The organism is Streptomyces sp. NPDC057854, assembly GCF_042797055.1.
GTDB lineage: Bacteria > Actinomycetota > Actinomycetes > Streptomycetales > Streptomycetaceae > Streptomyces.
Genome location: NZ_JBHVMF010000005.1, coordinates 226,424 through 284,094 on the forward strand (window position 1 = coordinate 226,424; position 57,671 = coordinate 284,094).

Annotated in this window: 46 protein-coding genes (2 of these 46 running past the window's edge); 30 read left to right on the forward strand and 16 right to left on the reverse strand. The window is 74.3% G+C overall.

All coding sequences use genetic code 11. The annotated features are described in order from the left end of the window. From ACFVQZ_RS10460 to ACFVQZ_RS10470, 3 genes are all read left to right on the forward strand, one after another. Positions 1–400, forward strand: partial view of an FAD-dependent oxidoreductase gene (locus ACFVQZ_RS10460; protein WP_081959574.1) — the 3' portion only. It extends 1,019 nt beyond the left edge of the window; 400 of the gene's 1,419 nt are visible here — the last part of the coding sequence; its start codon lies off the left edge, out of view; the stop codon is at positions 398–400. 129 nt (positions 401–529) lie between these two features. Next, positions 530–1,012 (forward strand): hypothetical protein, encoded by a 483-nt coding sequence (locus ACFVQZ_RS10465; RefSeq protein WP_383621003.1) that lies wholly within the window; start codon positions 530–532, stop codon positions 1,010–1,012. A 106-nt stretch (positions 1,013–1,118) separates the two neighbouring features. Further along, positions 1,119–2,921, forward strand: coding sequence for a chitinase (locus ACFVQZ_RS10470; RefSeq protein WP_383621005.1), 1,803 nt, complete (start codon positions 1,119–1,121; stop codon positions 2,919–2,921). Here ACFVQZ_RS10470 and ACFVQZ_RS10475 read toward each other — a convergent pair. Both ACFVQZ_RS10475 and gabT read right to left on the reverse strand, forming a co-directional pair. Then, entirely contained in the window at positions 2,887–3,624 is a 738-nt protein-coding gene (locus ACFVQZ_RS10475; RefSeq protein ID WP_081959576.1) for a phosphatase PAP2 family protein, read from the reverse strand. The two genes, ACFVQZ_RS10470 and ACFVQZ_RS10475, sit on opposite strands and share 35 nt — an antisense overlap. A gap of 104 nt (positions 3,625–3,728) precedes the next feature. Continuing rightward, positions 3,729–5,063: a 4-aminobutyrate--2-oxoglutarate transaminase gene (gabT, locus tag ACFVQZ_RS10480; protein ID WP_383621007.1), complete on the reverse strand. Its 1,335-nt coding sequence runs from the start codon at positions 5,061–5,063 to the stop codon at positions 3,729–3,731. Between the two features lie 360 nt (positions 5,064–5,423). Between gabT and ACFVQZ_RS10485 the strand changes: the two genes are divergently transcribed. From ACFVQZ_RS10485 to ACFVQZ_RS10540, 12 genes are all read left to right on the forward strand, one after another. Further along, the gene (locus tag ACFVQZ_RS10485) at positions 5,424–7,730 is read left to right on the forward strand and encodes an ATP/GTP-binding protein (protein WP_383621009.1); all 2,307 of its coding nucleotides are present in this window, start codon (positions 5,424–5,426) and stop codon (positions 7,728–7,730) included. 162 nt (positions 7,731–7,892) lie between these two features. After that, positions 7,893–9,449, forward strand: coding sequence for a PucR family transcriptional regulator (locus ACFVQZ_RS10490; RefSeq protein WP_383621010.1), 1,557 nt, complete (start codon positions 7,893–7,895; stop codon positions 9,447–9,449). Positions 9,450–9,537: 88 nt separating this feature from the next. After that, positions 9,538–10,557, forward strand: coding sequence for an EamA family transporter (locus ACFVQZ_RS10495; RefSeq protein WP_383621012.1), 1,020 nt, complete (start codon positions 9,538–9,540; stop codon positions 10,555–10,557). 78 nt (positions 10,558–10,635) lie between these two features. Next, the gene (locus ACFVQZ_RS10500; protein WP_383621014.1) at positions 10,636–12,069 is read left to right on the forward strand and encodes a PQQ-binding-like beta-propeller repeat protein; all 1,434 of its coding nucleotides are present in this window, start codon (positions 10,636–10,638) and stop codon (positions 12,067–12,069) included. A gap of 151 nt (positions 12,070–12,220) precedes the next feature. Then, the gene (locus tag ACFVQZ_RS10505) at positions 12,221–13,666 is read left to right on the forward strand and encodes an aldehyde dehydrogenase family protein (RefSeq protein WP_383621016.1); all 1,446 of its coding nucleotides are present in this window, start codon (positions 12,221–12,223) and stop codon (positions 13,664–13,666) included. A 139-nt stretch (positions 13,667–13,805) separates the two neighbouring features. Continuing rightward, positions 13,806–15,041: a 3-phosphoshikimate 1-carboxyvinyltransferase gene (aroA, locus tag ACFVQZ_RS10510; RefSeq protein WP_383621018.1), complete on the forward strand. Its 1,236-nt coding sequence runs from the start codon at positions 13,806–13,808 to the stop codon at positions 15,039–15,041. Positions 15,042–15,075: 34 nt separating this feature from the next. Next, positions 15,076–16,326: a 1-deoxy-D-xylulose-5-phosphate reductoisomerase gene (gene dxr, locus ACFVQZ_RS10515; protein ID WP_383621020.1), complete on the forward strand. Its 1,251-nt coding sequence runs from the start codon at positions 15,076–15,078 to the stop codon at positions 16,324–16,326. Further along, the gene (locus ACFVQZ_RS10520; RefSeq protein WP_030496588.1) at positions 16,323–17,630 is read left to right on the forward strand and encodes a site-2 protease family protein; all 1,308 of its coding nucleotides are present in this window, start codon (positions 16,323–16,325) and stop codon (positions 17,628–17,630) included. The genes dxr and ACFVQZ_RS10520 overlap by 4 nt, the downstream gene beginning before the upstream one ends. Positions 17,631–17,734: 104 nt before the next feature. After that, positions 17,735–18,892, forward strand: a complete 1,158-nt coding sequence (gene ispG / locus ACFVQZ_RS10525; protein ID WP_036415891.1) for a flavodoxin-dependent (E)-4-hydroxy-3-methylbut-2-enyl-diphosphate synthase — start codon at positions 17,735–17,737, stop codon at positions 18,890–18,892. A gap of 236 nt (positions 18,893–19,128) precedes the next feature. Beyond that, on the forward strand, positions 19,129–19,974 hold the full coding sequence (locus ACFVQZ_RS10530; RefSeq protein ID WP_383621022.1) for a GNAT family N-acetyltransferase: 846 nt from the start codon (positions 19,129–19,131) through the stop codon (positions 19,972–19,974). A gap of 28 nt (positions 19,975–20,002) precedes the next feature. Beyond that, positions 20,003–20,548, forward strand: coding sequence for a GNAT family N-acetyltransferase (locus tag ACFVQZ_RS10535; RefSeq protein WP_030496585.1), 546 nt, complete (start codon positions 20,003–20,005; stop codon positions 20,546–20,548). Between the two features lie 71 nt (positions 20,549–20,619). Further along, positions 20,620–22,320, forward strand: a complete 1,701-nt coding sequence (locus tag ACFVQZ_RS10540) for a proline--tRNA ligase (protein WP_030496584.1) — start codon at positions 20,620–20,622, stop codon at positions 22,318–22,320. Between the two features lie 57 nt (positions 22,321–22,377). Here ACFVQZ_RS10540 and ACFVQZ_RS10545 read toward each other — a convergent pair whose 3' ends face one another. The 4 genes from ACFVQZ_RS10545 to ACFVQZ_RS10560 all read right to left on the reverse strand — a co-directional run bounded on the left by ACFVQZ_RS10545 (position 22,378) and on the right by ACFVQZ_RS10560 (position 25,317). Beyond that, positions 22,378–23,274, reverse strand: coding sequence for a slipin family protein (locus ACFVQZ_RS10545; RefSeq protein WP_383621024.1), 897 nt, complete (start codon positions 23,272–23,274; stop codon positions 22,378–22,380). A gap of 124 nt (positions 23,275–23,398) precedes the next feature. After that, on the reverse strand, positions 23,399–24,295 hold the full coding sequence (locus ACFVQZ_RS10550) for an aminoglycoside phosphotransferase family protein (RefSeq protein WP_030496582.1): 897 nt from the start codon (positions 24,293–24,295) through the stop codon (positions 23,399–23,401). 57 nt (positions 24,296–24,352) lie between these two features. Beyond that, positions 24,353–24,769, reverse strand: coding sequence for a ferritin-like domain-containing protein (locus ACFVQZ_RS10555; RefSeq protein ID WP_030496581.1), 417 nt, complete (start codon positions 24,767–24,769; stop codon positions 24,353–24,355). Then, positions 24,766–25,317: a hypothetical protein gene (locus ACFVQZ_RS10560; RefSeq protein ID WP_383621026.1), complete on the reverse strand. Its 552-nt coding sequence runs from the start codon at positions 25,315–25,317 to the stop codon at positions 24,766–24,768. The genes ACFVQZ_RS10555 and ACFVQZ_RS10560 overlap by 4 nt, the downstream gene beginning before the upstream one ends. Positions 25,318–25,498: 181 nt before the next feature. Here ACFVQZ_RS10560 and rimP point away from each other — a divergent pair, with 181 nt between their 5' ends. The 9 genes from rimP (at position 25,499) to ACFVQZ_RS10605 (ending at position 37,037) form a co-directional block, all read left to right on the forward strand. Beyond that, positions 25,499–25,996, forward strand: a complete 498-nt coding sequence (gene rimP, locus ACFVQZ_RS10565; RefSeq protein WP_030496579.1) for a ribosome maturation factor RimP — start codon at positions 25,499–25,501, stop codon at positions 25,994–25,996. A gap of 2 nt (positions 25,997–25,998) precedes the next feature. Further along, on the forward strand, positions 25,999–26,994 hold the full coding sequence (nusA, locus tag ACFVQZ_RS10570; RefSeq protein ID WP_030496578.1) for a transcription termination factor NusA: 996 nt from the start codon (positions 25,999–26,001) through the stop codon (positions 26,992–26,994). A 95-nt stretch (positions 26,995–27,089) separates the two neighbouring features. Then, on the forward strand, positions 27,090–27,380 hold the full coding sequence (locus ACFVQZ_RS10575) for a YlxR family protein (protein WP_081959412.1): 291 nt from the start codon (positions 27,090–27,092) through the stop codon (positions 27,378–27,380). Positions 27,381–27,529: 149 nt separating this feature from the next. Next, entirely contained in the window at positions 27,530–30,583 is a 3,054-nt protein-coding gene (gene infB / locus ACFVQZ_RS10580; RefSeq protein ID WP_030496576.1) for a translation initiation factor IF-2, read from the forward strand. A gap of 138 nt (positions 30,584–30,721) precedes the next feature. After that, positions 30,722–31,015 (forward strand): DUF503 domain-containing protein, encoded by a 294-nt coding sequence (locus ACFVQZ_RS10585; RefSeq protein ID WP_030496575.1) that lies wholly within the window; start codon positions 30,722–30,724, stop codon positions 31,013–31,015. 29 nt (positions 31,016–31,044) lie between these two features. Further along, positions 31,045–31,485 (forward strand): 30S ribosome-binding factor RbfA, encoded by a 441-nt coding sequence (gene rbfA, locus ACFVQZ_RS10590; protein WP_030496574.1) that lies wholly within the window; start codon positions 31,045–31,047, stop codon positions 31,483–31,485. Then, complete coding sequence (gene truB, locus ACFVQZ_RS10595; protein ID WP_030496573.1) at positions 31,482–32,381, forward strand: tRNA pseudouridine(55) synthase TruB; 900 nt, start codon at positions 31,482–31,484, stop codon at positions 32,379–32,381. The genes rbfA and truB overlap by 4 nt, the downstream gene beginning before the upstream one ends. A 199-nt stretch (positions 32,382–32,580) precedes the next feature. Continuing rightward, entirely contained in the window at positions 32,581–36,027 is a 3,447-nt protein-coding gene (locus tag ACFVQZ_RS10600; protein ID WP_383621030.1) for a trypsin-like peptidase domain-containing protein, read from the forward strand. Positions 36,028–36,077: 50 nt separating this feature from the next. Then, positions 36,078–37,037 (forward strand): bifunctional riboflavin kinase/FAD synthetase, encoded by a 960-nt coding sequence (locus ACFVQZ_RS10605; RefSeq protein WP_081959410.1) that lies wholly within the window; start codon positions 36,078–36,080, stop codon positions 37,035–37,037. Positions 37,038–37,055: 18 nt separating this feature from the next. Here the strand turns inward: ACFVQZ_RS10605 and ACFVQZ_RS10610 are convergent, their stop codons facing one another. Further along, positions 37,056–38,366: a cytochrome P450 gene (locus tag ACFVQZ_RS10610; RefSeq protein WP_383621032.1), complete on the reverse strand. Its 1,311-nt coding sequence runs from the start codon at positions 38,364–38,366 to the stop codon at positions 37,056–37,058. Between the two features lie 180 nt (positions 38,367–38,546). Here ACFVQZ_RS10610 and ACFVQZ_RS10615 point away from each other — a divergent pair, with 180 nt between their 5' ends. Together ACFVQZ_RS10615 and ACFVQZ_RS10620 are read left to right on the forward strand one after the other, a co-directional pair. Continuing rightward, positions 38,547–39,677: a type III polyketide synthase gene (locus tag ACFVQZ_RS10615; protein ID WP_383621034.1), complete on the forward strand. Its 1,131-nt coding sequence runs from the start codon at positions 38,547–38,549 to the stop codon at positions 39,675–39,677. 66 nt (positions 39,678–39,743) lie between these two features. Beyond that, the gene (locus ACFVQZ_RS10620) at positions 39,744–40,667 is read left to right on the forward strand and encodes a hypothetical protein (protein ID WP_030496569.1); all 924 of its coding nucleotides are present in this window, start codon (positions 39,744–39,746) and stop codon (positions 40,665–40,667) included. Positions 40,668–40,734: 67 nt separating this feature from the next. Here ACFVQZ_RS10620 and ACFVQZ_RS10625 read toward each other — a convergent pair whose 3' ends face one another. From ACFVQZ_RS10625 to eccE, 9 genes are all read right to left on the reverse strand, one after another. Further along, complete coding sequence (locus ACFVQZ_RS10625; protein WP_030496568.1) at positions 40,735–41,724, reverse strand: ABC transporter ATP-binding protein; 990 nt, start codon at positions 41,722–41,724, stop codon at positions 40,735–40,737. Then, positions 41,721–42,689, reverse strand: a complete 969-nt coding sequence (locus ACFVQZ_RS10630) for an ABC transporter ATP-binding protein (protein WP_030496567.1) — start codon at positions 42,687–42,689, stop codon at positions 41,721–41,723. Before ACFVQZ_RS10630 ends, ACFVQZ_RS10625 begins: the two co-directional genes overlap by 4 nt. After that, positions 42,686–43,570 (reverse strand): ABC transporter permease, encoded by an 885-nt coding sequence (locus tag ACFVQZ_RS10635; RefSeq protein WP_383621036.1) that lies wholly within the window; start codon positions 43,568–43,570, stop codon positions 42,686–42,688. The genes ACFVQZ_RS10630 and ACFVQZ_RS10635 overlap by 4 nt, the downstream gene beginning before the upstream one ends. Next, a complete protein-coding gene (locus tag ACFVQZ_RS10640) occupies positions 43,567–44,628 on the reverse strand; it encodes an ABC transporter permease (protein WP_030496565.1) in 1,062 nt (353 codons plus the stop codon). The genes ACFVQZ_RS10635 and ACFVQZ_RS10640 overlap by 4 nt, the downstream gene beginning before the upstream one ends. Before the next feature lie 2 nt (positions 44,629–44,630). Continuing rightward, positions 44,631–46,490, reverse strand: coding sequence for an ABC transporter substrate-binding protein (locus ACFVQZ_RS10645; protein ID WP_383621070.1), 1,860 nt, complete (start codon positions 46,488–46,490; stop codon positions 44,631–44,633). 199 nt (positions 46,491–46,689) lie between these two features. After that, entirely contained in the window at positions 46,690–49,572 is a 2,883-nt protein-coding gene (locus tag ACFVQZ_RS10650; RefSeq protein ID WP_383621038.1) for an SCO5717 family growth-regulating ATPase, read from the reverse strand. A 434-nt stretch (positions 49,573–50,006) separates the two neighbouring features. Further along, a complete protein-coding gene (locus ACFVQZ_RS10655) occupies positions 50,007–50,240 on the reverse strand; it encodes a DUF397 domain-containing protein (RefSeq protein ID WP_030496562.1) in 234 nt (77 codons plus the stop codon). Between the two features lie 142 nt (positions 50,241–50,382). Then, the gene (locus tag ACFVQZ_RS10660; protein ID WP_030496561.1) at positions 50,383–51,102 is read right to left on the reverse strand and encodes a hypothetical protein; all 720 of its coding nucleotides are present in this window, start codon (positions 51,100–51,102) and stop codon (positions 50,383–50,385) included. Further along, on the reverse strand, positions 51,099–52,445 hold the full coding sequence (gene eccE / locus ACFVQZ_RS10665; protein ID WP_030496560.1) for a type VII secretion protein EccE: 1,347 nt from the start codon (positions 52,443–52,445) through the stop codon (positions 51,099–51,101). The genes ACFVQZ_RS10660 and eccE overlap by 4 nt, the downstream gene beginning before the upstream one ends. A 181-nt stretch (positions 52,446–52,626) precedes the next feature. On the opposite strand from eccE, the gene eccB reads away from it, so the two are divergent. From eccB to ACFVQZ_RS10685, 4 genes are all read left to right on the forward strand, one after another. Next, a complete protein-coding gene (gene eccB, locus ACFVQZ_RS10670) occupies positions 52,627–54,165 on the forward strand; it encodes a type VII secretion protein EccB (protein WP_030496559.1) in 1,539 nt (512 codons plus the stop codon). Further along, the gene (gene mycP / locus ACFVQZ_RS10675; RefSeq protein WP_036415886.1) at positions 54,162–55,433 is read left to right on the forward strand and encodes a type VII secretion-associated serine protease mycosin; all 1,272 of its coding nucleotides are present in this window, start codon (positions 54,162–54,164) and stop codon (positions 55,431–55,433) included. Before eccB ends, mycP begins: the two co-directional genes overlap by 4 nt. Before the next feature lie 218 nt (positions 55,434–55,651). Continuing rightward, a complete protein-coding gene (locus tag ACFVQZ_RS10680) occupies positions 55,652–56,101 on the forward strand; it encodes a hypothetical protein (RefSeq protein ID WP_030496557.1) in 450 nt (149 codons plus the stop codon). Positions 56,102–56,107: 6 nt separating this feature from the next. Continuing rightward, positions 56,108–57,671: the 5' portion of a hypothetical protein gene (locus ACFVQZ_RS10685; RefSeq protein WP_383621042.1), read on the forward strand. 191 nt of this gene lie beyond the right edge of the window; 1,564 of the gene's 1,755 nt are visible here — the first part of the coding sequence; the start codon lies at positions 56,108–56,110; its stop codon lies beyond the right edge, outside the window.

Below are 57,671 nucleotides of genomic sequence, written 5' to 3' on the forward strand. Positions count from 1 at the left end.
GAAGCTGGCCGAGCACTTCTTCACCTGCTTCCCGCAGCTGGAGGGGGTCCGCTTCAGCCACGCCTGGGGCGGCGCGATCGACACCTGCTCGCGCTTCTCGGCCTTCTTCGGCACCGCCCACCAGGGCAAGGTGGCGTACGCGCAGGGCTACACCGGGCTCGGTGTCGGCGCGACCCGCTTCGGCGCCGAGGTGATGCTCGACCTGCTCGCGGGGGAGCGCACCGAGCGCACCGAGCTGGACATGGTCCGTTCCAAGCCGCTGCCGTTCCCGCCGGAGCCGATCGCCTGGGCCGGCATCGGGATCACCAAGTGGTCGCTGGCCCGCGCCGACGCCAACGGCGGGCGGCGGAACCTGTGGCTCAAGGCGATGGACAAGCTGGGCCTCGGCTTCGACAGCTGACCGCACACCGGCCAGTGTGATTCAGATCACAACCGGTGGGTAGGGAAACCCGCGTAAGAGCGGGGGACCCTCGCGCTCTCTCCGTGTGGACGCGCACTCCGCGCGTCCCCATGGAGAGGAGTACGCACGATGACAGCTACGGGGGCCTCCGGCGTCAAGGCCGCGGTGGAATGGCTGGCCGCGGTCGCGCCGGATCCGGACGCCTGCCGCTGGGAGTGGGAGCGCAACCCCCACGGGGTCGCCCTGCTGCCCGCCGGCCGGCGCTGGGACGTGCTGATCCTGCCGGGCGAGCTCGGCCATCCCACCCTCGACGTCCTGACCCGCCTGGTCGACCGGCCGGGCCCGGTCCTCGCCGACTTCGGCGACTCCCGGACCGGCTTCTTCGTCCCGCCCGGCACGGCCGCCCGCTGGCTCGGCACCGGGGTCCGCGGCGCCGGCCCCGGCACCTGGATCGTCGTCCCGTACCCGGGGCGGCTGACCGGGGGAGTGCGCTGGCTGGTGCTGCCGGACGGGCGGGGCACCCTCACCGACCCCTCGCTGCTCGAACTCGCCATGCACGAGGCCGCGGGCGAGCTGGCCCGCGCGCAGCCGCCCGGAGGGAAGGCCTCCTGACGCCCCCCTCCCCAACCCCCGTGTCACCGAGAGGTCTTGACCACTCGATTGGTCTGGACCATGCTGTGCCGCGCTCCACTCCGATCCCCCACCCCCGGAGGCAGTCGTGGACCGCACCAGACCTCTCACCCTGCTGCTGGCGGGCGCGCTCGCCGTCGGCGGCCTCGCCGCGCTCACCCCGGCCGCCCAGGCCGCCGACACCGAACTCGCCCGCAACGGCGGCTTCGAGGCCGGCCTGGACGGCTGGACCTGCACGGCGGGCAGCGGCGCCGCCGTCGGCACGCCCGTCCGCAGCGGGACCAAGGCGCTCCAGGCCACCCCCGCCGGCGGCGACAACGCCAGGTGCTCCCAGACCATCACGGTCAAGCCGAACGCCGCGTACACGCTCAGCGGCTGGGTCCGCGGCAGCTACGTCCACCTCGGCGTCACCGGCACCGGCACCACCGACGGGTACGCCTGGACCCAGTCCGCCCCCGACTGGCAGAAGCTCACCAAGACCTTCACCACCGGCGCGAACACCACCTCCGTCACCGTCTACACCCACGGCTGGTACGGCACCCCCGCCTACCAGGCCGACGACCTCTCGCTGTACGGCCCCGGCGGCGACCCGGTCCAGATCCCCGCCGTCCCGACGGGCCTCACCGCCGGCAGCCCGACCGCCACCTCGGTGCCGCTCAGCTGGCCCGCGGTCGCGGGAGCCACCTCGTACCGGATCTACCGCGGCGGCACCGCCGTCGGCACCGCCACCGGCACCTCGTACACCGCCACCGGCCTCGCCCCGGACACCGCGTACAGCTTCCAGGTCTCCGCCGTGAACAGCGCCGGCGAGTCCGCCCGGTCCACGGCCGTCACCGCCACCACCACCTCCGGCGGCGGCAACCCCGGCGGCCAGCTGCCCGCCCGCGCCCTCGTCGGCTACCTCCACGCCAGCTTCGCCAACGGCTCCGGCTACACCCGGATGGCCGACGTGCCCGACTCCTGGGACGTCATCAACCTCGCCTTCGGCGAGCCGACATCGGTGACCTCCGGCGACATCCGCTTCAGCCTCTGCCCGCAGACCGAGTGCCCCAACGTCGAGTCGCCCGCCGACTTCAAGGCCGCCATCAAGGCCAAGCAGGCCGCCGGCAAGAAGGTCCTCATCTCCATCGGCGGACAGAACGGCCAGGTCCAGCTCGCCACCACGGCCGCCCGCGACGCCTTCGTCACCTCCGTCTCGAAGATCATCGACGAGTACGGCCTCGACGGCCTCGACATCGACTTCGAGGGCCACTCGCTGTCGCTCCAGACCGGCGACACCGACTTCCGCAACCCCACCAGCCCGGTGATCGTGAACCTGATCCAGGCGGTCAAGACCCTCAAGGCCAAGTACGGCTCCCGGTTCGTCCTGACCATGGCCCCCGAGACCTTCTTCGTCCAGCTCGGCTACCAGTTCTACGGCTCCGGCCCCTGGGGCGGCCAGGACCCGCGCGCCGGCGCGTACCTCCCCGTCATCCACGCCCTGCGCGACGACCTGACGCTGCTCCACGTCCAGGACTACAACTCCGGCCCGATCATGGGCCTCGACAACCAGTACCACTCCATGGGCGGCGCCGACTTCCACATCGCCATGACCGACATGCTGCTCGCCGGCTTCCCGGTCGCCGGCAACGCCGACCGCTTCTTCCCCGGCCTCCGCCCCGACCAGGTCGCCATCGGCCTCCCCGCCTCCACCCAGGCGGGCAACGGCCACACCACCCCCGCCGAGGTGAACAAGGCCCTGGACTGCCTCACCAAGAAGCAGAACTGCGGCACCTACCAGACCCGCGGCACCTGGTCCTCCCTGCGCGGCCTGATGACCTGGTCGATCAACTGGGACCGCTTCAACAACTGGGAGTTCAGCCGGAACTTCGACGCGTACCCCTGGAGCTGACCACCCCGAGGACGAGGAACCCCAGGCAGAGACTGGCCAGCACGTCCAGCGGCCAGTGGAAGCCCCGCAGCACCAGGCCCGTCCCCGTCACCGCCGTCAGCACGGCGGCGACGGGGACCAGCCGCCGCGACACCAGGTAGGCGGCGCCGAAGTACGCCACCATCGCCGTCGCCGTGTGACCGGACGGGTAGTAGCCGTGCGCCCACGGCTCCAGCGGACCGGGCCGGGCCGTCCACTCCTTCAGCGGGACGACGAGCAGCGGTACGCAGGCCATCGCGAGCACCGCGAAGAGCGCCTGCCGCCGCCGGCCGCGCCAGACGGCGTACGCCGCCGCGGCGGCCAGCACGGGAAGCGCGACCGTCAGGTTGCCGAGGTCGGAGGCGAGTTCGGAGAGGCGCCGCGGGACCGTGTCCACCAGCGAGCGGGACACCCGCTCGTCGAGCCTGGCCAAGGGGCCGTGGACGAGCACCTGCCAGGTCACGACGGCGAGGGCGACGAGCGCCGAGAAGAGAGCCGGCCGCCCTGGAACAGGGGGGGTGGTTCCGGGGCGGCCGAGGGGATCGGGCTGCCGCGCGCCCCGGGGGGTGTGGGGCGGGCGGCCATCCGATCGGTGAGGAGTCCCGGGGCACGAGGCCCCGGAGGTGTGCGCTGCGGCACGGTGCGGGCGGGGCTGGGGAGGCTCCGCCCTGGGTGTTTCTCTCATCTGGAGAAGACCGTACGGCACGAAGAAGGGGACCGACAGCGGGAAACGCATCCCGCCATCGGCCCCCCACAGAGTCTTCACACCGTGTGGGCCACGGCCGTCGCTCAGAGCGCGGCGAGCGCCGACTCGATGACGTCCAGACCCTCGTTGAGCAGGTCCTCGCCGATGACCAGCGGCGGGAGGAAGCGGAGTACGTTGCCGTAGGTGCCGCAGGTCAGGACCAGGACGCCCTCGTTGTGGCAGTACTTGGCGAGCGCGGCGGCGGCCTCGGCGGCCGGCTCCTTCGTCACCGGGTCCTTGACGAGCTCGATGGCGATCATGGCGCCGCGGCCGCGGATGTCGCCGATGACCGGGAACTTCTCCTGCATCGCGGTGAGGCGGCCCTTCATGACCTCCTCGATGCGCTTCGCCTTCGCGTTGAGGTCGAGCTCCTTCATCGTCTCGATGGCGCCGAGCGCACCGGCGCAGGCCACCGGGTTGCCGCCGTAGGTGCCGCCCAGACCGCCGCCGTGGACGGAGTCCATGATCTCGGCGCGGCCGGTGACGGCGGCGAGCGGCAGACCGCCCGCGATGCCCTTGGCCGTGGTGATGAGGTCCGGGACGATGCCCTCGTCCTCGCAGGCGAACCACTGGCCGGTGCGGCAGAAGCCGGCCTGGATCTCGTCGGCGACGAAGACGATGCCGTTGTCGTTGGCGAACTTCACGATCGCCGGCAGGAAGCCCTTGGCCGGCTCGATGAAGCCGCCCTCGCCGAGGACCGGCTCGATGATGATCGCGGCGACGTTGTCGGCGCCGATCTGCTTGGTGATCTGGTCGATCGCCTGGGCGGCGGCCTCCGGACCGGCGTTCTCCGGGCCGGTCGGCCAGCGGTAGCCGTAGGCGACCGGCACGCGGTACACCTCGGGCGCGAACGGACCGAAGCCCTGCTTGTACGGCATGTTCTTGGCGGTGAGCGCCATCGTCAGGTTCGTCCGGCCGTGGTAGCCGTGGTCGAAGACGACGACGGCCTGGCGCTTGGTGTACGAACGGGCGATCTTGACGGCGTTCTCGACGGCCTCGGCGCCCGAGTTGAACAGCGCCGACTTCTTGGCGTGGTCGCCCGGGGTCAGCTCGGCCAGCGCCTCGCAGACCTCCACGTAGCCCTCGTACGGGGTCACCATGAAACAGGTGTGGGTGAAGTCCTGCAGCTGCGCGGACGCGCGGCGCACGACGGCCTCGGCGGAGGCGCCCACGGAGGTCACGGCGATGCCGGAACCGAAGTCGATCAGCAGGTTGCCGTCGACGTCCTCGATGATGCCGCCGCCCGCGCGCTTGGTGAACACCGGCAGCGTGGACCCCACGCCCCCGGCGACGGTGTCCAGCCGGCGAGCCTGAAGCTCCTGCGACTTCGGACCGGGAATAACGGTGACGACGCGCCGCTCCTGCGGGACAGCGTTCATGCGGGGCTCCTGGGGTGATCTGGACGCTCTTGCGGGTTTCCTCCGCAGGCTAGGCGGGGGGAAGGGTCCCGGGCATGCGCCGATCGGGAGTGTTGCCGGCGTGTCGTTGTCCGGGATGGACAGGCCGCCCGGAGGGCCCGCTTTCACCGCCGCGCTCCCGGACGCATCCGGCGAAACCCTTCCGGGACGCCCGGCGCCCATTAGATTGACGCTGGCACAGAGGCGGCGACCTGGCTGGTCAGGGGGCAGGGGTTCATGGAGACCGACGGCACGTACGAGTCACGCGACACCAGGGGAGCGGCCGTCCCGCACCCGGCGCCCCCGCCGGTACCCCCCGCGCCGCCCGCGCACGCCCCCCGGATGCCGGCACAGCCCCCGGCGGCCGTCCCCGCCCCGCACGCGGGCGCTCCCGCCGCACGCGGCGCCGTCGCCGACTGGCTGGACGCGCCGCGGCCCGAGACCGCCCCCGGCATCTGGCGGTTCCGGCACGTCCCGCCCGCGCCGCCCCGGGAACGGAGCCGGCTCGCACCCGTCACCGTGGCCGGACTCGTCATCCCGATCGTGCTCGCCCTGATCCTGTGGTCCGTCTGGCGCCGGGGCGGAGTCCCCTACCTGTGGGTCCCGCTCCAGGTCCTCACCCCCGAGGAGTGGTGGTACCCCGGCACCACCACCGCCCGCGACTGGCACGGCCTCGAAGCGCACATCGTCTACAGCGGGGTCGTCTTCGGCGCGATCGTCTTCGCCGTCGCCCGGCTCGGCGCCTGGGGCACCGTCGTGCGTCACCTGCTGGAGCCGTACGGGCCGCGCGCCCGGGCCGCCCTCACCGCCGCCGCCGGGCTGCTCACCCTGACCTTCGTCTTCCCCGAGTGGTTCCCCTTCGTCGGCTGGGACCCGCTGCCCGTCGCCTCCCCCTTCTTCTCCCTCCTCGCGCTCCTCGGCGGCGGCTACGACATCGTCACCACCGTCCCCCTCTACCTGCTGTCCTTCCTCATCACCGTCGGCGTGCTGTGGCCCTTCGCCCGGGTCGGCGACTGGCGGGGCGTCCTCCGGGACCTGCGCGCGTCCCGCCGCCCCGCCGCCGCGGCCCCCGGCGCCCCCGCCCCCCGGTCCACCTGGCCCGAGCTGCGGGACGCCGGCCACGCGCGCACCGCGGACCTGCTCGCCGCGGAGCTGCTGGCCGGCCGGATGAACGACGTGGACGCCGCCCGGATCCAGCACCGCTGGGAACGGGACCGTACGGACGCCCGCCACCTCAGCGGCTTCGTCGACACCGTGTTCCGGCACGGCGCCGCCGCCTGGGCCCACCCCTCCGGCGACCGCGACCTGCCGCGCCGCCTGGCCACCCACGACCTGCTGCTCGGCCAGGTGCGCATCGGCCGGGCCGTGGCCGGCGAGCGGAACCCGGCGGCGTACCGCGGCGCCGGAGTCGCCCTCGACCCCGCCGTGCTCGGCACCTCGATGCTCGTCGTCGGACCGGCCGGCGGCGGACCCGCCGGCAGCCTCACCGCCGCCGCCGCCGAGGCCCTCACCCTCCAGGCCCTCACCGGCACCTGCGCCGTCGTCGCCGTCGGCGGCGCCTCCGCCGCCCACGGCCCCGACGCCGCCTACGACGTGGTGATCCGGCTGGGCGACCCCACCTCCCCGTACGACCTGGACCTCTACGGCGGACTCACCGGACCCGACGAGGCCGCCGCCCTGCTCGCCGAGGGCCTCGCCGGCGACGTCGAGTCGCTCGACCCGCGCCGGGCCGGCACGGTCCTCGCCCAGCTGCTCGGCCCCTACCGGACGGTCCACGGCACCTTCCCCACAGTCCCGGTGCTGAGGGAGCTGCTGGAGGCCGGCGCCGGACCGCTCACCGCGCTGCTCGACCGGCTGCCCGCCGACGCCACCGCCATGCGGCGCGAGCTGGAGGGCCGGATCCGGCAGGCCGGCGGAGCCGGCGACCCCGGGCCGCTGCTCGCCGACCGGCTCGCCCTCCTCGACCGCCCCGCCTTCGCCGGCTTCTTCGGCGCCGGCCAGGGCGCGGCACGTCCCTTCGCGCTGAACACCGTCGCCCACCATCCGCTCCGGGTCCGCCTGGAGCTGCCCGAGCAGGGGCACGAGGAGGCGTCCCGGCTGCTCGCGCGGCTCGTCCTCGCCCAGTTCCTGGCCGCCACCCGCTCCACGGGCCGCAGGACCCACTTCGCCGGGCTCGTCCTGGACGACGCCGGCGGCGCCCTCACCGGCGGGACCGTCCGTGCCCTGCAGCGGCTCCGCTCCCACGACGCCGGCGTCGTCCTCGGTCTGCGGACCCTCGGCGACGTGCCCGAGCAGCTGCACGGCCCGCTGCTCGCCGCCGTCGGCTGCCGGGCGGCGCTGTCCGGCGTCACCACCTGGGACGGCCGCGGCTTCGCGGAGGCGTGGGGCACGGAGTGGGTGGAGACCGAGGAGGTCGCCCACCACACCGTCTTCGCCGACCAGCCGATGACCAGGGCGCTGCACGCCCTGCGCAAGCGGGTCACCGGCAAGGCCGTCACCACCGACGCCGTGACGCTGAAGAAGGTCGAGCGCGAACGCTGGTCCGCCTCCGAACTCGCCCACTCCCTGCCGCCGGGCCACGCCGTCGTCTCCCTGACGACCGTGCGGGGCGAGCACATGCCGCCGGTCCTGGTCGATCTGCGCGCCTGACCCCGGCGCCGGAGACCACCGATCCGGAGAGTGCCCGCGCGGGCCCGCGCGGGCACTCCGCCGCCCTGGCACAATCAGGTGCGCCGCCCTCCCCAGCGGTGTCACCCCGCCGGGTGTGGAGTCGTCCGCGTCCGGTCGCGCTCAAAGGTCCGCCGGTTCCCGATGCCGCCCACCCTCGCCTCGCTCGTTCAGCACTCCTCCCTCCGGCTCGTCGTCCGGGCCGGCGAGGACCGGCTCGACACGCCCGTCCGGTGGGCGCACGTCAGTGAGCTGGCCGACCCCGTGCCGTACATGGAGGGCGGGGAGCTGCTGCTGACCACCGCCCTCACGCTGGACGCCGAGGACGGCGAGGCGATGCGGCGGTACGTGCGGCGGCTCCTCGGCGCCGGGGTGGTCGGGCTCGGGTTCGCCGTGGGCGTGAACTACGACGCCATCCCGGACGCCCTGCTCGACGCCGCCCGCGCCGAGCACCTGCCGCTCCTGGAGGTGCCGCGCCGCACCCCGTTCCTCGCCATCAGCAAGGCCGTGTCGGCGGCCATCGCGGCCGACCAGTACCGGGCCGTCACGGCCGGCTTCGAGGCGCAGCGCGAGCTCACCCGGGCCGCGCTCGCCGAGGGCCCGGACGCCGTCGTCGCCCGGCTCGCCGCGCACGTCGACGGCTGGGCCGCGCTCTACGACGCCGCCGGCAGCGTCGTCGCCGTCTCGCCCGAGTGGGCCGCCCGCCGCGCCGCCCGCCTCACCCCCGACGTGGAACGGCTGCGCGAGCGCCCCGCGCCCGCCAGCGCCGTCGTCGGCGGCACCGAGGACCGGATCGAGCTCCAGTCGCTCGGCACCGGCCGCCGGGTCCGCGGCGCGCTCGCCGTCGGCACCGGCGCGCCCCTCGGCACCGCCGAGCGGTACGCCGTCCACTCCGCGATCGCGCTGCTCACGCTCACCACCGAGCGCTCCCGCTCCCTCCAGGCCGCCGAGCACCGGCTCGGCGGCGCCGTGCTGCGCATGATGCTCGCCGGGCAGACCGAGCACGCCCGTACCGTCGCCGGCGACGTGTACGGCGGCCTCCTCGACGCCCCCTTCCGGCTGCTCGTCGCCGAGCCGGCCGGCGGCGAGCAGGCGACCGCCGAGCCTCCGCTGCCGGTCCTCGCCGAGGCCCTGGAGGCCGCCGCCGCCCGCGCCGGCGAGGCCGTGCTGACGGTGCCGGAGGGCGACGGCCGGCTCGTCGTGCTGGCGGGCGACGGCGGCGCGGTCGTCACCGCCGCCGCCGGGTACGCCGAGCGCGAGGCCGAGGACGCGGGGATCGTCGTCGGGCTCTCCGCCACCGCCGGTCCGGCGACCGCCGCCGCCGCGTACAAGCAGGCCGAGCAGTCCCTGTCGGTGGCCCGCCGGCGGGGCCGCGCGCTGGTCGAGCACGAGGACCTGGCGGCCGGCTCCGTGCTGCCGCTCCTCGCCGACGACGCCGTACGGGCCTTCGCCGACGGCATGCTCCGGTCGCTGCGGGACCACGACGCGACCGGCCGCGGCGACCTCGTCGCGTCGCTGCGCGCCTGGCTCTCGCGGCACGGGCAGTGGGACGCCGCCGCCGCCGACCTCGGGGTGCACCGGCACACCCTGCGGTACCGGATGCGCCGGGTCGAGGAGATCCTCGGGCGGTCGCTGGACGACCCGGACGTCCGGATGGAGCTGTGGCTGGCGCTGAAGGCGACCGGCGAGGGCGAGAAGTAGCTGTCCGGCGGCGCGCTCCCGGCCGCTCCTGCCCGGATACGGGCAGAATTCCTGGCCGGACGCGCGCCGACTGCCTAATCTCCTGCTCATGACAAGCCCTGCCGTCGATCCCGTCCCCGACTCACCCACCGCCCCCGCCGCCCCGGGAACCCCCGCCCCCGGAACCTCCGCCCCCGGACCCGCCGCCCCCGGAACCGTCCCCGCCCCGGCGAAGCCCGCGCGCCGCATAGGCGGGGCCGTCTGGGCGGCCCTCGCGATCGTGTACGTCGTCTGGGGCTCCACCTACCTCGGCATCCGGATCGTCGTCGAGACCGTCCCGCCCTTCCTCGCCTCGGGCGCCCGGTTCATCGTCGCCGGCCTGCTCCTCGCCGCGATCGTCGCCTGGCGGCACGGACCCGCCGCCCTCAAGGTGGACCGCCGCCGGCTCGGCTCCGCCGCCCTCGTCGGCCTCCTGCTGATCCTCGGCGGCAACGGCCTCGTCAACCTCGCCGAGACCGACGTGCCCTCCGGCCTCGCCGCCCTCCTCGTCGCCGCCGTCCCCGTCTGGGTCGTGCTGCTCCGCACCGCCGCAGGCGAGCGCCCCGGGCTCGGCGCGTACGGCGGCGTGCTCCTCGGCATGGCCGGCCTCGCCGTCCTCACCCTCCCCGGCCTCAGCGGCGAGGTCGGCATCGGCGGCGTGCTGACCGTCCTCGTGGCCGCCCTGCTCTGGTCGCTGGGCACGGTCTCCTCGGCCCGCCTCCCGATGCCCGCCAACCCGTTCACCGCGAGCGTGTACGAGATGCTGGCCGGCGGCGTCGCCGGCATCGTCGTCGGCCTGCTCCGCGGCGAGCACCGGGGCTTCGACCCGGCGGCGGTCTCCACGGGTTCCTGGGCCGCCCTCGGCTACCTGGTGGTCTTCGGCTCGCTGATCGCCTTCACCGCGTACGCCTGGCTCCTCCAGTCCGCCCCGGTCTCGCTCGTCGCCACCTACGCCTACGTCAACCCGGTCGTCGCCGTCCTGCTCGGCGCGCTGATCCTCGACGAGGTCCTGAACTGGCCGATCCTCCTCGGCGGCGGGATCGTCGTGGCGGCCGTCTGCCTGATCGTCTCGACCGAGCGGAGGGGGTGACGGCGAAGATCGCCGTGGCCCTACCCTGATCCCTCGTATCGATCGGTCGTGAGCACGGCGACAAGGGGTGGGGACCGGATGGCGACAGCGGCGAAGGCGGGCAGACCGGCCGGCGGCAAGCCCGGCGGCAGCGGCGGCAGCGGCGGTGGCGGCGCCGCGCCGAAGGCGAAGGGCTCGCGGCTCGCCCGGTACTCGGTCGTCGGCGGCGTCCTCCTCGCCGTCCTCGCCGGCTGCGGCGGCATCACCGCCGGCGTCCTGGCCGGCGAGGGCTACCTCCCCGGCGACGCGATGCGGCAGGTCTGGAGCACCTCGGCCGCCGGCGGCACCCCGGCCTCCGGCGGCGCCGTCTGGGCCGCCGGCGACACCCTCGTCCACAGCTCCGCCGACGGCGTCTCCGGCGTCGACGCCCGCACCGGCGACCGCCGCTGGCGGTACGAGCCCTCCGGCGGCGCCACGATCTGCTCCGCGAGCCGCACCGCCGACCAGGGCATCGCCCTCGTCGCCCAGGGCACCCCCGGCGGCGACGACAAGCGCGGCGGCTGCACCGCCGTCGTCGCCCTCGACCTCGCCACCGGCCGCGAACGGTGGCGCACCGCCCGCACCGCCGCCGACGGCGAGATCCGCGCCCAGCACGACCTGGTCGCCGCCGGCGGCGGCCTCGCCGTCGTGCGCGACGAGGACCCCGGCTGGCGGTACGCCTCCGTGCTCGACGGACCCGGCCTTCTCGACCCGGACCGCGCCCTGCGCGCCTTCGACGTGACCACCGGCGCGCCCCGGTGGACGGCGAAGATGCCGAAGGGCTGCGTGCCGTACGCGGTCGCCGCGGGCGCCCGCCGGATCTCCGCGCTCCTCGCCTGCGACGGCGGGAACGGCGAGGACACCCGGCTCGCTGTCCTCGACCCCGCCGACGGACGGGTGCGCGCCGAGTCGGTCCTCGACCGGCGCCGGCTCGTGGACCCGTTGACGTACACGCCGTCCTTCGTCTCCGCCGACCCGATCGTGGTCGCCGTCGACGGCCTCGACCACTCCGGGTACGCCACCCTGCTGGCCTTCGACGGCGAGGGACGCGCCCAGGGCGTCGTCGACTCGGGCGTCGCGAACGGGCGGATCACCTCCCCGGTCCAGGAGCCGGCCCGCACCCGCGTCGCGTACGGCCGGATCTACACCGTCGCCATGGAGTCCGACGGCGACGACGTGATCAGCGCCTTCGACCTGCGCAGCGGGCAGCGGCTCTGGCGCGCGGAGCTCGGCGACCTGGAGGACGTCATGGGGCTGCGGGTGGCCGGCGGCCGGGTCACCGCCCTGATCGACCTCTACGGGTCGACGGCCGAGGACGGCCTCGTCGTCCTCGACGCCGACGACGGCGAGGAGCGCGACGTACGCACCTTCCCCGACTCGGTGAGCAGCACGACCGGCGAGGTCAAGGACGTCCTCGGCCACCAGGACCGGCTGATCGTGGCCCGCTGGGGCGACGCGTACCTGCCGCCGCTCACCGCGTACGAGGAGCGCTGACGGCACCGGACCCCCGCCCCGTTCGGACGAAGCGGACAGACCGCGGCCGCCATCACTCCACGACGGACAAACGTCACGCGGCGGTCCCGGCCCTAACGTGTCAGGAGAGCAACCGCTCGCACCCCGACAACGGAAAGGGCCGGGACGCGCAATGACGACCACCCACGCCTTCTGGGTCGCCGGCCGCGAGGCCACCGGCGACACCACCTTCGACGTCACGAACTCGTACGACGGACGTCTGGTCGGCAAGGTCGCCGTGCCCACCGAGGCCCAGGTCGAAGAGGCCGTCGCCGCCGCCCACGCGGTCGTCGACGAGTTCGCCGCCACCCCGGCGCACGTCCGCGCCGCCGCCCTCGACCACGTGTCGAAGCGGCTCGCGGAGCGCACCGAGGAGATCGCCCAGATCATCTCCGCCGAGAACGGCAAGCCGATCAAGTGGGCCCGCGGCGAGGTCGGCCGCGCCGTCTCCGTCTTCCGTTTCGCCGCCGAGGAGGCCCGCCGCTGGAACGCCGGCGAGGCCCAGCGCCTGGACACCGAGGCCGGCGGCGTGGGCCGCCTCGCCGTGACCCGTCGCATCCCCAAGGGCGTCGTCCTCGGCATCGCGCCGTTCAACTTCCCGCTGAACCTCAGCGCCCACAAGGTCGCCCCGGCCATCGCCGTCGGCGCCCCGATCGTCCTCAAGCCGGCCCCGGCCACCCCGATCTCCTCCCTCGTCCTGGGCGAGATCCTGGCCGAGACCGACCTGCCGGCCGGCTCCTGGTCGATCCTCACCGTGCCGAACGACCGGATGCCCGCCCTCGTCCAGGACGAGCGCCTGCCGGTCATCTCCTTCACCGGCTCGGACAAGGTCGGCTACGCCATCCAGCAGTCCGTGCCGCACAAGCACTGCACCCTGGAGCTCGGCGGCAACGCCGCCGCCGTCGTCCTCGCCGACTGGTCCTCCGAGGCCGACCTGGACTGGGCCGCGACCCGCATCGCGACCTTCTCCAACTACCAGGGCGGCCAGTCCTGCATCTCCGTGCAGCGCGTGATCGCGGACGCCTCCGTCTACGACCGCCTGCTGCCGAAGATCGTCGCGGCCGTCGAGGCCCAGGTCACCGGCGACCCGGCGGACGACGCCACCGACGTCGGCCCGCTCGTCGACGAGGCCGCCGCCCGGCGCGTCGAGTCCTGGGTGGACGAGGCCGTCGCGGCCGGCGCCACGCTGCTGGCCGGCGGCAAGCGCGAGGGCGCCACCTACGCCCCGACCGTCCTCACCGACCTCCCCGCCGACGTCACCCTGGCCCGCTCCGAGGTCTTCGGCCCGGTCCTCACGGTCGCCAAGGTCGACGGCGAGGCCGAGGCGTTCGCCGCGGTCAACGACTCCGACTTCGGCCTCCAGGCCGGCGTCTTCACCCACGACCTGCAGACCGCCTTCCGCGCCCACCGCGCGCTGGAGGTCGGCGGCGTGATCGTCGGCGACGTCCCCTCGTACCGCGCCGACCAGATGCCGTACGGCGGCGCCAAGCGCTCCGGCGTCGGCCGCGAGGGCGTCGCGTACGCCATGGACGACTACACCTACGAGCGCGTGCTGGTCCTCACCGGCCTCGCCCTCTGACGGATCCGTCCCACGAGACCAGGCGGTCCGGGCCCACTGTGCGGGGGCCCGGGCCGCCTCTTCGCGTCCCCCTCCGGAAGGCGTTCCAGCAGGCGGACCGCACGGCGGCGGCGCGGCCCGCCACGGCAGGATGACGCGCGTGACCGTCATCGACATCCCCGGCTCCAAGTCCGTCACCGCCCGCGCGCTCTTCCTCGCCGCCGCCGCGGAGGGCACCACGACCCTGCTGCGCCCGCTGGTCTCCGACGACACCGAGGGCTTCGCCGAAGGGCTCGCCGCCCTCGGGTACGCCGTACGGCGCGAGCCCGGCGCCTGGCACATCGAGGGCCGCCCCGCCGGGCCCGGGTCCGCCGAGGCGGACGTCCACTGCCGCGACGGCGCCACCACCGCCCGCTTCCTGCCGGCCCTCGCCGCCGCCGGCCGCGGCACCTTCCGCTTCGACGCCTCCGCGCAGATGCGCCGCCGCCCGCTCGGCCCGCTCACCACCGCCCTGCGCGAGCTCGGTGTCGACCTGCGGCACGGCGGGCAGGACGGCCACCACCCGCTCACCGTCCACGCCGACGGCGTCCGGGGCGGCGCGCTCACCCTCGACGCCGGCCAGTCCTCCCAGTACCTGACCGCGCTGCTGCTGCTCGGCCCGCTCACCGCCGACGGCCTCGACATCACCGTCACCGACCTGGTCTCGGAGCCGTACGTCGAGATCACCCTGGCGATGATGCGGACCTTCGGCGCGGAGGTCACCCGGGAGGGCCGCACGTACAAGGTCGCCCCGACCGGCTACCGGGCCGTGCGCTACCCGGTCGAGCCCGACGCCTCCACGGCGAGCTACTTCTTCGCCGCCGCCGCGCTCCAGCCCGGCCGCTCGGTCACCGTCCCCGGCCTCGGCACCGGCACCCTCCAGGGCGACCTCGCCTTCGCCGGCGTGCTGCGCCGGATGGGCGCCGAGGTCGAGACCACCGCCGACGCGACCACCGTCCGCTCCACCGGCACCCTGCGCGGCCTCACCGTGAACATGCGCGACATCTCCGACACCATGCCCACGCTCGCCGCGATCGCGCCCTTCGCCGACGGCCCGGTCCGCATCGAGGACGTCGCCAACACCCGGGTCAAGGAATGCGACCGGCTCGACGCCTGCGCCGAGAACCTCCGCCGCCTCGGCGTCACCGTGGAGACCGGCCCCGACTGGATCGAGATCCACCCCGGCACCCCCGCCGGACCCGCCGAGATCGCCACCCACGGCGACCACCGGATCGTCATGTCGTTCGCCGTGACCGCCCTGCGCACCCCCGGCATCACCTTCGACGACCCCGGCTGCGTGAAGAAGACCTTCCCGGACTTCCACCGCGTGTTCGGCGCGTTCGCCCGGACCCCGTGAAGGACCCGAGGCGATTGCGGCAAGAATGGGGGGCATGAGCGACCGCCCCTCTCCTCTCGCCGATCCGCACATCGCCTTCGACCGCGCCGAAGGCCGCCGGGACGTCGTCGTCCTCGGCTCGACGGGATCCATCGGCACCCAGGCCATCGACCTGGTGCTGCGCCACCCCGACCGCTTCCGGGTCACCGCCCTCGCCGCCTCCGGCGGCCGGGCCGGGCTCCTCGCCGAGCAGGCCCACCGGCTCCGGGTCGCCCAGGTCGCGGTCGCCCGCGAGGAGGCCGTCGGCGAGCTGCGCACGGCACTGGAGGCGCGGTACGGCTCCGAGCCGCTGCCCGAGATCCTGGCCGGCCCCGACGCCGCCACCCAGCTCGCCGCCTCCCCGTGCCACACCGTGCTCAACGGCATCACCGGCTCCATCGGCCTCGCGCCGACCCTCGCCGCCCTGGAGGCCGGCCGCACCCTCGCCCTCGCCAACAAGGAGTCGCTGATCGTCGGCGGCCCGCTGGTCAAGGCGCTCGCGAAGCCCGGCCAGATCATCCCGGTCGACTCCGAGCACGCCGCCCTCTTCCAGGCGCTCGCCGCCGGCACCCGCGCCGACGTCCGCAAGCTGGTCGTCACCGCCTCCGGCGGCCCCTTCCGCGGCCGGACCCGCGCCGAGCTGGAGCACGTGACCCGCGAGGACGCGCTCGCCCACCCCACCTGGGCGATGGGCCCGGTCATCACGGTCAACAGCGCGACCCTCGTCAACAAGGGCCTGGAGGTCATCGAGGCCCACCTCCTCTACGACATCCCCTTCGACCGCATCGAGGTCGTCGTCCACCCCCAGTCGTACGTCCACTCGATGGTCGAGTTCAGCGACGGCTCGACGCTCGCCCAGGCCACCCCGCCGGACATGCGCGGCCCCATCGCCATCGGCATCGGCTGGCCCGAGCGGGTCCCCGACGCCGCCCCCGCCTTCGACTGGACCAAGGCGTCCACCTGGGAGTTCTTCCCGCTGGACGACGAGGCGTTCCCGTCGGTGAGCCTCGCCCGGCACGTCGGCGAACTCGGCGGCACCGCCCCCGCCGTCTTCAACGCCGCCAACGAGGAGTGCGTCGCCGCGTTCCTCGACGGCCGGCTCCCCTTCACCGGCATCATGGACACCGTCACGGCGGTCGTCACCGAACACGGACGGCCCACCGGGGGAACCTCCCTGACGGTGCCGGACGTCCTGGAAGCGGAGACCTGGGCCCGGGCCCGGGCCCGAGAGCTCGCAGCGAAGGCAACCGCGGAGGCGCGCGCATGACGGAAGTGCTCCTGACGATCCTCGGGGTCGTCCTGTTCGCGCTGGGGCTGCTCGTCTCCATCGCCTGGCACGAACTCGGCCACCTCTCCACGGCCAAGCTCTTCGGCATCCGCGTGCCGCAGTACATGGTCGGCTTCGGCCCCACCCTCTGGTCGAAGAAGCGCGGCGAGACCGAGTACGGCATCAAGGCCATCCCGGCCGGCGGCTACATCCGCATGATCGGCATGTTCCCGCCCGGCAAGGACGGCAGGATCGAGGCCCGCTCGACCTCGCCCTGGCGCTCCATGATCGAGGACGCCCGCGAGGCGTCGTACGAGGAGCTGCAGCCCGGCGACGAGACCCGGCTCTTCTACACGCGCAAGCCGTGGAAGCGCGTCATCGTCATGTTCGCCGGACCCTTCATGAACCTGGTCCTCGCCGTCGGCCTCTTCTACGGCTCCCTGATGACGCTCGGCATCGAGGGGCAGACCACGCGGGTCGCCGGCGTCCAGAAGTGCGTCATCGAGCAGAGCGACAACCGGGACTCCTGCGCCCCCGGCGACCCGGTCTCCCCGGCGCACAAGGCGGGCCTGCGGGAGGGCGACCGGATCGTCGCCTTCAACGGGGCCCCGGTCGCCGACTGGGACACCCTGTCGAACCACATCCGGGACACCATCGGCCCCGCCACGATCACCGTCGAGCGGGGCGGGCAGCGCCTCGACCTGCACCCCACCCTGGTCGCCAACGAGGTCCTGAAGAAGGACGAGGACGGCCAGGTCGTCCGCCCGCTCGCCTACGAGCAGGCCGGCTACCTCGGCTTCGCCTCCAAGACGGAGGTCGCGCCGCTCACCTTCGGCGAGACCACCGACCGCATGGGCGAGCTCATGGAGAACGGCCTGGAGTCGGTCGTCGCCCTCCCCGGCAAGATCCCCGGCCTGTGGGACGCCACCTTCGGCGACGGCGAGCGCGCCGAGGACTCGCCCGTCGGCGTCGTCGGCGCCGCCCGCATCACCGGCGAGCTCATGAACCTGGACCTCCCGCCGGAGCGCATCCTGGTCATGTTCATGAACCTGCTGGTGTACTTCAACGTCTCCCTGTTCCTGTTCAACATGCTCCCGCTGCTGCCGCTCGACGGCGGCCACATCGCGGGCGCCCTGTGGGAGTCCGTCCGCCGCCACACGGCCCGGATCTTCAAGCGCCCCGACCCCGGCCCGTTCGACGTGGCCAAGCTGATGCCCGCCGCCTACGTGGTGGCCGGCGTCTTCGTCTGCTTCACCCTGCTCGTCCTCGCCGCGGACATCGTCAACCCGGTGAAGCTCACGTAACTCCCTGGGGGGCCGGGCACCGCCGTGTCCGGCCCCCCGCCCCCGGGGCGGTAACCTCGGAAGCCCGAGCCCGCCGACGCACGACCTTTGAGGTTGCACTACAGATGACCGCGATTTCTCTCGGTATGCCCACCGTCCCGACCCGGCTCGCCGAGCGCCGCAAGAGCCGGCAGATCCAGGTCGGCAGCGTGGCCGTCGGCGGCGACGCACCCGTCTCGGTGCAGTCGATGACGACGACCCGCACGTCCGACATCGGCGCCACCCTCCAGCAGATCGCCGAGCTGACCGCCTCCGGCTGCCAGATCGTCCGGGTGGCCTGCCCGACCCAGGACGACGCCGACGCGCTCGCCACCATCGCCCGGAAGTCGTCGATCCCCGTGATCGCCGACATCCACTTCCAGCCCAAGTACGTCTTCGCCGCGATCGACGCCGGCTGCGCCGCGGTCCGGGTCAACCCGGGCAACATCAAGCAGTTCGACGACAAGGTGAAGGAGATCGCCCGGGCCGCGAAGGACGCGGGCACCCCGATCCGCATCGGCGTCAACGCCGGCTCCCTCGACGCCCGCCTGCTCAAGAAGTACGGCAAGGCCACCCCCGAGGCGCTCGTCGAGTCCGCCCTCTGGGAGGCGTCGCTCTTCGAGGAGCACGACTTCCGCGACATCAAGATCTCGGTCAAGCACAACGACCCGGTCGTCATGGTCGAGGCGTACCGCCAGCTCGCCGCCCAGTGCGACTACCCGCTGCACCTCGGCGTCACCGAGGCCGGCCCCGCCTTCCAGGGCACCATCAAGTCGGCCGTCGCCTTCGGCGCGCTCCTGTCCCAGGGCATCGGCGACACCATCCGCGTCTCCCTCTCCGCCCCGCCGGCCGAGGAGATCAAGGTCGGCATCCAGATCCTGGAGTCGCTGAACCTGCGCCAGCGCCGCCTGGAGATCGTCTCCTGCCCGTCCTGCGGGCGTGCCCAGGTCGACGTCTACAAGCTCGCCGAGGAGGTCACCGCCGGCCTCGACGGCATGACGGTCCCGCTCCGCGTCGCCGTCATGGGCTGCGTCGTCAACGGCCCCGGCGAGGCCCGCGAGGCCGACCTCGGCGTCGCCTCCGGCAACGGCAAGGGCCAGATCTTCGTCAAGGGCGAGGTCATCAAGACCGTCCCCGAGTCGAAGATCGTCGAGACCCTGATCGAGGAAGCCCTCAAGATCGCCGAGCAGATGGAGAAGGACGGCGTCATGAGCGGCGAGCCCACCGTCGCCGTCGCCGGCTGACCCCCTCGCACCTCCCCGAACCCCCCGCCGCCCACCCGGGCGCCGGGGGGTTCGGCGCGTGCAGGCCCCCGGCGAGCGAGCCGGGCGACGGGGGGCGGCGCGGAGGACCCCCGGCGAGCGGGCCGAGCACGGCCGGGGTCGTGAGCCCGGCATGAAGCGCCCCGGAGGCGAGCCGAGCCCCAAAAGAGAGGGGTACAGTGCCAGGACGAAGCAGAACCCGCACGGTGAGGCCCCACGTGTTGACACAGACCACCACCCGGGTCCTCGAACCCGCCGACCTCGGAGCCGCCCTCGCCGTCCTGGAGAGCGCTCCGGTCGAGAACGCCTTCGTGACCGCGCGCGTCCGCGCCGCCGGGCTCGACCCGTGGCGCCTGGGCGGCGAGATGTGGGGCTGGTACACCGAGGGCCGGCTCGCCTCGCTCTGCTACTCGGGCGCCAATCTGGTCCCGATCTGCGCCACCCCCGAGGCCGTCCGCGCCTTCGCCGACCGGGCCCGCCGGATCGGCCGCCGCTGCTCGTCGATCGTCGGCCCGGCCGGTCCCACCGCCGAGCTGTGGAGGCTCCTCGAACCGTCCTGGGGCCCGGCCCGCGACGTCCGCGCCCACCAGCCCCTCATGGTCGCCGAGGAGCCGTCCGCCGGCGTCGCCCCCGACCCGCTGGTCCGCCGCGTCCGCAAGGACGAGATGGACGTGATCATGCCGGCCTGCGTCGCCATGTTCACCGAGGAGGTCGGCGTCTCCCCGCTCGCCGGCGACGGCGGCCTGCTCTACCAGGCGCGGGTCGCCGAGCTCGTCGCCGCCGGCCGCTCCTTCGCCCGCATCGAGGACGGCAAGGTCCTCTTCAAGGCCGAGATCGGCGCCGCCACCAGCCAGGCGTGCCAGATCCAGGGCGTGTGGGTGGCCCCCGAGCACCGCGGGAAGGGCCTCTCGGAGACCGGCATGGCCGCCGTCCTCCAGTACGCCCTCGCCGACGTCGCCCCGGTCGTCAGCCTGTACGTCAACGACTACAACACCCCGGCCCGGGCCGCGTACCGCCGTGTCGGCTTCCGTGAGACCGGCGCCTTCATGAGCGTCCTGTTCTGAACCGCCGGGCGCTTGTAGGGTGCGCCGCATGGACGACGCCCCCACCGTGATCGGACCCGTCAACCTCGCCGCCCGGGTGGACGAGGCCCTGGCCGTGCAGGCGGTCGCCTTCGGCCTGGACGCCGCCGAGGTCGCGGTGCGGCGGCACATCGTGCTGCGCCACCTGATGAACCCGGGCGCCCGCGCCTTCGGCGCCACCACCCCGGACGGGCGGCTGGCCGGCTTCGTGTACGGGATGCCCAACGACCGCACCCACTGGTGGTCGACCGTGGTGGAGCCGTATCTGCGCGCCACCGGGACCGCCGACTGGCTCGACGGCTCCTTCGTCATCACCGAGCTGCACGTCCACCCCGCCTTCCAGGGCCGGGGGGTGGGTCGCGGGCTGATCACCGCCATCACGGACACCGCCGACGAGAAGCGCTCGATCCTGTCCGCGATCGACACGGACTCCCCGGCCCGCGGCCTCTACCGCTCGCTCGGCTACGTCGACCTCGCCCGCCAGGTCCACTTCCCGAGCGCCGCCCGCCCGTACGCGGTCATGGGCGCGCCGCTGCCGCTCCCGCGCCGGAACTGATTTCTCGCGGACGGGGCGGCCCGGATAACCTCCTAGCCATCACCTTCAGTCCCGGCAGGAGTACGAGAACCATGGCCAACGCACCGGTCCAGCGCATGTCCCAGTTGATGGCGAAGACGCTGCGCGACGACCCGGCGGACGCCGAGGTCCTGTCCCACAAGCTCCTCGTCCGCGCGGGCTACGTCCGCCGCACCGCCGCCGGCATCTGGAGCTGGCTGCCGCTGGGCAAGAAGGTCCTCTCCAACGTCGAGCGGATCGTCCGCGAGGAGATGGACGCCGTCGGCGCCCAGGAGGTCTCCCTCCCGGCGCTGCTGCCCCGCGAGCCGTACGAGGCCACCGGCCGCTGGGACGAGTACGGCGCCGAGCTGTTCCGGCTCCAGGACCGCAAGGGCGGCGACTACCTCCTCGGCCCCACCCACGAGGAGATCTTCACCCTCCTGGTGAAGGACCAGTGCTCGTCCTACAAGGACCTGCCGGTGATCCTGTACCAGATCCAGACGAAGTTCCGGGACGAGGCCCGTCCCCGCGCCGGCATCCTGCGGGGCCGCGAGTTCCTGATGAAGGACTCGTACTCCTTCGACACCGAGGACGAGGGCCTGGCCCACTCCTACGCGCTGCACCGCCAGGCGTACCAGCGGATCTTCGAGCGCCTCGGCCTCGACTACCGCATCTGCGCCGCCACCGCCGGCGCGATGGGCGGCTCCAAGTCCGAGGAGTTCCTGGCCCCGGCGGAGGCCGGCGAGGACACCTTCGCCGACTGCCCGAACTGCGACTTCGCCGCCAACACGGAGGCCGTGTACCAGGAGGTGAAGCCGGTCGACGGCTCCGCCGTCCCCGCGGCCGAGGACATCCCGACGCCCGACACCCCGACCATCGAGACGCTGGCCGCCTCCCTCGGTGTCCCCGCCTCCGCCACCCTGAAGAACCTGCTGGTGAAGGTGGACGGCGAGATCGTCGCGGTCGGCGTGCCCGGCGACCGCGAGGTCGACATGGACAAGGTCGAGGCGCACTTCGCGCCCGCCGCCGTCGAGCTGGTCACCGAGACCGACTTCGCGGCCCGCCCCGACCTGGTCCGCGGCTACGTCGGCCCGCAGGGCCTGGACAAGGTCACCTACATCGCCGACCCGCGCGTCGCCCCCGGCACCGCCTGGATCACCGGCGCCAACCAGGAGGGCCTGCACGCGAAGAACGTCGTCGCGGGCCGTGACTTCGAGGTGTCGGAGTACGTCGACGTGGTCGTCGTCCAGGACGGCGACCCGTGCCCGAAGTGCGGCACCGGCCTCACGCTGGACCGCGCGATCGAGATCGGCCACATCTTCCAGCTCGGCCGCAAGTACGCGGACGCGCTGAAGCTCGACGTCCTCGGCCAGAACGGCAAGCCGGTGCGCGTCACCATGGGCTCGTACGGCATCGGCGTCTCGCGCGCCGTCGCCGCGCTCGCCGAGCAGACCGCCGACGACAAGGGCCTGTGCTGGCCGGCCGAGGTCGCGCCCGCCGACGTCCACGTCGTCGCGGCCGGCAAGGCGCTCCAGACGGAGCTGGCCCTGGAGGTCTCCGACAAGCTGTCCGCCGCCGGCCTGCGGGTCCTCGTCGACGACCGCGCCGGCGTCTCGCCGGGCGTCAAGTTCACGGACGCGGAGCTGATCGGCGTCCCGAAGATCCTCGTCGCCGGCCGCCGCGCGGCCGAGGGCGTCCTGGAGCTGAAGGACCGCCGCACCGGCGAGCGCGAGGAGCTGACCGTCGAGCAGGCCGTCGCCGCCCTGACCTCCTGACGCTCCGCGGCCGGACGGGCCGGCGTCCTTCTCCGGAGGGGCGCCGGCCCGCGCGCGTCAGGCCGCCATGCCGCCGGGGGTCCGGCGGGGTGCCGGCTCCACCGAGGAGCCCGTCAGGTCCTCCACGGGCGGAAGCGGACCGGGGGGAGGGGGCTCGGGCGGCGCGGCGGGCGGGGGAGCGGCGGGCGCCTGCTCGGGCGTGGCCCGCTCCAGGAACCGCAGCAGCTCCACCGGGATCGGCAGGACCAGCGTCGAGTTCTTCTCGGCGGCGACCGCCATGACGGTCTGGAGGAGCCGCAGCTGGAGCGCGGACGGCGCCTCCGCCATCTGGTGCGCGGCCTCCGCCAGCTTCTTCGACGCCTGGAGCTCGGCGTCCGCGTTGATGAGCCGTGCCCGCCGCTCGCGGTCCGCCTCGGCCTGCCGGGCCATGGACCGCTTCATCGTCTCGGGCAGCGACACGTCCTTGATCTCGACCCGGTCGATCTGCACGCCCCAGCCGATCGCGGGGGAGTCGAGCATCAGCTCCAGGCCCTGGTTGAGCTTCTCGCGGTTGGACAGCAGGTCGTCGAGGTCGCTCTTGCCGATGATCGACCGCAGCGAGGTCTGCGCCATCTGCGAGACCGCGAACTTGTAGTCCTCGACGCGCACCAGCGCCTCGGCCGCGTCGACCACTTTGAAGTAGACGACGGCGTCGACCCGGACCGTCACGTTGTCCCGGGTGATGCCCTCCTGCGCGGGCACCGGCATCGTGACGATCTGCATGTTGACCTTGTGCAGCCGGTCGACGCCCGGGACGATCATCGTGAAGCCGGGCGCGCGCACGGCGCCCCGGAGCCGGCCGAAGCGGAAGACGACGCCGCGCTCGTACTGCTTGACCACGCGGGCCGCCGCGGCGACGTAGGCCACGGCGGCGGCACCCGCTCCCGCGGCCGCCAGAAGGATGTCCTCGATCATCACGGCCCCCTGAGAAAGGGATACACCTCAGGGTATGCCCGCTCACGGTCCCGCGGACCCTCCACCGGCGCCCGGACTCACCGGACGCCCGGACTCACCGCGCCGGGCCCCACCGCGTCCGGGCTCACAGCCAGCCGGCGAACTCCAGCAGCCACTCGGCCTCCTGCCGCCGCCCGCCGGCCAGCGCGCGGGTGCCGGACTCGACGGTCCGGAAGAGCGTCCAGCCGCGCAGCCGCTCCCGGTCGACGTCCAGCGAGTCGGCGAGCTTGTTGACGCGGCGCCGGGCAGCCGGGGCGCCGGCGGCGGAGGCGACCAGGTCCTCGACCCGCTCCCGTACCAGCCGCGCGAGGTCGTAGGCCCGCTCGCCGACCAGCGGGTCGGGCCCGACGGCCAGCCAGGGCGCGCGGTCGCCGGCGAGCACCTTGCCCTGCCGGAAGTCGCCGTGCAGCAGCAGTTCCTCGGCGGGCGCGGCGAGCAGTTCCTCGCGGGCGGCGAGCGCGGCGGCGGTCAGGTCGCCGGCGACGGGGTCGGCGCGGTGCCGCTCCATCGCCTCCGCCTGGCGGGCGGTGCGGGCGGCGACGGTGTCGAAGCCGTGCCCGGCGGGCGGGTCCACCCACAGCTTCCGCACGGTGCCGGCGGCCTCCAGCAGCGCCTTGGCCTCGGGCAGCGAGCGGAGGGACACCTCGGGGTGCAGCCGTTCGAGGACGAGGGCGCCCTCGGGGGCCTGTCCGAGGAGCTGGACGGCGCCCCAGCCGTTCCAGTGCGCGAGCGCGTCCCGCTCCTGCTCCGGACGGGTGTACGGCGGCGCGATCTTCAGCGCGGCGGGCGCGCCGGCGGCGTCGCGGACGAGCAGGACCAGGCTGCCGCGTCCGCCGGGGGCCACCACCCGCTCGACGGTCAGACCGGCCTCCCCGGGCACCCGCTCGGCGAGGGCGGGGAGCTTTCCGAGCCAGTCGGCGGCGGCGTCGCCGTACCGCTCGTGGAGCGCCGTCACCAGTCGCCGGGGTGCTTCGAAACCCATGCGTGCGTTGTTCCTTCTGCTGGGGCGGGGTGATCAGGGCTGGTGGGGGCCGGACTCTCACACCCGCTCGGCGAGCCCAGGAAAGGTTACGTCGCTGCCGCGCCACCGCACCGCGCGGACCGCCGCCTCCCGGAGCGCCGCCGCGGCCTCCCGGCGCAGCGCGCCGTCGGCGGCCCGCACCAGGTCGGAGTAGACCCCGGCGACCCGGTCCTCCAGCACGGCCGCGAGCCGGACCGCGCCCGCCGGGTCCGCCACCCGGAACGGCAGCTCGTACGCGGCCGCGGCGGCGGCCGGGGTGCCGCCGAGGTCGCGGACGGTGCGGCGCAGCGCGTCCCGGCGGGCCCGGTGCGCCTCGTACGCGGCGGTCGCCTCGGCCCGGCGGGCGTCGGCGACCCGGCCGCCGACGACGCCGTAGCCGTAGACGGCCGCGTGCTCGGCGGCGAGGGCGGCCTGGGCGGCCTGGAGGGCGCTCATGCGCGGGCCCCTTCGGTGAGGAGGTAGGCGTGGGCGGCGCCGGCGGCGGCGACGGAGGCGAGCAGCCGGGCGTACTCGGGCGGGGCCGCGACCAGCTCGGCGGTGTGCGCGTCGGACGCGGCCCGCGCGGCCCCGGCCAGCTCCCGCAGCGCGGCCTTCGGATCGGCGGGTACGGCCCTCCCGGCGGCGGGCGTCGCGGTGGCGGAGCCCGTACCGGCGCTCGGGGTCCCGGGGGACGGGGAGGCGGTCTCGCCGAGGGCCTTCACGTGGGCCGCCGCGGAGGTGCGGAGGGGCGCCACGCGCGCGTGGAGGGCGGGATGGGCGGCCAGGACCGCGTCGTAACGTTCCAGCAGGGTCCGCGAGGCGGTCACCGCGCGGCGGCGGAGCGCGGCCTCCGCGCGGGCCACCCGTTCGGCCTCGCGGGCCGCCGCCTCCTCCGCGGCGCTCGGCCGGGGCGGGCCCGCGCCGTCGGAGGTGCACCCCGTCAGGGCCGCCGCGGCGGCCGAGGCCCCCGCCGCGAGCACGGCGCGTCTGCCCGTCGTCGTCACGCTCTCTCCCTCAGCATTCCGGACCCCTCCCGGCCGCCCGTCGAAGATCACCGCAGGCGAGCGTACCCGCGGGGGCCCCGGCGGTGGACGGCAACACCCTCCGGGACCGGATACCCTTGATCCGACACGCAGCGACAAGCGACGCACCCACAACAGCACACGCGGCCGAGGAGTCACCCGGATGAGCACCACCCAGAGCGACAGGCTGCGCGGACTCATTGAGCCGCTCGTCCACGCGGAGAACCTGGATCTGGAGGAGATCGAGGTGTCCCGGGCCGGCCGCCGCGGACTGCTGAGGATCGTCGTCGACTCCGACGAGGGCGTCGAGCTGGACACCTGCGCGGAACTGAGCCGCGCGATCTCCGCCAAGCTGGACGAGACCGACGCCATGGGCGACGGCGAGTACGTCCTGGAGGTCAGCTCCCCGGGCGCCGACCGCCCGCTCTCCGAGCACCGCCACTACGTCCGGGCCACCGGCCGCCTGGTGAAGCTCCAGCTCGTCGAGGGCGGGGAGCTGGTCACCCGCATCCTGGCGGTGGACGAGGACGGCCTCGACACCGAGGTGCCGGGCGTGAAGGGCCGCAAGGCCACCGCCCGCCGCGTCGCGTTCGACGAGATCGCGAAGGCGCGTGTCGAGATCGAGTTCAACCGCAAGGACAAGAAGGAAGAGGAGGCGTAGCCGTGGACATCGACGTGAAGCTTCTGAAGGGCTTGGCGCAGGAGAAGGAGATCTCCTTCGAGATGCTGGTCGAGGCGATCGAGTCGGCCCTCCTCATCGCGTACCACCGCACCCCGTCCGCCCGCCGCCACGCGCGCGTGGAGCTGGACCGGCACACCGGGCACGTGACGGTCTGGGCCGAGGAGGACCCGGCGGACCTGGAGGAGGGGCAGGAGCCCAAGGAGTTCGACGACACCCCGTCGGACTTCGGCCGCATCGCGGCGAGCACCGCCCGCCAGGTCATCCAGCAGCGGCTGCGCGACGCCGAGAACGACGTCACCTTCGGCGAGTACGCCCGCCGCGAGGGCGACGTCGTCGCCGGTGTGGTGCAGCAGGGCAAGGACCCGAAGAACGTCCTCGTCAAGCTGGACGACAAGCTGGAGGCCATCCTTCCGGTGCAGGAGCAGGTGCCGGGCGAGGAGTACACGCACGGTCTGCGGCTGCGCACGTACGTCGTCCGGGTGGCCAAGGGCGTCCGCGGCCCGTCCGTCACCCTCTCGCGCACCCACCCCAATCTGGTGAAGAAGCTCTTCGCCCTGGAGGTGCCGGAGATCGCCGACGGCTCGGTGGAGATCGCGGCGATCGCCCGCGAGGCCGGCCACCGCACCAAGATCGCGGTCCGTTCCACCCGTTCGGGCCTGAACGCCAAGGGCGCCTGCATCGGCCCCATGGGCAGCCGGGTCCGGAACGTGATGGCGGAGCTGCTGGGCGAGAAGATCGACATCGTCGACTGGTCGGACGACCCGGCCGAGCTGGTGGCGAACGCGCTGTCGCCGGCCCGGGTCTCCAAGGTCGAGGTCGTCGACGCCGCCGCCCGGTCCGCCCGGGTGACCGTGCCCGACTACCAGCTCTCCCTCGCCATCGGCAAGGAGGGCCAGAACGCCCGGCTGGCCGCGCGGCTCACCGGCTGGCGGATCGACATCCGGCCGGACACGGAGACCGCGGCCGAGGAGGGCTGAGCGGCGACTCCGCAAGCCGGAGATCGTTTTTGGCCAACAGCTGTTCGATTTTTGCCCCAAAGGGGTGAGGTCGGTACGGGGAGGTAGACTTAATCGTGTCTGGCCGGACGCATGCCCGCGCGTGCCCTGAGCGAACCTGTGTGGGATGCCGGGAGCGAGCGGCCAAGAGCGATCTGCTGCGGATCGTGGTGATCAAGGACGAGTGCGTCCCCGATCGTCGCGGTACGCTGCCCGGCCGGGGTGCGTACGTGCACCCCGCCTCGCACTGTCTCGACCTCGCGGTCCGCCGCCGGGCGTTCCCCAGGGCCTTCAAGGTCCCGGGACCGCTCGACACGGCGGCCCTGCGGGAGCACATCGAGCAGGCCGCCCCGGCGGCACCGCAGTGAACAGGAAGTACGGCACGGAACCCCGTGCGGTCAGGTACCTCGCGAGTCGGAAGTAGGTCGAGATTGCGATGAGCACTCGATGAGTACGCGATGAGTACGCCCATGAAGTAGCGACGGTCCGGCGGTAACCGGACCTATAAAGGAGCGATGTGGCTAAGGTCCGGGTATACGAACTCGCCAAGGAGTTCGGTGTGGAGAGCAAGGTCGTCATGGCCAAGCTCCAGGAACTCGGTGAATTCGTCCGTTCGGCGTCCTCGACGATCGAGGCGCCGGTCGTGCGCAAGTTGACTGACGCTTTGCAGGGTCCCGGCGGTTCCGCCGGCAAGACCGCTGCCAAGCCCGGCGCGCCCCGCAAGGCGGCGCCCGCCCCCAAGCCGGCGGCCCCGGCGCCCTCTCCGGCGCAGGCCGCCCGTCCCGCCGCCCCCAAGCCTGGCGCGCCCACCCCGGCGCCCAAGCCCGCGGCGGCCGAGAAGCCCGCGACGCCGGCCCCCGGTCCGCGTCCGACCCCGGGTCCGAAGCCCGCGGCCCCGGCCCCCAAGCCGGCCCCCGCCGCCCCGGCTCCGACCAACCCGGAGTTCACCGCGCCTCCGGCGGCCCCGGCCGCGGGCGGCCAGCGTCCCGGCGGTGCCCCCTCCGGCCCGCGTCCGACCGGCGCCCGTCCGGGCCAGGGCGCGCCGCGCCCGGGCCAGCAGGCGCCCCGTCCCGGCCAGCAGGCCCCGCGTCCGGGCGCCCCGCGTCCGGCCGGCCCGCGTCCGGGCAACAACCCCTTCACCTCCGGCGGCTCCACCGGCATGGCGCGCCCGCAGGCGCCCCGTCCCGGCGGCGGCGCTCCGCGTCCCGGCGGCCCCGGTGCCGTTCCGGGCGCCCCGCGTCCGCAGGGCGGTCCCGGCGGTGCTCCCCGTCCCCAGGGCGGCGCTCCGCGTCCGACCCCGGGCGGCATGCCCCGTCCGCAGGCCCCGCGTCCCGGTGGCGCGCCCGGCGGCAACCGTCCGAACCCGGGCATGATGCCGCAGCGTCCCGCTGCCGGCCCGCGTCCCGGCCCCGGCGGCCGTGGTCCCGGTGGCCCCGGCGGTCGTCCCGGCGGTGCCGGCGGCGGTCGTCCCGGCTTCACCGGTCGTCCGGCCGGTCCCGGCGGCGGTGGCGGCGGCTTCGCCGGCCGTCCCGGCGGTCCCGGTGGCGGCGGCGGTCGTCCCGGCGGTCCGGGTGGCGGCGGCGGCTTCGGCGGTCGTCCCGGCGGCTTCGGCGGCCGTCCCGGCGGCCCGGGTGGCCGTGGTGGCACGCAGGGCGCCTTCGGTCGTCCCGGCGGTCCCGCGCGCCGCGGTCGCAAGTCGAAGCGGCAGAGGCGCCAGGAGTACGAGGCCATGCAGGCCCCGTCCGTGGGCGGCGTGATGCTGCCTCGCGGCAACGGCGACACCATTCGCCTGTCGCGCGGTGCGTCCCTCACCGACTTCGCGGAGAAGATCGGCGCCAACCCGGCGTCGCTCGTCGCGGTCATGATGAACCTCGGCGAGATGGTCACGGCCACGCAGTCCGTCTCCGACGAGACGCTGCAGCTCCTCGGCGACGAGATGAACTACACGGTTCAGATCGTCTCCCCCGAGGAGGAGGACCGTGAGCTGCTGGAGTCCTTCGACCTCGAGTTCGGTGAGAACGAGGGCGGCGAAGAGGCCCTGGTCGCCCGTCCGCCGGTCGTGACCGTCATGGGTCACGTCGACCACGGAAAGACCCGCCTCCTCGACGCCATCCGCAAGACCAACGTGGTCGCGGGCGAGGCCGGCGGCATCACCCAGCACATCGGTGCCTACCAGGTGGCCACCGAGGTCAACGACGAAGAGCGCAAGATCACCTTCATCGACACCCCGGGTCACGAGGCGTTCACCGCCATGCGTGCCCGTGGTGCGAAGTCGACCGACATCGCGATCCTCGTGGTGGCGGCCAACGACGGTGTGATGCCCCAGACGATCGAGGCGCTCAACCACGCCAAGGCCGCCGAGGTCCCGATCGTCGTCGCGGTCAACAAGATCGACGTCGAGGGCGCGGACCCGGTCAAGGTCCGCGGTCAGCTGACCGAGTTCGGCCTGGTCGCGGAGGAGTACGGCGGCGACACGATGTTCGTCGACATCTCCGCCAAGCAGGGCCTGAACATCGACAAGCTGCTCGAGGCGGTCGTCCTGACCGCCGACGCCGCCCTGGACCTCCGGGCCAACCCGGACCAGGACGCGCAGGGCATCGCCATCGAGTCGCACCTCGACCGCGGTCGCGGTGCCGTCTCGACGGTCCTGGTCCAGCGCGGAACGCTGCGCATCGGCGACACCATCGTCGCCGGCGACGCGTACGGCCGCGTCCGGGCCATGCTCGACGACAAGGGCAACAACGTGGAGGAGGCGACCCCGTCGACCCCCGTCCTCGTCCTGGGTCTCACCAACGTCCCGGGTGCCGGTGACAACTTCCTCGTCGTCGACGAGGACCGCACCGCCCGCCAGATCGCCGAGAAGCGTGCCGCCCGCGAGCGGAACGCGGCCTTCGCCAAGCGCGTCCGCCGCGTGTCGCTCGAGGACCTGGACAAGGTGCTCAAGGCCGGCGAGATCCAGCAGCTGAACCTGATCATCAAGGGTGACGCCTCTGGTTCCGTCGAGGCCCTCGAGTCCTCCCTGCTCCAGCTGGACGTCGGCGAGGAGGTCGACATCCGCGTCCTGCACCGCGGCGTGGGTGCCGTCACCGAGTCCGACATCGACCTGGCGATGGGCTCCGACGCCATCGTGATCGGCTTCAACGTGCGCGCCGCCGGGCGTGCGCAGCAGATGGCCGAGCGCGAGGGCGTGGACGTCCGGTACTACTCGGTCATCTACCAGGCGATCGAGGAGATCGAGGCGGCCCTCAAGGGCATGCTCAAGCCGGAGTTCGAGGAGGTCGAGCTCGGCACCGCGGAGATCCGCGAGGTCTTCCGCTCCTCCAAGCTCGGCAACATCGCCGGTGTCCTCATCCGCTCCGGCGAGGTCAAGCGCAACACCAAGGCGCGCCTCATCCGCGACGGCAAGGTCATCGCCGAGAACCTCAACATCGAGGGTCTGCGTCGCTTCAAGGACGACGTCACCGAGATCCGCGAGGGCTTCGAGGGTGGTATCAACCTCGGAAACTTCAACGACATCAAGGTCGACGACGTCATCGCGACGTACGAGATGCGCGAGAAGCCGCGCGCGTAACACGCGGTGAAGTGCCGGGGCCGGTCGGCGGAGGTTATTCCGTCGATCGGCCCCGGCCGTTCCGTGTACGGTTTCGGTGTCCCCGTCCAGCGGTTGGCGGGGCCACTGACCCCGAACCGGCGGGACATCCGGACACACATGTATGTGGGGACTCTGTCCTTCGACCTGCTCCTCGGCGACGTCCATTCGCTCAAGGAGAAACGCTCCCTCGTGAAGCCGATCATCGCCGAGCTCCAGCGGAAGTTCTCGGTGAGCGTCGCGGAGGTGAGTGGCCAGAACCTCCACCGGCGGGCCGAGATCGGCGTCGCCATGGTGTCGGGTGACCTGGGACACCTGAACGGCGTCCTCGACCGCTGCGAGCGGCTGGTCGCCGCGCGGCCGGAGGTGGAGCTGCTCTCGGTGCGCCGGAGGCTCCACACTGATGAAGACTGAACGAGCAAGGCAAAGAAGGAGACGGACCAGTGGCCGACAACGCGCGGGCGAAGAAGCTGGCGGACCTCATCCGGGAGGTGGTCGCCGAGAAGCTGCAGCGCGGCATCAAGGACCCGCGCCTGGGTACGCACGTGACCATCACGGACACCCGCGTCACCGGTGACCTGCGGGAGGCCACGGTCTTCTACACGGTCTACGGCGACGACGAGGACCGGGCGAGCGCCGCGGCCGGCCTGGAGAGCGCCAAGGGCATCCTCCGTTCGGCCGTGGGCAAGGCGGCGGGGACCAAGTTCACCCCGACGCTGGCCTTCGTGGCCGACGCCCTCCCGGAGAACGCGCGGACCATCGAGGACCTCCTCGACAAGGCCCGTGCCTCCGACGCCCAGGTGCGGGAGGCGTCGTCCGGCGCCACCTTCGCGGGCGAAGCCGACCCGTACAAGAAGCCGGGCGAGGACGAAGCCGCCGAATGAGCACCACGACCAGGACGCCCGACGGCCTTGTCATCGTCGACAAGCCGTCGGGCTTCACCTCGCACGACGTCGTGGCCAAGATGCGCGGGATCGCGAAGACCCGCCGCGTCGGCCACGCCGGCACGCTCGACCCCATGGCGACGGGCGTCCTCGTCCTCGGCGTGGAGCGGGCCACCAAGCTCCTCGGCCACCTCGCGCTGACCGAGAAGGAGTACCTGGGCACCATCCGCCTGGGCCAGACCACGATCACCGACGACGCCGAGGGCGAGATCACGGCGTCGGTGGACGCGTCGAAGGTCACCCGCGAGCAGATCGACGAGGGCGTCGCGGAGCTGACCGGCGCCATCATGCAGGTGCCGTCGAAGGTCTCCGCGATCAAGATCGACGGCAAGCGGTCCTACGCGCGCGTGCGCGGCGGCGAGGAGTTCGAGATCCCGGCCCGGCCGGTCACCGTCTCCTCCTTCCGGGTGTACGACGTGCGCGAGGAGACCGCCGAGGACGGCACCCCGGTCGTCGACCTCGTCGTCTCCGTGGTCTGCTCCTCCGGCACGTACATCCGGGCGCTGGCCCGGGACCTCGGCGCCGGACTCGGCGTCGGCGGACACCTCACCGCGCTGCGGCGCACCCGGGTCGGCCCGTACAAGCTGGACAGCGCCCGCACCCTGGACCAGCTCCAGGAGGAGCTGGCCGTGATGCCGGTCGCCGAGGCCGCGGCGGCGGCGTTCCCGCGCTGGGACGTCGACGAGAAGCGGGCCCGGCTGCTGCTCAACGGGGTGCGGCTGGAGATGCCGGAGTACCCGAAGGGCCCCGTCGCCGTCTTCGGGCCGGACGGGCGGCTGCTCGCGCTGGTCGAGGACCAGCGCGGCAAGGCGAAGAGCCTGGCCGTCTTCGGCTGACCGGCCGGCGGCCGGAGCAACTCCGAACAACGCGGAACAACTCCGAGCAAAGCGGGAGGGCGGGTGCGCGCGGCGCGCCCGTCCTTCCGCGTTTCTTCACCCCATCGGGGAAGCGCTCGGAGTGAACCCCGGGCGCGCGAGGGGGCGCGTTCGCCGATCCAGGTCGGGTGGCGCGCGCCCCCGGCCTACCCTCCCCACCATGGGACGCGGGGACCTGGCGGAGCCGGTGGGACTGGTGCGCATCTGCGATCTGGCGGGCCGGCCGCGCGGCACCGGATTCCTCGCCGACCACGAGGGCACCCTCGTCACCAGCCACGAGGCCGTCGACGGGCTCACCCGCGTCGTCCTGCACGCCCCCGGCGAGCGGACCTGGCTCGCCGAGCACGACGCCGTCACGGCCCTCCCCGAGCACGGGCTCGCGCTGATCCGCACCGAGGGCCTGGGCGTGCCCCCGCTGCCGCTCGCCACCCGGCCGGCCGTCGAACCCGGCACCTACGTCCGGATCGCCGCCCACGGCTGGCGCGAGGCCCGCGTCCTCGGCCCCGCCGCCGTCACGTACACCGCCACCGACCGCTTCCACGTCCTCGCCGACGCCCTCGAACTCGCCATCGGCACCGAGGGCGCCGAGGCGCTGCGGCTCGGCGGGCCCGCCGCCGGCGGCCCCGTCCTCGACAGCGCCACCGGCACCGTCCTCGGCGTCGTCGGCACCGCCCTCCAGGGCGACCCGCGCGCCGCCGGACACGCCGTCCCGCTCCGCCCGGACGGCCCGCTGGCCGAGCTGCTGCGCCGCAACGCCGCCACCGTCCCCGCCTACGGCCCCGACCTCAACCTCGCCGCCGTCCTCGAACTCACCGCCCCCACGGCCGTCCCGCCCCGCGAACCGTCCCCCTGGCCCGCTCCCGTCGCCCGCCCGGACGCCCTCGCCGCCCTCACCCGCTTCGCCGCACCGGACCCCGGCCCGGACGACGCCGCCGCCGTCCCCGTCCTCGCCGTCGTCGGCGCCCCCGGCAGCGGGCGCACCACCCTGCTCGACGCCCTCTGCGAGGAGCGCACCGCCCCCGCCGCCTCCCGGCCGACCGTACGGCTGCGGGGCGCCGACCTGCGGGAGACCGACGGCTCCGTCGCCGACGCCGTCGCGCGGCTGCTCCAGCAGGCCGCCCGGATCGCCGCCGCCTCCGGCACCGGCAGCGACCCCGTCACCCCGGAACGGGCCGCCGCCCTCGCCCGCGCCGCCGGACGCCCCCTCCTCGTCGTCCTCGACGCCCCCGAGGAGATGCCCCCGCTCCTCGGCCACCGGCTCGCCGCCTGGACCGGGGCCACCGAGGGCTGGCTGCGCGCCCACGGCACCCGGCTCGTCCTCGCCTGCCGCCCCGAGTACGCCGAGCGGGCCGCCGCCCTGTGGAGCGCCGCCCCCGCCGTCCTGCCGCTCGGCGACCTCACGGAGGCCGAGGCCAGGGCCGTACGCGAGGGGTACGGGCTCGGGGACGACGACCTCGACCCGGCCGACGCCCGGCACCCGCTGGCCCTGCGGCTGCTCGCCGAGGTGCGGGCCGCGCTCCCCGGCGAGGTCCCCGGCCGGCCGGACCGCACCGAGATCTTCACCGCCCACCTGGACCTGGTGTGCCTGCGGATCGCGGTCCGGATCGCCGCCTCCGCCGGCACCCGGCCCGGCGGCCCCGCCGTCCGCCGGCTCGCCGCCCGGGTCACCGGCCAGGTCCACGAGGCCGCCCGGCGCTGCCTCGGCCCCGGTCACGGCCTGCTCGACCGGACCTCCTTCGAGGAGCTGTTCCCGTGGCGGGACGGCTGGGCGCCCGCCGTCCTCACCGAGGGCCTGCTGGTCCCGGCCGGCGCCGGCTACCGCTTCGCCCACGAGGAGGTCGCCGACTGGCTCCAGGCCGCCCACCTCGACCTCGACACGGCCCTCGACGCCCTCGTCCACACCCGCCGCCCCGCCGACCCCGACCCGGAGCCCCCACCAGCCCCCGAGCCGTCCGGCGACGCCGCCGGCCCGGACCGCGCCCGGAGACGCCGGCGACGCGCCGAGGAGACGGAGGCACCGGCCGGGACCGCGCCGCCCTCCGTGCCCCGGCACCGGATCGGGACCGTCGTCCACGCCCTGCTGCTCGCCCACCGCCAGGACGGCCCCGCCGCCCTCGCGCCCCGGCTCACCGGCCTCGTCGACTTCCTCGCCGGCACCGGCCCCGACACGCCGGAGGACGCCGTCTGGTGGGCGAGCACCCTGCTCGCCCGGACCCTCGCCGGAACCGGCGACGCCCGCCCCTACCTGCCCGTGCTGCGCCGGCTCGCCGACAGTGCGGGGGAGCGCGCCGGCCGGCCCGGGGTCTTCGACGCCTTCGACGCCGGCTGGTGGCGGACGGCGGCCGTCGGCGCCGACGAACGCCTCGACCTGCTGCGCCGCCTCGTCACCGCCGACCCGCCGCCCCCCGGCCCCACCCCCTTCCTCGACGCCGTCGCCGAGCTGCTCACCACCCGCCCCCGCGAGATCCAGCCGCTGCTCTGCCGCTGGTTCACCGACCGCCGCCCGCTGCCCGCCCGCCCGTACACCACCGTCGCCGCCACCGCCCAGGAACTCCTCCACACCCACCGCGGCCACGCCGTCGACGACCTGTGCGAGGCGCTGGCCGGCACCGCCCACCCGCTCGCCGAGGGCCTGCTCGCCGCCCTCGCCGACGACGAACCGGCCGCGCTCTGCCGGGCCGTCGACCGCTGGGCCCACGACGACCTCCGCCCGGAACGGCGCACGGCCGCCGCCGCGTACGGCAGTCTGCTCGCCGCGCGCCGCCCGCACGGCCAGGACCGCGAACTGCTGCGGTACGCGGCCGGCGCGCTGCTCGCCCGCCCCGGCGACCGGGCCCTGCACGGCGCCGCCCTCGGCATCCTCGTCCGCGACCCGGCCGCGCGGAGCGGCTGCCTCGCCCGCGCCCTCGCCGACCCCCGGGTACCCGCCGACGCGCTCGTCAGCGCGCTCGCCGACCACCCCGGACCCGTCCTCGACGCCCTCCGCGACCGGCTGGACGAGGACCGCGACCCGGGCGCCGTCCTGCGCGCGCTCGCCGCCGTCGACACCCCCGCCCTCACCCGTCGCATCGCCCTCCTCGTCCGCGCCTACGTGGCCCGCAGGCCCGAGGGCGCCGTCCACGCCGCCGCCTACGCCGACCTGCGGTTCGAGGAAGGACCGACCGCGCGGGCCGTCCTCTTCCCGCTGGTCGTCGGCCTGATCCACGGCCGGCCCGCCGCCGTCCGCGCCGCCCTCGCGCCCGTCCTCGCCGCCCCCGGCACCGGCGCCTCCCGCCACCTGCGGGCCGAACTCCTCGACGTCCTCCTCGACCACGAGACGTACGCCGCCGAGCCGGGCGACCGGACCGTCGCGGACGCGCTGCTGACCGCCGCCGCCGAGGGCGCCGCCCGCCGCTCGCGCCCCCGCAGCCGCGCCCTGCTCGCCCGTACCGCCGCCCTCTACGCCCGCGACCCGGGCGGCGCCGCCCACCGCGACCGGCTGCTCGCCGCGCTCGCCGCCGACCACCCGGCCTTCGCCGCCCTGCTCGCGGAGACCGTGCCCGCGCCGCGCGCACCCGGCAGTGCCCATGCCGATGCGGACCGACGGCCCCGGGCATGGCAGTCTTAGACCTGCGTAATGGGCGCACAGGGCGAACAGGCGGACGAGGAGCGGTCACAGTGCAGCGCTGGCGTGGCTTGGAGGACATCCCCCAGGACTGGGGGCGCAGCGTCGTCACCATCGGCTCCTACGACGGTGTGCACCGCGGACACCAGCTGATCATCGGGCGGGCCGTCGAGCGCGCCCGCGAGCTGGGCGTCCCCGCCGTCGTGGTGACCTTCGACCCGCACCCCTCCGAGGTGGTGCGCCCCGGCAGCCACCCGCCGCTGCTCGCCCCGCACCACCGGCGCGCCGAACTGATGGCCGAACTCGGCGTGGACGCGGTGCTCGTGCTGCCGTTCACCGCCGAGTTCTCGCAGCTGTCGCCGGCCGACTTCATCGTCAAGGTGCTCGTCGACAAGCTGCACGCCCGGGCCGTCATCGAGGGCCCCAACTTCCGCTTCGGCCACCGGGCCGCGGGCAACGTGGAGTTCCTGACCGAGCTGGGCGCCACCTACGACTACGAGGTCGAGGTGATCGACCTGTACGTCAGCGGCGCCGCCGGCGGCGGGCAGCCCTTCTCCTCCACCCTCACCCGCCGCCTGGTCGCCGAGGGCGACGTGACCGGCGCCGCCGAGATCCTCGGCCGCCCGCACCGCGTCGAGGGCATCGTGGTGCGCGGCGCGCAGCGCGGACGCGAACTGGGCTTCCCCACGGCCAACGTGGAGACCCTGCCGCACACCGCGATCCCCGCCGACGGCGTCTACGCCGGCTGGCTGACGGCGGACGGCGAGCGGATGCCCGCCGCGATCTCCGTCGGCACCAACCCGCAGTTCGACGGCACCGAGCGGACGGTGGAGGCGTACGCGATCGACCGCGAGGGCCTGGACCTGTACGGGCTCCACGTCAGCGTCGACTTCCTCGCCTACGTGCGCGGCATGCTCAAGTTCGACACCCTCGACGACCTGCTGACGGCCATGGCCGCCGACGTGGAGAAGTGCCGCGCGCTGACCGCCGCGTACGACGCCGCCGGGGAGTGACGACCCCGCCGGGGCACGTCACCAGGTGACGTACAGCTCCTTCGGGCCGCGGATCAGGCCCTGGGACTGGAAGGGCACGTCCTCCGGGCGGCCCGCGAGCCGCAGCTCCGGGTAGCGGGCCAGCAGCGTCGCGAGCATCACCTCGGACTCCATCCGGGTCAGCATCGCGCCCATGCAGTGGTGCGGCCCGTGCCCGAAGGACAGGTGCCCGGTGCCGGTGCGGTCGAAGTCGAGGGCGTCGGGGTCGTCGAAGACCTCCGGGTCCCGGTTGGCCGCCAGGTAGGACGCGTACACCGCCTCGCCCGCGCGGATCACGACCCCGCCGATCTCGACGTCCTCCGTCGCGATCCGGGGGAGTCCCACGCCGTTGCGGTGCGGGATCCACCGCAGCAGCTCGTCCACCGCCTGCGGCAGCAGCTCCGGCTCCGCGCGCAGCCGGGCCAGCAGGTCCGGGCGGGTGAGCAGCACGTACACCATGTTGGCGCTGTTGTTGCGGACCGCGTGGGCGCCGCTGATCAGGATCGCCATGGCGAGCGAGACCGCCTCGTCGGCGCTGATCCGCCCCGCCGCCAGCGACTCGGCCAGCTCCCCGGCCAGGTCCTCCCGGGGCTCCGCCCGCCGCTGCTCCAGCAGCCGGGTGACGTAGCCGTGGATCTGCGCCTTCGCGGCGCGGCTGCCCTCCGGGCCGGGGCCCGAGGAGAGGATGAGGTCCGGCCACGACGCCAGCTCCGCCCGGTCCTCCTCGGGGATGCCGAGGAGATCGCAGACCACCGCCATCGGCAGCGGCCCGTGCAGGTGCCGCATGAGGTCGGCGGGCCGGCCCGCCGCCTCCATCGCGTCGAGGAGCCGGTCGCAGGACGCCTGCGCGAGCGGACGCAGCCGCTGGGTGCCGCGGCCGGTGAACGTCCTGGCCACCGCCTTGCGCAGCCGGGTGTGGTACGGCGGATCGGCGTAGTTCAGCGCCGCCTTCGACGCCACCATGTGGCCGGTCATCGTGGTCACCTGCCGGTCGAGCAGGGCCGTCCGGCTGAACCGGGGGTCCGAGGTGACCGCCCGGACGTCGGCGTACCGGGTGACCAGCCATGCCTCGTTCTCGGCGGCGAACGGCAGCCGGATCCGGGACACCGGCTCCTTCGCGAGCAGTTCGGCCAGGAGCGGGTCGAAGTCGAGACCGGGCAGGTCGGCCACGGACCAGGTGCGGGCCGGACGGGTGGTGGCGGGGCAGCCGGCGGGGGCCGCTATGGGGGACGCGGCGGGGGCGGCGGCCGGAGCTCCGGCCGGCGGGGCCCCGGACGGCCGCGGATCGGACGTCAGCGGTTCGGAGGTCATGCGGAGGCTCTTCCCGGCGGCGGGCCGACGCGACACGCCGAAGGCCGTACAGCCCCTCGTACGGCTCACATTCCCGTTACACGCCGTGACCAACCGGCGACGCCCGCGGTTGCGGGGTGCGGACCACCGGGTGAGTGTGGGCCGCAGTTCGCCGATCGAGAAGAAGAAGGAGCGAGGCACGTGGTGACCTTGTGCAAACCCGCGGTGGCCGTGCCGGAGCACGTGATCACGATGGAGGAGACGCTCGACCTCGCCCGCGCCCGCCACGCGGATCATCCCCAACTCCCGCTGGCGCTGCGGCTGATCGGCAACACCGGAGTCGCCAAGCGGCACATCGTCCAGCCCATCGAGAAGACCTTGGCCCACCCCGGCTTCCAGGAACGCAACGAGCTGTACGAGGCCGAGGCGAAGGCCCGGGTGCCCGCCGTCGTCGAGGAGGCCCTCGGCCACGCCGGACTGCGCCCGGCCGACATCGACATGATCGTCTACGTGTCGTGCACGGGCTTCATGATGCCCTCGCTCACCGCCTGGATGATCAACACCATGGGCTTCCCCAGCCACACCCGGCAGCTGCCCATCGCCCAGCTCGGCTGCGCCGCCGGCGGCGCGGCGATCAACCGCGCGCACGACTTCTGCACCGCCTACCCGGACGCCAACGTCCTCATCGTGGCCTGCGAGTTCTGCTCGCTCTGCTACCAGCCGACCGACCTCGGCGTCGGCTCGCTGCTCTCCAACGGCCTCTTCGGCGACGCCGTCGCCGCCGCCGTGGTGCGCGGGCGGGGCGGCAGCGGCATCGTCCTGGAGCGCAACAACTCGCACCTGGTGCCCGACACCGAGGACTGGATCGCCTACAGCGTGCGCGCCACCGGCTTCCACTTCCTGCTCGACAAGCGGGTCCCCACCACGATGGAACCGCTCGCCCCCGCGCTCCGCGACATCGCCGGGGCGCACGGCTGGGACGCCGGCAACCTCGACTTCTACATCATCCACGCGGGCGGTCCGCGGATCCTCGACGACCTCAGCCTCTTCCTCGAAGTACCGTCGGACGCCTTCCGGTTCAGCCGGGCGACCCTCACGGAGTACGGCAACATCGCCAGCGCCGTCGTCCTCGACGCGGTCCGGCGGCTCTTCGACGAGGGCGGGCAGCAGGAGGGCGCGCGCGGCATCCTGGCCGGCTTCGGCCCCGGCATCACCGCCGAGATGGCCCTGGGCCGCTGGACCACCTCCCCCCACCCGGCCGAACCCCAGCTCGGCGCGCGCCGGATCGTCGGCTACTCGCCGCGCTTCCAGCACGCCCGCAGCCGGGCCTGACCGGCCCGCCGCCCCCGTCCCGTCCCGTCCGTCACCCCGCAGCACCCACCCGCCAAGGAGAGTCGTATGTCCCCCACACCGCCCTCCCGCCGCCGGCCGCGCGGCCCCGTCGCGCTCGCCGCGCTGCTCGCCGGAGCGACCGCCGTCTCGCTCGCCGGGGCACCCGCCCAGGCCGCGGCCCCCGGTGCGGTCCGGGTGCCGATGCACCAGTGCTGGGTCAACGGGGTCTCCGCCCCGCCGGGCGACCAGGTCAACGGTTCCTCCGGAGACGACCACATCTTCTGCGACAGCGACCTGGAGAACGTCACCGTCTGGGGCGGGGGCGGCAACGACATGATCGAGGTGCGCGGCCTGGTCATCGACTCGGCCGTGATGGGCGGCGACGGCGACGACGTCATCCGCGCCAAGCACCTGGTGCCGCAGAACGCCTCCAGCATGGTCCGCGGCAACCGCGGCAACGACGTCATCAAGGTGGCGACGGTCGTCGGCGAGGGCGCCGAGCACGGCGCCGTCGTGCACGGCGACGACGGCGACGACAAGATCACCACCGGGTCGGTGAGCGGCGCGCCCGGCAAGTTCAACCGGGGCGGCGGGATCGTCACCGGCAACGACGGCGCCGACACCATCAAGGTCGGGGTCGTCGACTTCTCCGGCCGGGTGCTCGGCGGCAGCGAGGCCGACACCATCGAGGCCGCCGGCCTCGGCCCGGAGTCCGGCGGCCTCATCCAGGCGGGTCCCGGCGACGACACCATCAGCGGCCCCGGCGGCGCGGTCCTCACCGTCGGCCCGCACTGGGGGATGGTCGACGCGGGCGTCGGGAGGGACACCTGCACGGTGAAGTCGGTGTCCACGCGGACCTCGATCAGCGCGTGCGAGGTGATGCCGAAGACGACGGCGGCACCCCCGACGGGCGCCAAGCCCGCGGCCCCGAACGGCGCCAAGCCCGCGGCGCCCACGGGCGCGAAGCCCGCGCCGCAGCCGGCCGGCTGACCCCGGCCCGCCCCCCGGACCACCGCCCGGCGACCCGCCGCCCCCAGGGTCGCCGGGCGGTTCCCTGCTAGGAACCGGCCCCGCCGGCCGGGGCGGCCCAGTGGCAGGCCACCGCCTGCTCGGTGCCGGACGCGCGGAGCACCGGCAGGGGGCGCGTACGGCAGTGGTCGGCCACGGCGGACGCCTCGCCCGAGGCGAGGACCTGGCAGCGGGCGTGGAAGCGGCAGCCGCCCGGGATCCGGGCAGGGTCCGGCGGCTCGCCGCTCAGCACCACCGGCTGCGCCCCGGACTCCGGCAGCACCGACAACAGCGCCCGGGTGTACGGGTGCCGGGGCGCCGTCAGCACCGACTCGACCGGACCCGTCTCGACCACCCGGCCCAGGTACATGACGGCCACCCGGTCCGCGATGTTCCACGCGAGCCCCAGGTCGTGGGTCACCACCAGCGCCGCGAGCCCGAGTTCGTCGCGCAGCCGGAGCAGCAGCGCCAGGATCTCGCCGCGTACCGACGCGTCCAGGGACGCCACCGGCTCGTCCGCGACGATGAGTTCGGGCTCCAGGACCAGCGCGCCCGCGATCACCACGCGCTGCCGCTGGCCGCCGGACAGCTCGTGCGGGTAGCGCAGGAAGAACCGCTCGGGCGGGCGCAGCCCGGCGCGGGCGAGGGCTTCGGCGACCGCCGCCCGCTCGTCCGCCGCGCTCCGGTGGACGCCGTGGATCCGCAGGCCCTCCGCGACCGCGTCGTACACGGTGTGCCGGGGGTTCAGGGAGCCGCTCGGGTCCTGGAGGACGAGCTGGGCGCGCCGCCGGTACGCCTTGAGCGCCTTGCCGGAGTACGCGAGGGGCCGGCCCGCGAAGGAGACCGTGCCGGCCCGCGGCTTCACCAGGCCGAGGAGCGTCCGCGCCAGGGTCGTCTTGCCGCAGCCGGACTCGCCGACGAGCGCGACGATCTCGCCCGCGCCGATCTCCAGGTCCACCCCGTCGACCGCCCGGGCGGGCGGGGCGCCCCGGCGGCCGGGGAAGGAGACGTGCACCCCGCTGGCGGTGAGCAAGGTCATCCGCGGTCACTCCCCACGTGCAGGCAGGCGGCGCGGCGCCCGGCGCCCGCCACCCGCAGTTCCTGGTCGTCCTCGGCGCAGGCCGCGACCGCCACCGGGCAGCGCGGGTGGAAGGCGCAGCCGTCCGGCAGCGCCGCCGGGTCGGGCGGGTCGCCCGGCAGGCCGCGCGGCGCCCGCCGCGAGGCCGGGTCCCCGATCCGGGGGAACGCCGACGACAGCGCCCGCCCGTAGGGGTGGGCGGCGCCCTGGTACACCTCGCGGGCCGGGCCCTCCTCGACGATCCGGCCCGCGTACATGACGGCGAGCCGGTCGCAGGTGTCGGCGAGCACCGCCAGGTCGTGGCTGATCATCATCAGGCCGAGGGACTCCTCGGCGACCAGCCGCTCGATCAGGCGCAGGATCTGCGCCTGGATCATCACGTCGAGCGCGGTCGTCGGCTCGTCGGCGACGATCAGCCGGGGTTCGCAGGCGAGCGCCATCGCGATCATCACGCGCTGGCGCTGGCCGCCGGAGAGCTCGTGCGGATAGCCGGCGGCCCGGGAGGCCGGGAGGCCGACCTGTTCGAGGAGGGCGCCGACCCGCTTGCGGGCCTCGGCGGGGGTGGCCCGCCGGTGCACGAGCAGCGGTTCGGCGATCTGGTCGCCGATCCGGCGGACCGCGTTCAGCGAGTGCATCGCGCCCTGGAAGACGATCGAGGCGCCCGCCCAGCGGACCGCCCGCAGCCGCCCCCACGTCATGGTGAGGACGTCCTCCCCGTCGAGGAGGATCCGCCCGTCGAGCCGGGCGGACGCGGGCAGCAGCCGCAGCAGCGCGAGCGCCAGCGTCGACTTGCCGCACCCGGACTCGCCGGCCACGCCCAGCTTCGACCCGGCCTCCAGGGTGAGGTCCACCCCGCGCACGGCGGGCACGGCCGCCGCCCCGGAGCCGTACACGACCCGCAGGTCCCTGATCTCCAGGAGGCTCAACGCCCCACCCCCAGCCTCGGATTGAGCACGGATTCGACGGCCCGGCCGCAGAGCGTGAAGGCGAGCGCGACCAGCGCGATCGCGATCCCCGGCGGGGCCAGGTACCACCAGTGCCCGGAGGACACCGCGCCGGCCTCGCGCGCGTCCTGGAGCATGCCGCCCCAGGAGACGACCGTCGGGTCGCCGAGACCGAGGAAGGCGAGCGTGGCCTCGGTGAGGATCGCGGTGGAGATGCCGAGCGTGGTCTGGGCGAGGACCAGCGGCATCACGTTCGGCAGCACGTGCCGGATCATGACGTGCCCGTGCCCGCCGCCGAGCGCGGTGGCCCGCTCGATGTACGGACGGGACTCGACGGCGATCGTCTGCGCCCGGACGAGCCGCGCGGTGGTCGGCCAGGACGTGACGCCGATGGCGAGCACCACCGTCCACATCGACCGGGACATCACGGTCGCGAGCACGATCGCCAGGACCAGCGCCGGCATCACCAGGAACCAGTCGGTGATCCGCATGACGACCGTGGACAGCCAGCCGCCGTAGTGGCCCGCGAGGACCCCGACGAGGGTGCCGATGGCGACCGACAGGACGGCCGCGAGCAGCCCCACGAGCAGCGAGATCCGGGCGCCCCAGATCAGCAGCCCGAGCAGCGGGCGCCCGAACTGGTCGGTGCCGAGCGGGAACCGCGCGCTCGGCGACTCCAGGGCCGTGCCGGGCGCGTTCGTCACCGACTGCACGTCGGCGCCGACCGTGAGCGGCGCGGTGAGCGCGAGCAGCGCGATCAGCGCGAGCCCGGCGAGCCCGTACAGGCCCGCCCGGTGGGTCCGGTACGACCTCCAGAAGCGCGCCGCGGAGCCCTTGCGGCGCTCCCATGCGAGAGAGGTCATCGGCCCACCCGGGGGTCGAGCAGCGGATAGAGCAGGTCGGCGAGGAGGTTCATCAGGATCATCGCTCCGGCGAAGACGACGAACAGGCCCTGGACGAGCGGGAGATCGGGCACGCTGAGCGCCTGGTAGAACAGCCCGCCGAGCCCCGGCCAGGAGAAGACGGTCTCCACCAGGATCGAACCGGCCGCCACGTGGCCCAGGTTGATGAAGATCATGGTGACGGTCGGCAGCAGCGCGTTCGGCACCGCGTGCCGGCGGCGGACGTCGTCGTCCCGGAGCCCCTTGGCGCGGGCGGTCGTCAGGTAGTCGCCGCCCATCTCGTCGAGGAGCGAGGACCGCATCACGAGCAGCGTCTGCGCGTAGCCGACCGCGACCAGCGTCACCACCGGCAGCACGAGGTGGTGGGCGACGTCGAGGACGTACGCGACACCGGTCTCGCCGGTCCCGGACTCCATGCCGCCGGTCGGGAAGAGCCCCGGGACCGGCCCCATGCCCACCGAGAAGACGATGATGAGCAGCAGCCCGAGCCAGAACGACGGCACCGACCACAGGGTGAGCGCGATCCCGGTGTTCACCCGGTCGCCGAGGCCGCCGTGCCGCCACGCCGAGCGGGTGCCGAGCCACAGCCCGAGCGCCGAGTAGAGGACGACGGCGACCCCGGTGAGCAGCAGCGTCGCGGGCAGCTTCGCCGCGATCAGCTCGCCGACCGGGGCGCGGAACTGGAAGGAGGTGCCGAGGTCGCCGGTGAGCGCCTTGGCGCAGTAGTCGGTGAACTGCTGCCACAGCGGCAGGTCGAGGCCGAACTGGCGGCGCAGCGTGGCCAGTTGTTCGGCGGAGGTGGGGATGCCGTGGGTCATCGCCTTCACCGGGTCGCCGGGGATGATCCGGAACAGGAAGAAGCTGGTGACCAGCACGGCGAAGAGGGAGACGAGTGCGCCGCCCAGCTTCCCCGCCGCGTGGCGGAGATAGCCGGAGGCGACGCCGGTGCGGGGTGCGCCGTCCGTGGCGCGGGCCTCGTCGGCCCGCGCCACGCCGGCGGGGGTGCTTGCCGTCGTCATCGCTACTCGCGGTCGTCGGCGGTGGCGCGCCGGCGCGTCCGGAGCAGGAGCAGTCCGCCGGCGACGACGACCGCGGCCGCGCCGACCCCGATCCAGACCCCGGCCGAGGACGAGCCGGAGCCGTCGCCCGACCCGGACGCGGAGGCGGCGGGGACGGCGGACCACCAGCTCCAGTAGCCGTCCTGCCCCCACAGGTTCCCGGCGGCCTCGGGCATGGTGGTGATGGACGCGATCTGGTCGGTGCGGTACGCCTCCAGGGCGTTGGGGTAGGCCATGATGTTCATGTACCCCGTGTCGTACAGCCGGGACTGCATCCGCTTGACCAGGTCCGCCCGCTTGGCGGTGTCGTACTCCACCGCCTGCTGCGCGTAGAGCGCGTCGAACTCCTTGTCGCAGATGAAGTTGTCGGTGGCGCCGGTGTCCTTCGGGGTGGCCGGGAGGGTGCCGCAGGTGTGGATGGACAGGACGTAGTCCGGGTCCGGGTTGACCGACCAGCCGTCGAAGGCGAGGTCGTAGTCGCCCTTGACCCACGGGTCGGACACGCTGTCCAGGCACTCGACGGTCAGCCCGATGCCGAGCGCGCCCCACCACTCCTGGAGGTACTTGCCGACCGCCTTGTCGTTGGGGTCGGTGGCGTGGCAGAGGATCCGGAAGTTCAGCGGCTTGCCGTCCTTGCCGAGCCGCTTGCCCTCGGCGTTCTTCCGGTACCCGGCGTCGTCGAGGGTCTTCGCGGCGGCGGCCGGGTCGTAGCCGCGCTTCTGGGAGCCCTCGGGCTTCCAGAAGTACGTGCCGAAGCGGGGCGGGATGTACCCCTCGCCCTCGACGGCGTGCCCCTGGAAGACCTTGTCCACGAGGGCGGAGCGGTCCACGGCGAGGAAGAGCGCCTTGCGGACGGCCGGGTCGAGGAGCGCCGGGTGGCCGTTGCCGAAGGTCTTCCCGTCCTTGGCGCGGGCGCCCGGGTTGGTGGCGAGCGCGTAGAAGCGGCGGCCGGGGGCGTCGTTGACCTTGATGTTCTTCTGCGTCTTCAGCGCCGCCGCCTGAGCGGGCGTCAGATTGGGGACGAAGGACACCTCGCCCTTCTGCAGGGCGGCGACGGCCGCGTCCCCGTCCTTGTAGTACTTGAAGACCAGCTCGTCGAACTTGGGCGCGCCCCGCCAGAACGTCTTGTTCGGCTTCAGCTTGATGTACTGGTCGACCTTGAAGTCGGTGATGACGAAGGGGCCGTTGCCGACGATCGGGAACTGCTGGTCGTTGTTGAACTTCGAGAAGTCGCCGACCTTCTCCCACACGTGCTTGGGCGCGATCGGCACGTCCAGCGCGGTCATCGTCGCCTGCGGCTTCTTCAGCTTGATGACCAGGGTGCGCGGGTCGGGCGCGGTGACCTTCTCGAAGTTGGCCGTGAAGCTGCCGTTGGCGGTGGCCGCGTTCGGGTCGGTCATCATCTTGTTGAAGGTCCAGGCCGCGTCCTCGGCGGTGGCCGGCTTGCCGTCGGACCAGGTGGAATTGTCGCGGATCGTGTACGTCCACGTCAGCTTGTCCGCCGAGGAGGACCACTCGGTGGCGAAGCCCGGGACGGTCCTCGCGTCCTTCGGGTCGTAGTTGGTGAGGTACTCGTACGCCAGCCGGTGGATGCTGGTCGAGGTGAGCTTCTGGGCGAGGAACGGGCTCAGCGAGTCGATGCTCTGCGAGACGGCGACAGTGAGCGTCGTCCCGCCGGACTTCTCGTCCTCCGCGACGGCGGTGGTGGCGGGGAGGGCCGCGAGCGAGGCGGTCGTGAGACCGGCGGCGAGCAGCAGACGGGCGGCCCTGCGGGGCCGGTGCGGCCGGCGGGGGAGCGGACGGGGTGGAACCTTCGTGACCATGACCATGGACGTGACCTCGCGTCGGTCGAGCTGTCGTGGAGTCGTGGATCTTGGGCTGACGTCAGGTGAAGCGAAGATGTATCAGCGGTGGTCTGCCGTCGTCAACGATGACTCAAACCCCGCGTGGGCTGCGGGAATGCAAGGAGGCTCCGTACCGGTGACCCGGTACGGAGCCTCATTGGTCTACTCCTGTGACGCCCTACTGCTGAGGGGCTGGCGGCGCCTGCGGAGGCGTCTGCGGCGGGGCCTGCGGAGGCAGCGGCTGACCGAACGGCTGCCCGGCGGCCGGCGGCTGCCCGTACGGCTGCGCGGGCTGCCCCGGCTGGCCGGAAGCCGCCCCCGGCGGGTACGGCTGCTGCCCGTACGGCTGTCCGGAGTACGGCCCCGGCTGCCCCGGCGTTGCCTGTCCCGGCTGCGGCTGCCCCGGCTGCGGGTACGGCTGCGGCTGGCCCTGCGGCGGGTACGGCTGACCGGGCGCGGGCTGACCGGGGGCCGGCTGGCCGGGGCCGTACGCGCCGGGCATCGGCTGTCCGGGGTACGGCCGGCCCGGCCCGGGCGGAGCGCCGTACGGCTGCCCCGGGGCCGGCTGGCCGGGCTGACCCGGCTGGGCGGGGCCGTACGGGCCGGGGGCGTACTGGCCCGGCATCGGCGGCGCCATGTGCGGCGGCATGCCGCCCTGCCCGTCGCCCGTCCACAGGCCCTGCGCCTGCTGCGCCCGCGCGAAGTCCTCGGCCACCATCGCCGCGAGGTCGAAGTACGCCTCCCGGGTCTTCGGCCGCATCATGTCGAGGTCCACCTCGGCGCCCGCCGCCAGGTGCTCGTCGAACGGCACCACGACCACCCCGCGGCAGCGCGTCCGGAAGTGCTGGACGATGTCCTCGACCTTGATCATCTTGCCGGTCTCGCGGACCCCGGAGATCACCGTGATCGAGCGCTGCACCAGCTCCGCGTACCCGTGCGCCGACAGCCAGTCCAGCGTCGTCGAGGCGCTGGAGGCGCCGTCCACGGACGGCGTCGAGATGATGATCAGCTGATCGGCCAGGTCCAGCACCCCGCGCATGGCGCTGTACAGCAGACCCGTGCCGGAGTCGGTGAGGATCACCGGGTACTGCTTGCCCAGGACGTCGATCGCCCGCCGGTAGTCCTCGTCGTTGAAGGTCGTCGAGACGGCCGGGTCCACGTCGTTGGCGATGATCTCCAGGCCGGACGGCGCCTGCGACGTGAACCGGCGGATGTCCATGTACGAGTGGAGGTACGGGATCGCCTGCACCAGGTCGCGGATGGTCGCCCCGGTCTCGCGCCGCACCCGGCGGCCCAGCGTGCCCGCGTCCGGGTTGGCGTCGATCGCCAGGATCTTGTCCTGCCGCTCGATCGCCAGGGTCGCGCCGAGCGCGGTCGTCGTCGTGGTCTTGCCGACGCCGCCCTTCAGCGAGATGACCGCGATCCGGTAGCAGGACAGCACGGGGGTGCGGATCAGGTCCAGCTTCCGCTGCCGCTCCTGCTCCTCCTTCTTGCCGCCCAGCTTGAACCGCGAGGCCGCGCCCGGGTTCCGGCTCGACTTCGCCTTCTGCTTGGTGTTGCGCAGCAGCCGGTCCGAGGAGAGCTCGACGGCCGCCGTGTAGCCGAGCGGCGCGCCCGGCACCGACCGCTCGCGCTGGTCGTGCGTGACCGGCTGCGGCCAGGCCGCCCCGGTCCGCGGGTCCACGCCGCCCTGCGGCGGGTAGCCGTACCCGTCCGGACCCTGCGGCGGCGTCCCGTACCCGCCGGGGGCGCCCGGGGCCTGCTCGGCGGCGGGCGCGGGCACCGGCGGCTGGGCCTGCGGGTGGGGCTGGGCGTGGGGCTGGGGCTGCGGCTGGGCGCCGGGGTGCGGGTAGCCGTACCCGGCCGGGGCCTGCGGCGGGTAGCCGTACCCGGCGGGCGCCTGCGGGGGCTGACCGGGAGCGCCGGGCCCCTGGGGGTAGCCGTAGCCGCCCTGCGGCGGTACGGCCCCGGGCGCGCCGGCCACCGGCTGCCCGGGCCACTGCGGCGCGGCCTGCGGCTGCTGCGGGGACTGCTGGGCCTGCGGAGCCTGCTGGGCCTCGGGGGAGGCGGGCGGGAACTCGGGCGGCAGCGGCGGCAGCGGACCGCCCGCGACGGGTGCGCCGGGCGCGCCTTCGGCGGGCAGCGGTGCGGCGGCGGGGACGACGGGGGTGGCGTCGGCGGGAGCGTCCGCCGCCTGGCCCTCCTCGGGCTCGGCTTCGGCGGTGGGCTCGTCTGCCTCGGCGGCCTGCTCGTCCGAGGGGGCCGCGTCGGTGTCGTCGGTGCCGTCGGCGTCGGCCGCGGGCTCCGCCTCCGGCGTCACCTCCGCCCTCGACTCCGCCTCCGACTTCGACTCCGGCTCCGCCTCCGTCTTCGGCTCCTCGGCCGTCGCGGCGGCCTCCGGCTCGGTGTCGGGCTCGGCGGGCTCGTCGTCGGCGGCGGGGGCCGGGGGCACGTCGGCGCGGGCGAGGCCCGCCGCCTCGGGGGAGCCCGGCTGGGGCTCGGCGGCGGGCGCGGGCGCCGGCTGCGCGGCGGCGTCCGGCCGCAGCGACGCCGGGTTGAAGCGCACGGTGGCACCGCTCTCCACCTCGCCGCCGCTCTGGGGAGCGGCGGGAGCGGGAGCCGGGTCGGGCGCGGGGTGGCCGGGGCCGTACGACCCGTAAGGGTGGGCTGCGGGCGGCTGCTGGCCGGGGTACGGGCCGGGCGCGGCGGCCGGGTGACCGGGGGGCGTGCCGGGCGGCGTGCCGGGGGCGCCCGCCTCGGGGCCGTACGCCCCGTACGGGCCGGGCGCGGGGGCCTGCGGGCCGGGCGCGGGCGTCGGCGGGGCGGGCGTCCAGCCCTGCTGGAAGCCGGCCGGGGGCGCCCCGGGGACGGCGACCGGCGCACCCGTCGGCGGCGGGGGAGTGACACCGGCGTCCCCCGGACCGCCCGGCGCGTTCTGCGTGTACCAGGCCGGCGGGGTGTAGTCGATGGTGAACTCACCCGTCATCTCGGCGGGATCCGCGTCGGACTCGTCGGCGGGCACGTTCCAGCCCCCGCGGATGTCGTCGCGATCGCCGTTCACTTTGCCTCCTGGTGTGGTCGAGCACCCTTGTGCCGTCGTGCGTCGGGGCCACCGTTCACTGCCGTCGGGCCGGCTCTCCCCTCGGACCCGGCGAACGTTCCGAGGGATCCCTCCGCCGCGCCCCCACCCACCCTAAACGTCCGCAACGCCACCGCGGCAGGCCCGTCCGCTCCCGGACGGCCCCGCTCCGGCCGGGAGCGGCGCCCGCGTGACGCCCGCGCGGCGGAGCGTGAGGAAACGGACGGGGCGAAACCGTACAAGAGGGAGCAACGCGGAGGAATGCGTACGGACTTGTCCGCGGCCCTCTCCCCGGCCACCCGCCGGCGGCATGGCCCGAACGGGTGAGGCGACGCACCTGCGGCCGGGCACCCCCTCGGGGGCCCGGCCGCCGGTCCTCGTCCGGCCCCGCCGCACCGGGCGCGGGGCCGCTCCGCTCAGCGCAGGTCGAACTCGCCGTCCCGCGCGCCGAGCACGAACGCCGTCCACTCCGCCTCCGTGTACCGCAGCACGGTGCCGTGGTCCAGCGACGAGCGCATGGCGACGGCCCCGTTCGGCAGATGGGCGATCTCGACGCGCTCCTCGTCCGGGCTCGTGCCGGGGGCGCCGATCCACTCGACGTCCGAGATGTCGAGGGCGTACAACTCGTCCTTCTCCTGCGCGCTCCCCATGGGAGCTCCTTTCGCTCACGGCCTGTCGGCGGACCATGTGTCCCGTGGCACAGGGCCGTCGGGCCCGGCGCCACCAGGAGAAATAGTAGGGAACCGGCCCTCGCGCAGGGGCCGGTTCGGACGTACCGGAGGACGCGGGTCCTCAGTCCATGCGGCGGGCCGCGCCCAGCAGGCCCGACTCCGCGTCCGTCGCGTTGGTGAGGACCCAGTGCCGCTCGCCGCCCGCGCACCACAGCGTCACGCCGTCCGCGAGCGTCGGCAGCGCCTCCACCTCGCTCGGCGTCAGCCCCAGGATCCGGCCGGTCTGCTGGGCCTCCTGCGGCGAGACCCGCTGGACGCCGACGAGCGTGGCCGAGCGCATCAGGCGCGGGGCCACCGGGCTGAGGTACGGCAGCAGCGTCAGCACCGACTGCCACGGCGAGGACACGACCCGGCCGCGCGGCGGCCGCATGCCGCAGTCCCGCACCACGACCGCGGGACTGCCGACGGTCGCGCCCAGCGGCGGGACCCGGCCCACGTCGTGCAGCGTGATGCACTCCAGGCCCGCGCCCGCCGCCTGCGCCAGCCCCACCCACGCGTGCGGGCGGCCGGTCTCCACCACGACCCGGGAGCCGGTGGCGGCGGCCCGCAGCGCCAGCACCTGCGCCGTCCACAGACCGCCGATCAGCAGCACGTCGTACGGCGTCGAGCGGTGGAAGCCCACCAGCTGCGGGCGCCCCTCGGCGTCCTCGCCGATCACCACGCCGTCGTCGCCCACCGGCAGCGACAGCGCGCCCAGTTCGGCCGTCGGCACGGTGTGCCCCGCGTGCCGCGGGCCGATCAGACCGCGCAGCCCCCGCACCGCTCCGCCGCGGACCGTCATCGCGCACCCCCGAGAGGCATCGTCGCCAGCACGCCCGGCAGCTGCTCGCGGTCCAGCCGCAGCAGGCCGACCTTCGCCGTGCGCGCCGCCTGCTCCAGCGTCCGGCGGACCCGGACGAGTTCGTTGTCGGAACCGCCGGTCACCCGCACGTGCCCGCCGACCTCCATCGCGCCCTGCCGGTTCCCGCGCCGGACGGTGAGGCTGAACGTCGTGGCGTACGCCGGCACCGACGTCAGCAGCGACACCAGCCGCGGCAGCGGCGCCGCGCCCCGGCCGAGCTCGGGCCAGCGCCCGACCGCGTACGTGGTGTGCCAGCGGTCGTCGCACCGCCAGACCCGGGACGTCTCCGCCGTCCGCCGCTGCGGCGCGGCGCCGGCCCGGCCCGCCCGCGCCGCGGCGTGCGGGCTGGTGCAGGCCGCCGTCGCGATCGCCGAGTTGACTTCCTCCTGGTCCAGGACGACCGCCTGGAAACCGGCGCCGGTGATCCGGCTCGCCAGATGGTCCGCGATCCGCACCAGGCAGCGCTGCGCGCCCTCCAGGCCGCCGCCGCGCGCCGCGACCGCCTCCCGGCAGCGCTCCGGGTCCAGCTTCACCGCCACCCAGGTCAGCCGCAGCGCGGGCGCGCCGGTCCGCTCCTGGAGGGGGGTGTACGAGAGCCGGGCCACCGACTGCTGCGGGAGGTGCGGCGCCGGGGCGGGCCGCACCTGCTGCACCAGCTGCACCGACTCCACCACGATGTCGTCGACCTCCAGCGCGTCACCGAGCAGGGTCAGCGGGAAGGCGCGGGCGCCGAAGACCGGCCGCAGCGCCGAACCGCTCGCCTCGACGCGCAGCACCGCGGTCAGGAACGAGCCGTCGCCCAGCATGCCCACCGTCCGGTGGTTCCGGTCGACGTACGGCTGGGCGCCGAGGCCCCGCACGCTCTCCGTCACCGGGGCGAGCGACGGGTCCGCGTCCGGCGCCGCCGGCTCGGTGTCGCGGCGGCGCGACCGCAGCGCGAGCGCGGTGCCCATCCAGTCCTGCACGGCCTGGCCCCGGCGGCGTATCACCGCGAGCAGCACGAGGACGCCGGCGGCGACGCACGTCGGCACCAGCCACAGCCCGCCCAGCACGAAACCGACCGCCACCAGCGCCAGCGCCGACTCCACCAGCACCAGCTGGCGCAGCTGCACGGGGCCGATCCGGCCGGTACGGGACAGGGGGCGCAGCGTCGTCGTCGCGGGGACGGCACCCGGAGCGGGGGCACCTGTCCCGGCGCTTCCGTTGCTGCGTTGCCGTCGGGAAGATTGAGGCGCTCGGCCGCTGGTCCGCCGCCCGTCGCGCGCACGCGTCGCCGTACCCATCGCCGCGTTGCCCCCTCGTGTCCGTAATAGCCGAATTCCCTTGGGCGTTGACCGGGCGATCACCCTACCTGAGCGGTGAGACACGGGTGCCGCCAGGCATAGTAGGGGGCGGCGGGACGGCGGACGGGCCCGCCGAGTGTGGCAACCTGGTCGGCCGGCGGGGAGAGGGACGACACTTCAGATGGCATCACGACGGGACGAACTGAACGCCTACACCTTCGCGAAGCGGAGACTGGTCGCGCAGTTCGTGCAGCCGAACTCGACGGGCTCGGAGGAGGGCGCGCCGCGTCCGCTGCGCGCGGTGCTGCCGGGCGCCATCGTCGGCGTGGTCATCCTCGCCGGCTTCGGGGCCTGGGGCATGTTCAAGCCCGTCGCCCCCAAGGACTGGGACAAGCCCGGCCAGAACGTCATCATCGCCGACAAGTCGACCACCCGGTACGTGGTCCTCAAGACCGGCGACAAGACCCAGCTCCACCCCGTCCTCAACATGTCGTCGGCGAAGCTGCTCCTCGACCCCGACAAGGACAAGATCATCACGGTCGCCGAGTCGGTCCTCGACAGCGGCAAGATCCCGCACGGCGCCACCCTCGGCATCCCGTACGCCCCCGACCGCCTCCCCGACCCGAAGGAGGCGGGCGCCGCCAAGCGCTGGGCCGTCTGCGAGCGCCCCGGCGAGGGCGGCAGGGCCATCCAGAAGGCCGCCTTCGTCCTCGCCGCCCGCGAGGAGGCCAAGACCGACGGCGAGGAACGCCTCACCGGCGGCGAACTGCTCTACGTCGAGGGCCCCGCCCCCGACCGCACCCGCTACGTGGTCGACGCGGAGGGGACCGCGTACCCCGTCGCCAAGGACGAACTGCTGCTCCGCCAGCTCGTCGGCCAGGGCCGCGCCCCGCAGCGCGTCTCCGAGGCGTGGCTGAACACCCTGCACAAGGGCGACGCGATCTCCTTCCCGGAGATCCCCGGCGAGCCGGGCGCCCGCGCCGAGATCAAAGGCATGCTGCCCGAGGTCGACCACCTCGCCAAGGTCGGCATGGTGCTCTCCGCGTCCGAGGCCACCGAACGGAAGATGTACGTCGTCCTCCAGGACCGGGTCGCGCCCATCTCCGACTTCACCGCCAAGCTGCTGCTCAACAGCCGCCAGCTCGTCGAGGTCGGCCAGGCAGGCCAGGCCGCCAAGACCAGCGGCGGCGCCTTCCAGCCGGGCGCCGCCTTCGGAGCGGACAAGAAGTGGCCGAAGGCCGAACCCGTCCCCGTCAACGAGGCCGGCACCGGCGAGGGCAGCCGCAACACCGTCTGCAACGTGCTCCGCGCGGTCGACGAGGACAACGGCGCCACCACCCTCAGCACCTGGGCCGGCAAGGACTTCCCCGCCACCCTGCCGACCGGCTCCAGCAGCGCGTACGTCACCCCCGGATCCGGCCAGCTCTTCCGCCAGTTCAAGGGCTCCACCACCAAGACCGGCTTCCTCTTCCTCGTCACCGACACCGGCCTGCGCTACGCGATGCAGTCCAACGGCGACCTCGCCACCGACGACTCCGGCATCGGCTCCTCCGGCTCCGAGGAGGAGAAGCAGGCCCGGCAGGCCGAGGCCCAGCAGGCGCAGAACCGCCTCGGCTACAAGAACATCGAGCCGCTGCCCATCCCCGCCGAGTGGTCCACCTTCCTGCCCACCGGCCCCCGCCTCTCCACCGGCGGCGCCCGCCAGCCGCAGGGCTCATGAGGACGCCCCCGCGCCCGAGGCGCCACCCCCTGCCCACTCCGGCCGCCCTGCCGGTCCTGGCCGCGACGGTGCTCTGCGCCGTCGGCCTGCCGCTCGCCGGCGCGGCCCCGGCGGCGGCGGACGACGGCCAGTGCACGTACCCCAACAAGCCGTACGAGGGACGCCCCTGGTCGCTGCAGCGCGTCCAGCTCGACGAACTCTGGGCCCAGTCCACCGGCAAGAACGTCCGCGTCGCCGTCATCGACACTGGCGTCGACACCCGCAACCCCCAGCTCGCCAAGGCCGTCGACGCCAAGGCCGGGATCAACCTGATCCCGAAGGACGCCAAGGACGCCAACGGCTACAAGCTGAAGCGCGGCAAGGAGAACGGCACGACGGACACCGTCGGCCACGGCACCAAGGTCGCCGGCATCATCGCCGCCCGCCCCGCCAAGGGCACCGGCTTCGTCGGACTCGCCCCCGACGCCACGATCATCCCCATCCAGCAGAACGACGCCGACGGCAACGGCACCGCGGTCACGCTCGCGGCGGCCATCCGCCACGCCATCGCCAAGAAGGCGAACGTGATCAACATCTCCCAGGACACCGCCAACGCGGTGAAGCCGACGCCACTCCTGGAACAGGCCGTGCAGGCGGCGCTCGACGCCGAGATCGTCGTCGTCGCCTCGGCGGGCAACGACGGCCTGGGCGGCAACGTCAAACCCACCTACCCCGCCTCGTACAAGGGCGTCCTCGCCGTCGCCGCCTCCGACCGCAACAACGAGCGCGCCCAGTTCTCCCAGTCCGGCGACTTCGTCGGCGTCGCCGCCCCCGGCGTCGACATGATCTCCACCGTCCCCGGCGGCGGCCACTGCGCCGACAACGGCACCAGCTTCTCCGCCCCGTACGTCGCCGGGCTCGCCGCCCTCATCAAGAGCAAGCACCGGGACTGGACCCAGGAGCAGATCGTGGCCCAGATCCAGCAGACCGCCGAACGCTCCGTCGCCGGCCACGACCGCCTCGTCGGCTGGGGCGTCGTCGACCCGGTCCGCGCCCTCACCGAGGACGACAAGCCCATCGAGAAGCCGGTCGCCCACGAGGGCGTCACCCGCGCCGAGGCCCCCACCCCGGCCGCCGTCCACCTCGGCGAGACCCCGGAACAGCGCAACGCCCGCCTGGCCACGTACGTCGTCGTCAGCGGCGGCGTCCTCGTGGCGGCCATCGCGGGCGGCGCGGTCGCCGTCCGGGACCACCGGCGGCGGCGGGCGGCGGTGGCGGCGGGCCGGTGATCATTGCAGACGCACACGGCTGATAGCGTCGATCACGGCAGTGACCGTAGAAGTCTTGTGACGAACAAGAGACTTGGGCCTGTCAGACGCAATCACTAGAGTGGTATGCGCGCGATCGGTGGATGGCGAGTCGCCACGATCGCAATGCAGGACAGCAGGAGCAAACGGGGAGGATTGGCTCGTGTTCGAGGTAACGGGTGACGGGGGCGGGGGCGGCAGTGAGTGACCTTGAGCTCGGCGTCGGCGAGCTGAAGAAGTTCCGTGACCGGGTCGACGGAGTCATCAAGAACCTGGAGGGCAGCGCCGGCGGCGCCGCCCAGCTGGGCCAGCGGCGCGTGACGCGCGGCTCGCTCGGCACCGGGAGGATCGCCTTCACCGAGGCGGACGGCTTCTACAAGGAGTACGAGCGCGTCCACAGCTCGCTGGTGGCCCTGTCGAAGTCCCTCAGCGGCCAGATCGAACTCCTCCAGATCGGCGTCCACGCGGCGGACGTCGGCTACCAGAACGTGGAGGAGGACCAGCGCCAGCGCTTCCACGACATCCGGGCCCGCCTCAGCGAGGAGCGCGCCGAGGCCGTCAGGCGCGAGGAACTGGAGCGGAGCAAGAAGCCGGAGCAGCCGGAGCAGCGCCGCGGCAATACCGAGGCTTCGACGGAAGGCGTTGGGTGACGAACGATGAGTGACGAGAAGAACCCGCAGCCGAAGCTGACGCCCCAGGAGCAGGCGCAGGCGCAGGACACCGCGAACATCAACGCGACCTACGCGACGACCAACGTCCTGGAGAACCTGGACGAGATCTTCCCCTTCGGATTCGGCTCCAGGGGCAGCGTCTTCGGCTCGACGTCCTTCGAGAACGCCCGCCTCAACGACATGCTCGACCTCCTCGACAGCGCCAACCCCTCCGACCTGGAGCAGGCCGGCGAGGCCCTGGAGGCCGCGACCAAGTCCCTCAACGCCGCCGCCAAGGAGCTGAACAGCTTCATCGGCAGCATCGACTGGAAGGGCGAGGCCGCCGCGGAGTTCCAGCGGTACGGCTCCGAAGTCGTCACGTACGCCTGGGACATCGGCAAGGTCGCCAACGCCGTCGGCTCCCAGATGAAGGTCGCCAGCACCGGCCTCACCTCGGTCCGCAACGCGAAGCCGCCCCGCGACACCCGCGCCGTCCAGAAGAAGCCCACCGAATTCTCGGAGCTGGAGAAGACCGAGAAGAAGGAGGAGTACGAGAAGGCCGTCCAGGTGGAGAAGGACCGCCAGGAGGCCATCAACCAGATGAACCGCCTGGCGTCGTTCTACGCGGTGTCGCAGAGCACGCTGGCAGGCCAGAACATGCCGAAGCCGCCGGAGGCGTACAAGGCGCCGGTGCCGAAGCCGACCGGCAAGCTCAGCAGGTTCGGAGAATCGGGCGTCGGCTCTTCGTCGTCTTCGTCGCCTTCGTCGGCCGAAGGCCTGTCCCGGGCGTCCTCCGGCCCCATCAGCGCCGTCGAGGACCGCGCCGTCCCGACGATGCCCCGCACCGGCGACCAGCTCGACGGATCCCAGCCGATCCGGGAGAAGCCCTCGGGCGCGGACGACACGCGGGTCCAGATCGACACGGTCCGCACGCCCGCGCCGCCCACGCTGCCGAACACGCCGCCCACCCCGACGACGCCGACCGGTACCCCGCCTCCGACGGGGCCGGGCATGCCGCCGCCGCTCACGCTCGGCACGCCGCCGCGTGCGGGCGGCCCCAAGCTCACCGGCAACCCCGGGATGCCGCGTACCGCCACCGGCCGTCCCGGCCCCGGCCGTCCGGTCGGACCGACGACGCAGCCGGCCGTCGGTCGCGCCGGCGGACCGAACGGCCCGCAGGCCCTGTCCCGTACGGCCGGCCCCACGAGCGCGCCCATGGCGGGACGCCCGGGCACCCCGACGGGTTCGCCGGTGGTGGGCCGTCCCGGAGGCCCGACGAGCTCCCCGGCGACGGGACGCGCCACAGGCGGCCCCATGGGCCGCGCCGCAGGTCCGACGGCGACGCCGCAGGCGGGCCGCCCCGGTCAGCCCGTCACCGGGCGCACGGCCGGCGGCAGGACCAACCCCATCGTCGGCGGCACCCCGCAGCGCACCACCGGCGGGAGCACCGGTTCCCGGATCCCGAGGGGCACCGTCGTCGGCAGCGAGGGCCCGGCGGGCCGCGCGGCAGCGGCCCGCCCCAGCCAGGCGGGCGTGGTCGGCGCCAACAACGCCAAGGCGGCGCCGCGTC

Bases quoted from the DNA above. Each gene is read 5' to 3' on its own strand.
- ACFVQZ_RS10490 (WP_383621010.1), top strand. From the start codon at position 7,893: ATGCCGCCCACCCTCGCCTCGCTCGTTCAGCACTCCTCCCTCCGGCTC.
- ACFVQZ_RS10520 (WP_030496588.1), top strand. From the start codon at position 16,323: ATGACGGAAGTGCTCCTGACGATCCTCGGGGTCGTCCTGTTCGCGCTG.
- truB (WP_030496573.1), top strand. From the start codon at position 31,482: ATGAGCACCACGACCAGGACGCCCGACGGCCTTGTCATCGTCGACAAG.
- ACFVQZ_RS10500 (WP_383621014.1), top strand. From the start codon at position 10,636: ATGGCGACAGCGGCGAAGGCGGGCAGACCGGCCGGCGGCAAGCCCGGC.
- rimP (WP_030496579.1), top strand. From the start codon at position 25,499: ATGAGCACCACCCAGAGCGACAGGCTGCGCGGACTCATTGAGCCGCTC.
- mycP (WP_036415886.1), top strand. From the start codon at position 54,162: ATGAGGACGCCCCCGCGCCCGAGGCGCCACCCCCTGCCCACTCCGGCC.
- ACFVQZ_RS10540 (WP_030496584.1), top strand. From the start codon at position 20,620: ATGGCCAACGCACCGGTCCAGCGCATGTCCCAGTTGATGGCGAAGACG.
- ACFVQZ_RS10600 (WP_383621030.1), top strand. From the start codon at position 32,581: ATGGGACGCGGGGACCTGGCGGAGCCGGTGGGACTGGTGCGCATCTGC.
- ACFVQZ_RS10550 (WP_030496582.1), bottom strand. From the start codon at position 24,295: ATGGGTTTCGAAGCACCCCGGCGACTGGTGACGGCGCTCCACGAGCGG.
- ACFVQZ_RS10645 (WP_383621070.1), bottom strand. From the start codon at position 46,490: ATGGTCACGAAGGTTCCACCCCGTCCGCTCCCCCGCCGGCCGCACCGG.
- ACFVQZ_RS10545 (WP_383621024.1), bottom strand. From the start codon at position 23,274: ATGATCGAGGACATCCTTCTGGCGGCCGCGGGAGCGGGTGCCGCCGCC.
- ACFVQZ_RS10465 (WP_383621003.1), top strand. From the start codon at position 530: ATGACAGCTACGGGGGCCTCCGGCGTCAAGGCCGCGGTGGAATGGCTG.
- ACFVQZ_RS10585 (WP_030496575.1), top strand. From the start codon at position 30,722: ATGTATGTGGGGACTCTGTCCTTCGACCTGCTCCTCGGCGACGTCCAT.
- ACFVQZ_RS10475 (WP_081959576.1), bottom strand. From the start codon at position 3,624: ATGAGAGAAACACCCAGGGCGGAGCCTCCCCAGCCCCGCCCGCACCGT.
- ACFVQZ_RS10485 (WP_383621009.1), top strand. From the start codon at position 5,424: ATGCCGGCACAGCCCCCGGCGGCCGTCCCCGCCCCGCACGCGGGCGCT.
- ACFVQZ_RS10610 (WP_383621032.1), bottom strand. From the start codon at position 38,366: ATGACCTCCGAACCGCTGACGTCCGATCCGCGGCCGTCCGGGGCCCCG.
- ACFVQZ_RS10635 (WP_383621036.1), bottom strand. From the start codon at position 43,570: ATGACCTCTCTCGCATGGGAGCGCCGCAAGGGCTCCGCGGCGCGCTTC.
- ACFVQZ_RS10640 (WP_030496565.1), bottom strand. From the start codon at position 44,628: ATGACGACGGCAAGCACCCCCGCCGGCGTGGCGCGGGCCGACGAGGCC.
- eccE (WP_030496560.1), bottom strand. From the start codon at position 52,445: ATGGGTACGGCGACGCGTGCGCGCGACGGGCGGCGGACCAGCGGCCGA.
- ACFVQZ_RS10660 (WP_030496561.1), bottom strand. From the start codon at position 51,102: ATGACGGTCCGCGGCGGAGCGGTGCGGGGGCTGCGCGGTCTGATCGGC.
- ACFVQZ_RS10505 (WP_383621016.1), top strand. From the start codon at position 12,221: ATGACGACCACCCACGCCTTCTGGGTCGCCGGCCGCGAGGCCACCGGC.
- gabT (WP_383621007.1), bottom strand. From the start codon at position 5,063: ATGAACGCTGTCCCGCAGGAGCGGCGCGTCGTCACCGTTATTCCCGGT.
- ispG (WP_036415891.1), top strand. From the start codon at position 17,735: ATGACCGCGATTTCTCTCGGTATGCCCACCGTCCCGACCCGGCTCGCC.
- dxr (WP_383621020.1), top strand. From the start codon at position 15,076: ATGAGCGACCGCCCCTCTCCTCTCGCCGATCCGCACATCGCCTTCGAC.
- eccB (WP_030496559.1), top strand. From the start codon at position 52,627: ATGGCATCACGACGGGACGAACTGAACGCCTACACCTTCGCGAAGCGG.
- ACFVQZ_RS10535 (WP_030496585.1), top strand. From the start codon at position 20,003: ATGGACGACGCCCCCACCGTGATCGGACCCGTCAACCTCGCCGCCCGG.
- ACFVQZ_RS10655 (WP_030496562.1), bottom strand. From the start codon at position 50,240: ATGGGGAGCGCGCAGGAGAAGGACGAGTTGTACGCCCTCGACATCTCG.
- ACFVQZ_RS10495 (WP_383621012.1), top strand. From the start codon at position 9,538: ATGACAAGCCCTGCCGTCGATCCCGTCCCCGACTCACCCACCGCCCCC.
- ACFVQZ_RS10620 (WP_030496569.1), top strand. From the start codon at position 39,744: ATGTCCCCCACACCGCCCTCCCGCCGCCGGCCGCGCGGCCCCGTCGCG.
- ACFVQZ_RS10555 (WP_030496581.1), bottom strand. From the start codon at position 24,769: ATGAGCGCCCTCCAGGCCGCCCAGGCCGCCCTCGCCGCCGAGCACGCG.
- ACFVQZ_RS10625 (WP_030496568.1), bottom strand. From the start codon at position 41,724: ATGACCTTGCTCACCGCCAGCGGGGTGCACGTCTCCTTCCCCGGCCGC.